Here is a 57,671-nt window from a genome sequence, read left to right as displayed (position 1 = left end):
AGCTTTTAGATAAAAATATTGAAATTATAGATATAAAAACATCTCGAATAAGAAATGCATTTTTTCCCATAGTTAAGGTTCTTAGAAATTTAAAACCGGATATTGTTTTTGGCGGTTGGGGTGAAGTATCGGCCTATTTAGCACCCATAATACCCTTTTTTCCGAAAATACGTTTTATAGCAAGAGAAACCAATATAGTTTCTCAACATGTAACCCGACCGGAAATAAGATTTTTTTATCGTTTTTATAATAATTTTGATACAATCATTGCACAGAGTGATGATATGAAAAATGATCTCATAAACAACCTAAAAATACGTGAGAAAAAGATTATAAAAATCAATAATCCGGTGGATGTAGATGCAGTTGAAACAAAATCACTCGAACCTATGAATTTTCCATTTTCCGAAGGCTATAAAAATGTAGTGGCTATCGGCAATCTTTCCTATCGTAAAGGCTTTGAAAATCTATTAAAAGTTTTTTCATACCTAAAAAAAGAAAATATATTTTTATATATCATAGGAGAGGGAGACGATAAAGAAAAATTAATTGAATTAAAAGATTCTTTACAAATTAAGAATGTAAAATTTTTAGGAAAAATAACTAATCCCTATCCATATTTAAAAAATGCAGATTTATTTATCCTCTCTTCCAGATATGAAGGTTTTCCCAATGTATTGTTAGAAGCAGGAGCAACCGGAACATTTTCATTAGCAAATAATTGTAAAGGGGGAATCAATGAAATAATTGAAGAAAATGTCAATGGAAAAATTATTTCCATTGAAGATCATAAAAATTTTGCAGAGGAGATAAAAATAACATTAAGTAAAAAATACGATAAAAATCGTATAAAAAATTCAATAAAAAATAGATTTTCAAAAGATAAGATCATACACCAATATGAAAAAATTTTGGAAGCTAATAAAAACTAAATTAGGCGAATAAAGCCCGTTAACATAAAGTAAAACTCCTTAAAAATAAATTTTCTGTAAATTTGAACTAACTTTGATTTTTTTTAATCAATTAACTAGATGAAATATTATGCAGCTCAACATAAAAAATGAAACATCAAAGCTGAAAGTGGTTGTTCTGGGTCAACCCTGTTCTATGGGAAAAACACCGAAACTAAATGAAACTTATGATGCAAAGTCTTATGAAAATGTAAAAAACAACAGTTACCCTATAGAAGAAGACGTAATACACGAAATGAAGGAATTTAAAAAAGCCCTTCAAAAATATGATGTTACGGTTTTATCTCCCGAAATTTTAAAAGATTATAACCAAGTATTTGCAAGAGATGTAGCCTTTGTTATAGAAGATAAGATCATTATATCTAATATGATTGCAGATCGAGCAGAAGAACTCTATGCTTATAAGGAAATATTCAAATCCATATATTTTCAGAATATTTATAATCTTCCTAAAAAAGCAAAAGTTGAAGGAGGGGATATTATACCTCACAACGATGTTGTTTTTTGCGGAGCTTATGAAGGAAAAGACTTTGCGAATATTAAAACAGCGAGAACAAACCAATATGCTATAGATTACTTAAAAGATTTATTTCCTACTAAAACCTTTATAAATTTACCGTTAAAAAAAGATGATAAAAACCCGAGAAACGGAATTTTACATCTCGATTGCACCTTTATGCCTGTTGGAAAAGATAAAGCTATTCTTTACAAAGGAGGTTTTGCAAATGAAAAAGACTATCATTTCTTACTTGATTATTTTGGCACAAATAATGTCTTTGAAGTAACTGACGAAGAATTGTATTACATGAATACTAATGTATTTTCCATTTCAACGGAAGTGGTAATTTCAGAAAATAAATTTGAAAGACTTAATAATTTTCTGGAAAACGAATGGAATATAAAAGTAGAAAAAGTTCCATACCATGAAATATCAAAAATGGGAGGCCTTCTAAGATGTTCCACTTTACCTTTAATACGTACAAATGAGTAATAAGCAGATAACAAATACCGTATTGATGATAGAACCCGTTTCCTTTGGGTATAATTATCAAACAGCAAAAAATAATTTCTTCCAACAAAATGATTCGGTTTCTGTAGAATCTATTCAAGAAAAAGCAAAGGAAGAATTCAGAAATATGGTTGATAAACTTAGAAAATTCGGAATAAATGTTTTGGTTGTTAAAGATAAGGAGCAACCGCATACACCGGATTCCATTTTTCCAAATAACTGGATTTCTTTCCATTCAGACGGTAAAGTAGTGCTTTATCCTATGTATGCTGAAAATAGAAGAGTAGAAAGAAGAGAAGATATATTGGATAGTATAGAGAAGGAAGGATTTATAATTAATGAAATAATAGATTACAGCCGGGCTGAAGAGGAAGATATTTTTTTAGAAGGAACCGGAAGCATGGTATTGGATCGTACTAATGAAATCGCTTATGCTGCCATTTCAGAAAGAACCAACGAAGAACTTTTTATAGAGTTTTGTGAAGATTTGGAATTCTCACCTGTAGTTTTTCATTCTACACAAGAAAAAAATGGTAAAAGATACCCGGTGTATCATACTAATGTAATGATGAGCGTAGCAGAAGATTTCGCCATAATTTGTAAAGAATCTATCCAAGATGTTAAAGAAAGAAAACTAGTAATAGACTTTTTACAAACTACGAAAAAGGAGGTGATTATCATTTCAGAAGAACAAATGAATCATTTTTTAGGAAATACCTTACAACTGGAAAACGATAAAAAAGAAAGATTTTTAGTAATGTCCAATACAGCCTACCAATCCTTGAATGCAGGTCAAATTAATGCCATAAATAAATACAGTCAAATATTGGTATTTGATATTCCCACAATTGAAAAATACGGCGGCGGAGGCGTACGATGTATGTTAGCAGAAATATTTTTACCTAAAGCAGAAAGTTAAAAATCGGCTTTTACTATTAAATAATTTTGTAAATTAATGAAATCCCGTTATATTTGCACCTCGAATTAATTGGCGAGGTAGCTCAGGTGGTTAGAGCGTTGGATTCATAACCCAAAGGTCGGCAGTTCAAGTCTGCTCCTCGCTACAAAATTATAACCCTCATATAGAATTATGAGGGTTTTTTTATTTAAAAATATTTTGATTATAAAGTAATTAATCATCTTGTTTTCCATCAATACTTTGTCGACACTATATTTTTTGGGAAAAATAGGGTATGAGAAAAAAAATGAAAAATAAACAAGAAGTAAAACTGATCTTATATAAAAATAAATAGAATATATAGTATAGTTATATTTTAATTATATATAAAAATATATATTTTATTAATATAAAATAAACATTTTTTTGATTTTTATTTGTTTAAGTGTTTTTTATCATTACTTTTCACTCATAAATATTATATGAATTGAATTAACATTTTATATGTATATTTGACCAATTTTTATAAAAATATAGAAGCTTTTAACCTTTGGAAATGCTGGTAAATAAAGTAAATATTTATCTATATGAAGTTGGAGATTTTTATAAATTTTAAGAATATTTAAATTTATAATTAACAGTCGGATCTATATGTTTATAAACAGATCATTATATTTTAAATTAAATTTATTATACAAATAGTTTATTATTAAATAATTTTATTTTTTTATGGAAAGGAATAAATCTTTAGATTCCGCTAAGTTCATTTTAATATTTTTTGTTGTATTAGCACATACTTGTGAATATGATTTATTTACATCTAAAATCAAACTTTTAATTTACATTTTTTCTTCAACCTTTACAATACCCTTATTTATAATCATTTCAGGTTATTTCTCAAAAAATTTAACATGGGATAAGTTTAAAAAATTCTTCTTAGGCTTTGTTTTAGTATATTATTTATTTCAGCTTTTTTATTCAATCCCCTCCATGGCTGCCGGGCATTTCAATATCGTACGATATATACTATTACCCATAGGTCCTCTCTGGTATCTTGCGGGATTAATACTTTGGAGATATTTTATAATACTAATAAAAAAGTTTAATATACCGGCATGGGCAAGCTTACTAATTTCAACGGTTATTTCGTTATCGGTTGGATTTATAAAGATAGATCCTATTTTACATCCTGATTATGTTTCTGCATTAAGAATCTTGGTTTTTATACCTCATTTTTTTGTAGGATATTATGCTCCACAGGATATATGGCTTAGAATAAAAAGTATTAAAAAAATATATTCCGTATTATTTTTTACAATTTTTGGTATTTGGGTTTGTTTATATGGTACAACCTATCATGCATTCACAACATTTGGTGGATATTCCTATAGTGTATTTCCTACCATTACCGATGGATTAGTTCAAAGGATTATTTTTCTTGTTTTTGCCATATTTAGTTCAGCAGCATTTTTTAATATCATTCCGGATACATTCTATAAATTTGGTTCCGCTAGTTTGGGTATCCTTTTATTACATATTATGATTGTATATCCTGTATATTGGGGGATAGTTACTAAACATTTTAGTCATATATCACTTATAGTAGATATATTAGCAACTATAACAATTACTTTAATATGTCTGTTTTTAACTAAGCTAAAAATTATTCAATTAATAATGAATCCTTTGAAATTAATTGAAATGATTTTTTCAAAAAATAAAAAGATAATTAATAAATAAAATAAAAGTTCATAAAAAACAATCATATAAAACTATATGATTGTTTTTTACTAAATAATATTAAACTAACAAAAACTAATTGAAAAATAATTTATTAAAAAATTAAATTGTTTAATTTCACTTTGTTTATAACTCAATTAAAGTATATGAAGATAAATTAAATATAATCAGTTAAATAATTTATTATATCATAAGACTTTCAATTTGCTTAACATATCATTTATTCATTTTTCTTCTTAATATGAACCAGTTTATTAAATAATAATTGATTAAGATTAGTTTGTTTAACTGATCTGGTTTTAAAAATTAATAAAGGAAAAACAACACCAAATGCAAGTGATAATAAAGTAAACCCTGTACGAGTAGCTTTTTCAAGCATTTCTACTAAATAATTAAATTGCAGAGGTTCCCCTTCTTTTAAAGTCATAACCTCGATCAAAGAAATCATAAACTCATAACCCATTTTACCGGGAATAATATTAATGACAGCGGGAATCGTAAATACAATAGGAGGGGTGTGTACTCTATGAGCGAAATATACGCCGGATATACCTACTAAGCTGGCAGCGGCAAAACTTGAAAATACAATTTGATTTTCAAAATAATGTAATAAAACAGCTCGGCAGCTAAACCCCATAGCTCCTAACAAAGCCACCACCCACATCGAACGGTAAGGCGTTCTAAATATAACGGCAAAGCCTATGGATACCCACATAGACCAAAATACTTTTTCCCAAATAGTTACATTCTCACAAACGGTAAAAAAATTAATTAAATCCATATCCAAATAAAAATAATGATAAAAATAGGCCCATAGCGATAACAAAAATTAACATTGATCCGTGTATTCCCCTGGCAATACCTTGTGTAACATATCCTTCTAAAATATCTATGAAAGAATTAATTAAAGGCACACCCGGTATTAAAAATAAAACACTGGCAGCAAAAGCACTTTTAAGATCAAGACCGGTGATTAATCTAAAAATATTCACCACAGATACGGCAGTAAAAGAAGCAATAGTAAAAATTATAAAAATGTTGAATTTTTTTTGAGTTAAAAATTGTCTGGAAAGGATTCCCAAAACAGTCGCAAGGAAAGTTATAAAAAACTCAATCCAACTACCATTAAGAATCCTGCATAAACTAGCTCCGGCAAGACCTACAAAAAACCAAATGGCGGGTTTTGGGTAATGATTAATTGTCTTTATAGAATTAAATTGTTCATTAACGGCATTCACATCCATTTCTTCATGAATCACTCTCCATGATAATATGCTGATCTCGGAAACAATTTCAAAATTTACTCCAATATGAGGTATAGCACGAACTATAGTATGCATAACATGAGTTTTCTTATCTCTCACACTAAGTACAACGCCTGATAACGAAAAAAATAAATCAGCTTCATAACCAAGAGCCCCGGCTATTCTTTGCGTATTTTTTAATGTTCGCGAAGTATTAGCACCATTCATGATAAGGCTTATAGCAATATCTGAAATAACTTCACTTACAAATTTTATTTCAATTGAAGTATCAGTCATAAAGAAGTATTAATTAACAGGTGTAAAATTATAACAAGGAAGTAGAGTTTTGAGATAAAATAACGTAAACCTGATAACAATCACATAAAAGGTACATAATTTAGATAGGCAAGTAAAATATGACTAAAATATTAGTAAATTTGTTACTTATGTTGAATGTAAATTATATAAATATATGAAATCGCATTGGCTGTTATTTATTTTACTAATTACATTGGTTTCATGTCAAACCAATAATCTATCAGTAGATTATGATTCAGGATATAATTTTTCTACAGTAAAAACCTATAATTATTATGCAGATAATAAAGTAAAACTTAATAATAAAATAGACAGTACCAATTTTATGAAAAACCTGGATGCGGTGTTGCTTTCCAAAGGTTTAATAAAAGATGTTGATAACCCCGATGTTTATGTAGCCGTGGAAGTTTATACCCAACTTACACACCCTGCCAACAGTTCGGTCAATTTAGGAATTGGAGGAGGAAGTGGCTGGTTTGGATTAGGTACTAATGTAGATATTCCCATAAATAATAATAATAAAATTGTTGATTATTCGTTTAAAATCGATTTTGATGATGCAAAAACAAAGAATTTAGTTTGGACATCAAAAGTTGTAGATTCTAAATCTTTTAATACCTCTACTGCTTCTAGAGCTTCCTTTTATAATTCATCAATTAATTTGTTGTTTAAGAAATATCCGCCTAAGAAAAATAGAAAATCCAAACCAAGCAAAACGAACTATTACAATTAGTTTAAATTTAATGATATATCACCCCTATATTAATATATAGGATTAGTACAAAGAATTATTAGGTTAAGATTATATAGCTTTCTTAAGTAAGTAAGTTTGTATGATGCATTTAACATATAAAAATGATAAAACATGTTATAACAAAAGTTTAAACGTTTAAATAATAAATTCGGAAATATAAAAGATTTATATTTTTTAAACTAAATATCTTTTTAAAGTTAAAGAATCATTTTTTTCAATTTAACAATATTTAAATTTAAGAATTCATTTTCGTTTACATTTAATAAAATTATTTTTGAATCATTTGAAAAAATAATATGTATAATTATGTACTATCAATCTCCACACCTATAAAAATATTATCATTCTTTAATATGATATAACTCATTTCAAATAAAATCATTTAATCGGTTAAATGATATAATTTTACTGCATGAAACCACAAACATAAATGTAATATGAATACAAAATATCTATATTGGATTACTTTCGTTGCAGTAAACGGAGGTCTATTATTTGGTTTAAATATGGCAGGAATTGCCGGAGCCAATGATCTCATAAAGCAAGATTTCAGTTTAAGCGATAGCGGATTAGGTACGGTTGCCAGTTTTTTAATGATTGGTTGCTTAATTGGAGCTTTTTTTACCGGCAGTATTGCTGAAAAATACGGTCGTAAAAATGTTATGATCATTACAGCAATTATATATATAATTTCTTCTTTAGGTTGTGCTTTTGCAACCAGCTTTATAGGATTAACTATTTTTAGGGTTCTTTCCGGTTTCGCTGTAGGAGCTACTTCAGTAGTAGGCCCCATGTATATTTCAGAAATCTCCCCGGCCAATAAAAGAGGAACGTTGGTATCATTCAATCAATTTGCAATAACCATCGGTATCTTTTTAGCCTATGTTTTTGATTATTTCTTGATTAATTTAGGTCAAGAAAGTTGGAGGTATATGTTGGGAGTGCCAGCCCTGTTCGGAATCATTTTTTTACTATATTTAGTATTCTCATTTCCGGAAAGTCCGCGCTGGCTCTTAGCTAAGGGGAAAAAAGACGAAGCCGTAGAAATTCTTAATAAAATAGGAGGAGAGAGTTATGTTAAAAACGAACTTCCTGAAATGGAAAAATCCATAAATGCTGAAAAGAACAAAGAAAAAGCCAGCAGTAAAGAATTATTCAACGGAAAGACTGGCAAAATAGTTGCAATAGGAACCCTTATAGCAGCATTCCAGCAGATTACCGGTATAAATGCTGTATTAATATTTGCACCGGATATTTTCCGTTCTGCCGGAGTAGGTGGAGATACAGCTTTACTTCAATCCATGATCGTGGGAATTGTAAATGTATTAATGACTATAGTTGCCTTGAAATTAGTGGATTCTAAAGGTCGTAAAACTCTTTTATTATGGGGAGCTTTTGGAATGGCTGTTTCTTTAGGATATTTGACATATGCTTTCTTACAACCTGAAAAAAATAGTATGGGTGTTTTAATAGCCTTATTAGGATATATCTCCTTTTTTGCTGCATCCTTCGCTCCGGTAATGTGGGTAATTATATCCGAAATTTATCCTAATAGAATTAAAGGATTAGCAATGTCTTTTTCAACTGCTGTTAGCTGGGGTTGTACATTTTTAACTGTATATTTTGCACCAATTATACGAGCAAATTTAGGAGACAGTGCATTATTTGGAATTTTTGGAATATTTACTGTAATTGCCTTTATTTTTGTTAAATTTTGGATTCCGGAAACCAAAGGAAAATCTTTAGAACAAATTGAAAAAGAATTAGGGCTTATTGACTAAGCTATAAAATACAATTACTATGAAAAGAGTTTCAATTAAAGATGTTGCTTTAAAAGCAGGAGTTTCGACTGCGTTGGTTTCATATGTTTTGAACGGTCGTCATACCGATAGAATAAGTAAACTAACAGCAGAAAAGATAAAAAATGCAGCTAAAGAACTTAATTACCGACCCAATAGCATAGCGCGAAGTCTTAAAGCCAAAAAAACTCATACCATTGCTCTGTTGGTTGCAGATATTGCCAACCCGTTTGCTTCTCAAATAGCAAGGATTATTGAAGATGAGATAAGCAGCAAAGGATATGTAATATTAATTGGAAGTTCCGATGAAAACGCAGAAAAATTGCAGCAATTAATAGATATTTTTCTTACCAGACAGGTAGATGGTTTCATAATTCTACCGGTAGAAGGCTCAGAAAAGTATATATTGGATTTAGCTAAAACCAATGCTCCGATAGTTTTAATAGACAGATATTTCAATAATAATATGGAAATACCTGTAATTACTACTAATAATTACGGAGCATCCTATCAAGCCACAGAACATTTAATAAAAAAAGGAAAAAAGAATATAGGCATACTATCATTTCAAACGGAATTAATTCATATAAATGAAAGAGTAAATGGTTATAAAAGAGCTGTGTTGGATAGGGGTTTAACTATTAAATCAGAAAATATAAAATACATTAATGAAGCGGAAATAGATATAGAAGTTTCCCATGCTATAGATGAATTACTATCAAAAGAAGAAGCCATTGATGCCTTATTTTTTGCAACAAATAAATTAGCGTTGGCAGGACTTAAAAAACTAATGACGTTAAACATAAAAATACCCGAAGAATTAGCACTAATTACCTTTGATGAATCAGAAGCCTTTGACATCTTTAAAGTACCGGTAAGTCATATAAAACAACCTTTGTATGAAATATCCAAAGAAGCTGTAGAAATAATTACCAGCATGATTGAAGATAAAAATTTAAAATTCAAACCGAGAGTATACAACTCCAAATTAATAATAAAACAATCTTCTTAATAAGATATATAATGAAAAATAATATGAATACGAAGCCCATCATTTGTTTTGGAGAAATATTATGGGATATATTCCCATCAGGAAAGAAAATAGGAGGAGCTCCATTTAATGTTGCATATCATCTTAATAAAATGGGTGTTGATGGAAGAATGATTAGTTGTGTTGGAAATGATGAATTAGGCAGAGAATTGCTTAACAAAGTACAAGAAGCAGCGATTCCGACAGAAGAATGCCAGATAAGCGATAAATACAACACAGGTACTGTAATAGCAGAAATAGATAAAAATAACGAAGCTCATTATACCATTGTAGAACCCGTAGCTTGGGACTTTATAGAATGGAAAGATGAATATGAAAATTTAGTAAAGAATTCACAAGGATTTGTATTTGGAAGTTTAGGAAGCAGAAATAATTTATCCAAAAACACTTTGTCAAAATTAATAGAAGTTGCGCCATATAAAGTTTTTGACATCAATCTACGACCCCCATATATTTCTCAAGAATCGATTATCGATTTTATGAAAAAAGCTGATTTAGTAAAGATGAATAAGGCAGAATTAAGGCTTTTGTTAGAATGGGTGGGGAAAGAATATACATCCGAAGAAGATGCCGTTAAATATGTTCGTAAAACATTCTCTTTAGATGGACTAATTGTAACCAAAGGAAGTAAAGGAGCGGTATATTGTGATCAATATCAATATATATATTCAGAAGCCATACAAGTTGAAATAAAAGATACAGTCGGTAGTGGTGATTCTTTTCTGGCCGGATTTTTAGCTAAACGAGCTCAAGGATTCCCAAATTTAGATGCTATGAAAGAAGCTATAGCTTTGGGTGCGTTTATAACCAATCACATAGGAGCATGTCCGGTATATGATTTAGAAGAATTCCAAAAATTCAAACAGGACAAATCGATAAACAGTAACACATTTATAGAAGATCAAACAATCAATTAGCATACACTAATCTTATCTATATATAGATAAAAAGCAGCTTAATAATATAAGCTGCTTTTTAAATATAAAGATAAAATTAATTAGCAGTTACACGAAGTGTTTTTTATCTGTTGAAAGAAATCATTACCCTTGTCATCCACGAGAATAAAAGCAGGAAAGTTTTCAACCTCTATTTTCCAAATAGCTTCCATTCCTAGTTCGGGATACTCCAAACATTCTAAATGTTTAATATTAGTTTGTGCAAGAATTGCAGCAGGTCCCCCTATACTTCCTAAATAAAAACCGCCGTATTTATAACAAGCTTCTGTAACCTGTTGGCTTCTGTTTCCTTTTGCAATCATAATTAAGCTCCCTCCATGGGATTGGAAAGAATCCACATAAGAATCCATTCTTCCGGCAGTAGTGGGCCCCATAGATCCCGAAGCATACCCGGCAGGTGTTTTAGCCGGTCCGGCATAATAAATAGGATGATCTTTTATATATTGCGGTAACTCTTCTCCATTATCCAATTTTTCTTGCAGTTTCGCATGAGCGATATCCCGTCCTACAATAATAGTTCCGGTTAAAGATAGCCGAGTAGAAACAGGATATTGGGACAATTCGGAAAGAATCTCTTTCATCGGTCGATTTAAATCAATCGCAACACCTCCGGCTTCTCCCGCCTTTTGATATTGTTCCGGAATTAATCGGGCAGGATTATCTTCCAATTTTTCAATCCAAATACCGTCTTTATTTATTTTTGCTTTAATATTTCGATCGGCAGAACAAGAAACACCCATTCCAACCGGACAAGACGCTCCGTGTCTTGGTAGTCGTATAACCCTGATATCATGTGCAAAAAATTTACCTCCGAATTGGGCGCCTAACCCTAATTCTCGAGCGGCATTCAATAGCTTTTTTTCCATTTCAAGATCCCGAAAAGCACGCCCGCCTTCATTTCCTGATGTTGCCAAGTTATCATAATATTTAGTAGAAGCTAGCTTAACTGTTTTCAAGTTAGTTTCAGCCGATGTTCCTCCAATTACAAAAGCAATATGATAAGGAGGACAAGCAGCAGTACCCAACGATTTCATTTTTTCTACTAAAAAAGGAAATAATTTATCGGGATTTAATAATGCTTTAGTCTCTTGATATAAATAAGTTTTATTTGCCGAACCTCCTCCCTTTGCAACAAATAAAAATTTATATTCCTGTCCGTTTACAGCATATAAATCTATTTGAGCGGGAAGATTGGTTCCTGTATTAACCTCTTTATATAAATCTAAAGGAGCATTTTGAGAATAACGCAGATTATCAGATGTAAAAGTATTGTATACTCCCTTAGATAAAGCTTCTTCATCATTTCCACCGGTCCATACCTGTTGGCCCTTTTTTCCCATAATAATGGCTGTTCCGGTATCTTGACAAAAAGGAAGAATTCCTTTAGCTGAGATTTCAGAATTTCGTAAAAAAGTAAGAGCCACAAACTTGTCGTTTTCACTGGCGCTCGGATCTGATAGTATACTTGCTACTTGTTTTTGATGTTCCGGACGAAGTAAAAATTCAACATTATGAAATGCATGTTGAGCCAGCAGAGTTAAACCTTCCGGTTCTATTTTAAGAATTTCTTTTCCTTCAAATGTAGAGGTTGATATATAATTTTTAGTTAGTAAATAGTATTCTGTAAGATCTTTTCCTTGTTCAAAAGTTTCTTGATACTTAAAATCCGGTGTTGCCATATAGTAAGCCTAGTTTTATAAATTTAACAGCGCTAAAATTATATATTAATCGATTTATAAAACATGACATTTACCGCTTTTAAAGACTATTATGAAATTTATAATCATTATAAATAAAGGAAAAAAGTTTTTTTAAATAGAGGTTTATATTTACAATTTTATAAGAGAAATATTTAGAAAAAGATTAAAAAAGAGGGTTGATAATTCATCAACCCTCTCTATAATAAATATCTATTGAAAATTAAATCAATTTCGCCTATCTTAATGTAAAAAGTAATTCTCTATATTTTGTTAATGGCCACATTTCGTTGTCTATCAGCATTTCCAACGCATCAGAATGTTCTCTGATTTTATCAAATAAAGGTTTAACTTTATTACAAAAAGTTTCAGCTTGTTTAGCAGGATCTGAAATAGCGATGGCCTTGTCTCTTTCTTTAAACAATTTATCTACTCCGCTTTTAATTTCTGTAATATGAGAAGAGATATTTTTAATAAGATCCAATTGCTCTTTACACATGGACTTCATTTCATTTTCACCAAAAATATCTTTTAAGCCTTTTGCATTTTCAATCAATTTAGTTTGATAATCAACAGCCACAGGAACAATGTGATTACGAGCCATATCTCCTAATACTTTAGCTTCAATAGAAATCATTTTAGAATATTTTTCCAATTTGATTTCATTTCTGGCCTCAATTTCCTTGTGAGATAAAATATTTAGCTTTTCAAATGGCTCAATATATTTTTTGTTTAGCTCAAATTTTAATGCCTCAGGAGTAGTTTTTTTATTTTCCAATCCTCTTTTTTCCGCTTCTTTCACCCAATCTTCACTATAACCGTCTCCTTCAAATAATATAGATCTTGATTCAGTAATATAGTCTCGAAGAATATTAAATATTGCTTCATCTTTTTTAAGTCCTTTAGCAATCAATTCATCAACCTCTTTTTTGAATTTTTGTAATTGATAAGCCATTATAGTGTTTAAAACGGTCATAGGCTCACCACAATTAGCTTGAGATCCGACAGCTCTGAATTCGAATTTATTTCCGGTAAATGCAAAAGGCGAAGTTCTGTTACGGTCTGTATTGTCAAGTAATAGTTCAGGGATTTTTCCGACAATATTTAATTTTAAATCCGTCTTTTCATCCGGAGAAAGTTTTCCTTTAGTAACTTTTTCCAATTCATCTAAAACAGCGGTTAACTGAGATCCAATAAATATAGAAATAATAGCAGGAGGAGCTTCATTAGCACCTAACCTGTGATCATTACCTGCCGATGCAATCGAAGAACGTAATAAGTCACCATAGTCATGAACAGCCTTAATAGTATTGATGAAAAAAGTAAGGAACTGAAGATTCTTCTTAGGGTTCTTTCCGGGACTCAATAAGTTTTCTCCGGTATCTGTTGAAAGCGACCAGTTATTATGTTTTCCGCTTCCGTTAACACCATCAAACGGTTTTTCATGAAATAAAATGCTTAAACCGTGTCTGCGGCTTACTTTTTTCATGACATCCATTAATAATGAATTATGATCTACCGCTAAGTTAGCTTCTTCAAATAATGGAGCTAATTCAAATTGATTCGGAGCAACTTCATTATGTCTGGTTGTTACAGGTATACCCAATCTCATACAGTCAATTTCCAACTCTTTCATAAAATTTCTTACGCGAGTTGGAATAGAGCCGAAATAATGGTCTTCGAGTTGCTGTCCTTTCGCAGGGGCGTGACCTAGAAGAGTTCTTCCCGTTAAAACCAAATCCGGACGGGTTTGAAAAAGTGAAGAATCCACTAAAAAATATTCTTGTTCCCAACCCAAAGTAGAATAAACTTTGCTTACATTTTTATCGAAATAGGCTTGACACACTTCAGTAGCAGCTTCATCTACCGATTGTAATGCTCGTAATAGTGGAGTTTTATAATCTAAAGTCTCACCGGTATAAGAAACAAAAATTGAAGGAATACATAACGTTGTATCAATAATGAAAGCAGGTGAAGTCGGATCCCAAGCGGTATAACCTCTTGCTTCGAATGTATTACGTATTCCACCATTAGGGAAGCTGGAAGCATCCGGTTCTTGCTGAATTAATAAGGAACCGCTGAATCTTTCAATGGCCCGACCTTCTCCAATAGGGTTAAAAAAAGAATCATGCTTTTCAGCAGTCTCTCCCGTTAAAGGTTGAAACCAGTGAGTATAATGGGTAGCACCTTTAGACATAGCCCATTCTTTCATGGAAACAGCAACCTGATCTGCAATTTCTCTTGTGATTTTCTTTCCATATTTTATCGCATCTAAAATGCTTTGATAAGCTTCTTTAGTCAGATATTCACGCATGGTGGATTCTGAAAAGACATTTTCACAATATAGTTCAGATAATTTTTTTGGAATTTCTATATGTTTAGGCTGTAAATAAGGAAGCCTTTTTAAAGCATAAAAACGTAATGTTGACATAAAAGGTATTTTTTTTGGAGGGTAAATATAAATATAATATTAAAATAAATCAAATGCCCCTCATTTTTTATACATTATTAACGAAATTTTCTAATAAATCATTCATTGAATTCTTAACATATTATCAAAAAAAAACTTCAATTTTAATAAATAAAATAAAATAAACAAGTAATAAGTATTTTAATATGAGAATGTCATAAAAACAGAATGTATAAAAAATAAATTATTTTATACTCAATTATTTTTTATCGGGCTTTATTAAGAAAAAAAACAGATAGCTTATTAATAAATAGTTAACTTGTAATACGTTACGAATGGATAAATTTTTCTCTGTATTGCGGGTAAAATATTTTAATACGGTTTTATATGAAATAAAATGAGAGAAACAGAATTGAAAAAGATAGAATATTTAAAATAATTATAAAAACTGGATAATTATAAAATTTTTGTTTATAAAATCTTGCGTTGGTATAATATTTTCATTAATAATTTTAAATAAATCTTATAAAAGATAATATTAAAAACATAAAAATAACAACAATAATTAAAATTAATCAAAAACCTAAAAAACATGGAACATAGAAAAATAGGCGATTCAGATTTATCTTTATCGGTAATAACTTTTGGAGCTTGGGCTGCCGGAGGTTGGATGTGGGGAGGAACAGAAAGAAAAGTTGCCGTTGAAGCAATCAAATCAGCTCACGATGCAGGAATAACATCTATCGATACGGCTCCTATATACGGACAGGGAACCAGTGAATCTATAGTAGGAGAAGCTATTAAAGGAATTCCTAGAGATAAAGTTCAAATTTTAACTAAATTTGGAATGCGTTGGGATTTAGCTAAAGGAGATTTAGCCATGCACAGTAAAGACAATTCAGGAAAAGATATCGATATATATAAATATGCTGGAAAGGAAAGTGTTATCTATGAATGTGAACAAAGTTTAAAACGTTTAGGAACCGATTATATAGATCTATATCAACTGCACTGGCCGGAAACCGTTACACCCATAGAAGAAACGTTTGAAGCAGTTGCAAAATTAATCGAGCAAGGTAAAGTACGTCATGCATCCGTTTGTAATTGCTCCACTTCACAAATTGAAGCAGCAAATAAAGCATGCAAAATACTTTCCGATCAGGTTCCTTATAGCATGTTAAATCGTAAAATAGAAAAAGATATAGTTCCTTACTGTATTAAAAATAAAAAGTCTATCTTAGCTTATAGTCCAATGGAAAGAGGATTATTAACCGGTAAAATTAAACCGGATCATAAATTTGAAGAAGGAGATGCTAGAAGGGACATGAAGATGTACCAACCGGATAGTATTAAAAGAATTGATGATTTCTTGGCTAAAATTAAACATATTGCAGATGATCAAGGAGCAACACTGGCTCAGTTAGTACTAAAATGGACTGCTGAACAACCGGGAATTACTATAGCCTTGGCCGGTGCAAGAAATGCAGAACAAGCAAAACAAAATGCAAAAGCTGCTGAAGTAAAAATCAGCAAAGAACAAATGGATTTTATCGATTCTGAATTAGCAAAATTATAAAATCATATAAAGAATTATTATGGAAAAACTGACAGGTAAAAAAGCAATAGTTACAGGTGGAAACAGAGGATTAGGAAAAGCAGTGGCTTTAGCTCTGGCTGCTGAAGGGGTAGATGTAGCTATTACAGGAAGAGATGAAAAAACAGTTAAGGAAACTGTAAAGGAATTAGAAGGAAAAGGAATACAAGCTGCATATTCAATTTTTGATGTTTCCAATCAAAAAGAAGTTGAAACGGAAATGGAAAAATTACAAAACAGCTTCGGATCCTTTGATATTTTGATCAACAATGCGGGAATTTCAGCATTTCAAAGTTTTTTGGATATGCCTGTTGATCAGTGGAAAAATATTGTACAAACCAATCTCTTCGGACCTTATTTCATGTCAAGAGCAGTTTTGCCTGCAATGATTGAAAAAAAAGGAGGAGATATCATTAATGTTTCATCCACGGCAGGTTTAAAAGGGGGAGCAAACACTTCAGCCTATAGTGTTTCAAAAGCCGGTTTAATATCCTTGTCGGAATCATTGATGTATGAAATGAGGAAGCACAATATAAGAGTTACAACTCTTACACCAAGTACCATTGCATCAGACATGTCTGTAAAATTATTAAAAATTACGGATGGAAATCCGGAAAAAGTTTTACAGCCGGAAGATTTTGCAGAATTAGTGGTTGATATTCTTAAGTTAAATAAACGAGCCTTGTTGGCAAATGCATCTTTATGGTCAACCAATCCTTAAAATTATAAACCCATAGATAAAGTCCGGCTAATAGTACCGGACTTTATTATTTTAACATTACAAATAGATGAAAGTATTTATATCCGGCAAAATACCGGAAGTAGGAATAGACATGCTGAAAAAGGCAGGTTATGAGGTCGAAATGTGGACAAATTCGGAACCTATTACCCTTGCAGAATTAATAGATAAATGTAAACAATCCGACGCATATATAAATGTGATGTCTCCTGTGCCGGAAAGTTTTTTTAAAGAAGTTACAAATTTGAAAGTTATTTCCACATTTTCGGTTGGTTATAATCATATCGATATCCAATCAGCCACACGTTTGGGCATACCAGTGGGAAATACCCCGGATGTTCTCAGTAATGCAACGGCAGACATTGCTTTCTTGTTACTGTTGAATGTTTCCAGAAAAGCTTTTTTTAATTATCGAAGGATAATCGAAGGAAATTGGAAGCCCGGTTTTTTATCGGTAGAATATTTAGGGCAAGAATTGAATGGAAAGACCTTAGGCATATTTGGAATGGGACGTATAGGAATCAAGATGGCTCAAAAATGTAAAAATGCATATGGGATGAATATCCTTTATAATAATCGGCATAAACAAGAAGAATCCGAAAAAGAATTAGGAGCGCATTATGTTTCTTTTGAAGAATTATTGGAACAATCGGATGTAATAAGTTTACATGCGCCATTAACAGATGAAAATAAAGGTATTTTTAATGCCTCAGCGTTTAAAAAAATGAAGAAAACATCTATTTTAATAAATACGGCCAGAGGTCCTATGGTTAATGAAAAAGATTTAATACAGGCGATCCAAGAAGGTCAAATTTGGGGAGCCGGATTAGATGTAACAGATCCCGAACCCATGAAAGCAGATAACCCTTTATTATGCATGGAAAATGTTGCGGTTACGCCTCATATCGGATCAGCAACTATAGAAGCGCGAAATGCGATGTCGGCTTTGTGTGCTAAAAATATTATTTCCGGTTTAAAAGGAGAAAAATTACCTTGCGTCGTTAATCCCGAAGTATATAAATAATTAAAATATTATATTGATTTATAGTAATGTTGTATGAGCTTGTAAAATCTATATGTGTTTATTTGAAAATTATAATTCCATAGTTAACTTGATAGACATATTTTGATCTAAATTCCCAACTTTATAAGCGCCTAAACGAGCATATACGCCAACACCTACCAGGCCTAATAATAGCTTATTTGCTTCAAAACCAACTTCCTGGTAATAATCTTTAGGAACATCGAATTCAAAAAGCGAATGAACATCTTTATTCGGCATCCATCCTATAAGACCATTGTATAATATGGCAAAATGTAAAGATTTAAATTCACTTACCCGTAAAGGACGGAAATGGTGGGTAAATTGAAAAGAAATAAATCTATCTGAAAAAAAGGAGGAAGGTCTCATAGTTTCAAAACTTTGAAAGCCTTTAAAAGCAAATCTACCCCAAATACTGTTTCCGTGCTTCGCAACCCCGTTGCCCTCGAAAGAATTTATAATTGGAGTATCTCCGAAAGTGGCTCCTATATTCCCGATAATTTCAGTTTTACCTAATTTAGACAAAAAAGTATATAAAGCCGAGAGGTATAAACGATGAATACCTGTACTGTTTTCAAATAATTTCCAAGATTTAGCATAAGTAAAATAATAATAAGGAGGCTTATCTTGCAATGTATATTTTCCGTTATTCGATTCGATATATTTTACATTGGGAGCATATCGTAAACGTATGGCAGTATTAACATAGTTAAACCAAGTACTTTCATCATAATCTTTAAATTTATAATGAAAATTCACCCGTTGTCTTTGGAAATCAACCGCAAAAGTAATATCAATATTTTTTAAAAAGTCTTGTTGATATGACAATTCTACTTTCCTATAGCTAAAATAATCACCGTTGTAAATATTATTGGTTTTAGCCGTAAGCTCATCTTTTGGAGTTAAATATTTAATTTTGGTTCTTCCCACCGGCAGCACATCGGTTTCTGCTTTTATAGATAATTCTCCACCTTGGTGCTTATTTACAAAAAATGTTACATCTGCTCCTCCTTTAACTTCCTCATCTCGAGTTCCTTTAGCTATATACCCTCCAATACGAGTATTTTTACTGAATTTATGGTTAGTATGTCCTCCTAGTTGATAACGGAAAGATTCATACAGGTTATGACTGAATATACTGTATATATCAAAATTAAAAAATCCCAATTCCAGATTCCCCTCGGTAAGTTTTCTTAAAAATCGTAATTTAGTTTCCAGTTTGTATTCTTTTGATATTCGATATAATTCATTATAAGTAGTAGCTTCGCGATGAGTTAAAGAATCATCTCTCAGAGCTGAAATTTTTTCATCTGCATTGTGGGAAACTTCTTTTGAGATAACATATTCATATCCTTTGAAGTCATTAGCAGTATAAGAAACATCGTTAGTGAAATTGGTTACATGAGAATCTATGGTTGCCGTAGTAGTTAATCGAGTTATCGAATGCAATCCCTTAGGCAGTAGTTTATTTATTTTTTTGATGAAATTACTGCTTAAAATTTCCGTCTTCATATATTCATCTTCTGTATACCAAATTCCTTCATAGGGAGCATAAGTTATTTCGTAGTATATATTGGAGATTTTCGAATTATTGCCAATTAATTTTACGAGCGCATACGATTCAGAATCTACAAAAACAGTTAGATTTTTGTAAAATTGAGCTTCACTTTTTCCATGAGAATAGGTATAGATAACATATGTTTTTCTGTTGTCAATATAGACACTATCTACCAATCGGGATATAGTTCCCTGCGTTTCCCTGGGCTTTAGCATTTCAGGATAATCATTGACCATTGATTTTGCAATGGAAAAATTAAAAAATTGCGGATTACTAAATCCTCCTGCTTTATAAGCTGTTACAATGGCTTTTTTACCATATTTTTTATCATATTCATAAAGCATAGTTCTTTCACCAATGAAAACCATGCTTTTTTCTAAAAATCCTTTTAATTTATTGTTTAAAGTATCCAATTTTCTTTTAGGATGGTTAATATAAGTAACAGAATCAGAAGGCATGTCTAAAGTAAATTTCACATACGAATCAAACTTATATGCATTGAGATGATCAACATTATTTTTACTACTGTTTTCCCATACTTTTTTTAGTATAGATACAGCCTTAGGATCATTCTTTTTTTTAATTTTTTTAAATAAATAAATAGTTTTATCCAGTTTGCCGATCATTTCTATTTTAGGCAAGTAACCCTCAACACGAATGATTATTTTGTTTATATTACTATCTAAAGTAATCATTCCTTCAGCATTGGTAAACCCTAACAGGCTATTTGATTCATTGTAAATAAAAGCTTTTTCAACAGGTAGATTGGTTTCAATATTTACAATTTTAATGTGTATTTGACAGAAAAGATGTAGAGAAAAAAAGAGAAAAAATAATAGAACTAAGTTGCTTCTTATAGATGTTTGCATTTATAGAAATAATCTTTTTTGCTTCAATTGATTAAAAAATCCAAATATTTAGCTTGTACTGAAATCGTAAATTTATAAAATTATTTTTTATACGAAAATGGTTTAAAGTATTTTAATAACTAAAAAAGCCGATTTATTATAAACCGACTTTTTTTATATCTGAATTAAAAATATTTATTAAAATAAAGAAGTGGCGATTTGTACTCTTGCTTCTTTGCGAGAAGGATTCCACATGGCTGTGGCAGAAACAGGTAATTTATATCCGAGAACCGTAACATCTTTAGAAGCTGTAATTCCGGCATTTACAATGTCGAAATCGTGTTTTTCATTACCATAAAAGCTAGATTTTCCTGCAAGACCAAAAGCAGCACCGCAGAATATATCTAGATCCACCACTTTACCTTTTAAAATAGGATAATTTAGTCCGGTATAAGTAGACCATCTTTGATCTCCTTTTTCATTTCTGTCTGCTCCGTAAAAAGAAGTTCCATAATCCAGTTTTAAAGGAAAGCTGTCACAGAAAACAAAATATCCTCTGAAATCAAATCGATGTCCGGTTGTTTTGTGATCATAATTCCAAATGTCATTATCCTTAGCATCTTTTAATCTTCCGGTAGAATTGAATACATCCCATACACCGACACCCCATTTTCCCGTACTATAGTGTAGATAGTAATTAATTTCATGATAGTGTTGTCCGTTTGTATCCCCGAGACCTATACCGCCCCAAACTCCCAATTTTAGATATTTTTTATGATCTAAAGCATAATTTATGTCTACGTCGGCCATTGCACCGTCTGTTACAGTTATACCTCTCCAAAAGTGGTTAGATCGTAAACTAAGATTGAAATCTAATCTTTCTATTTCTTGACTATATAATGAAATAGAAGATATAAGAAGTGTAAGTAAAATAAGAATTTTTTTCATATTAATGGATTTTAGTTTGTTTTTTATTTTAAATCAGCGTTGAAATTTGAGTGTAAAAATATAAATATTCTATCGGAATATATAATTTCTTGCTAATTATTCGGAAACATATTGAAACTTTTGTATCAATTAGATTAAAAAAATAGGATATTTAGTACAAATATTTTAGAGATTATTATAAAGCTGAAAATTATCTTGTCTAAATTTTATAATATATTTTATAGATAGATTTACAGATGCCGAATTCTGAAAAATTTTATTACATTCAAAATTAGCATCAGTAAAACCATCTATATTCTATGGATACGATTAATCAATCCATAGTAACTATATTGTTAGTTACTTTTTCTATTTGTAATTAGTTTTACAAAAAATCACAAAAACCAACGCTAAGAACTTGTTGAAACAATTAATTTAATTATTTCTTGATAATTTTATAGTAAATGAAAGTTTTTGCCTGAAAACTTTATTTGTCTTCATCATCAACCCAATTAAGTACTCTGCTTACCGCTCTTTTCCAACCTTTTAAATAATGTTCGGCTTTATCTTTATCCATTTCAGGAGTGAATACACGGTCTACAGATCGTTGAGCTTGAAGTTCATCAATGCTTTTCCAATAACCAACAGCTAATCCAGCCAAATAAGCAGCACCTAGAGCGGTTGTTTCCAATGTTTTAGGTCTGATTACATTAAATCCGAAAATATCAGATTGGAATTGCATCATTAAATTGTTAGCACAAGCACCCCCGTCAACTCGAAGTTCAATTTCATGAACGCCGGAGTCAGCTTCCATAGCTTTTATTAAATCATACACTTGGTAAGCAATTCCTTCTAAGGTTGCTCTGGCAATGTGTCCATCAGTAGTACCTCTGGTAATTCCTAAAATTCCTCCGCGAGCATAAGGATCCCAGTACGGAGCACCTAAACCGGTTAATGCAGGAACAAAATATACCCCTCCATTATCAGGAACAGTTTTAGCTAAATTTTCAGTGTCAGCAGAGGTTTTAACAATTTTAGCTCCGTCTCTTAACCACTGAACTACCGCTCCACCAACGAAAACACTACCTTCAAGCGCATAATAAGTTTTACCATTAATTTTCCACGCAATAGTAGTTAATAAATTATTTTTAGATAAAACCGGTTTTTCACCTGTATTCATTAATAAGAAACACCCTGTACCGTATGTATTCTTAGCCATTCCTTTATTGGTACACAATTGGCCGAATAAAGCAGCTTGTTGATCTCCGGCAATACCTGAAATAGGAATTTTTGTTGAGAATAGAGTAGTGGAGGTTTCACCATACACTTCACTGCTTTGTTTAACCTCAGGAAGCATAGATTTAGGAATGTTAAATAATTTTAATAAATCTTCATCCCATTCCAAAGTATGAATATTAAACAATAAGGTACGAGAAGCATTAGAAACGTCGGTTACGTGCATTTTTCCTCTGGTAAGTTTCCAAACCAACCAAGTATCTACTGTACCAAAACAAAGTTTTCCCTGTTCAGCTTTTTCTCTTGCTCCCGGAACGTTGTCCAATATCCATTTTAATTTTGTACCTGAGAAATACGCATCCAGTATTAAACCGGTTTTTTCACGGATCATATCAGTTAAACCTTGCTCTTTAAGTTCATCACAATATTTGGAAGTTCTTCTGTCTTGCCAAACGATAGCATTGTAAATGGTTTCACTGGTTTCTCTGTCCCATACAATTGTGGTTTCCCTTTGGTTGGTAATACCAATCGCAGCTATATCCAATCCGGATATACCTTTTTTAGCTATTGCTTCGGCAGCAACAGACATTTGCGAAGACCAAATTTCTTCAGGGTGATGTTCCACTAATCCCGGTTTTGGAAAGTATTGGGTATAATCTTTTTGTGCAACCGATACTATTTCTCCTCCATGATTAAATAAAATAGCTCTGGAAGATGTAGTTCCCTGATCTAAAGCTAAAATGAATTTTTCTTTCATCTTTATTGATTTTAGTTATTTAATTTGTCCGTATAAAATAAAACAAAAAATACATTTAAAATAGGATGATTAGTAATTTAAAGATCTTTTTTTAAATGTATTTTAAATTTTATATGTTTTTTATTATGTTAAAAAACTCCTTTCGTATTATTGTATAATACGATTTGGTAACTCAACCCGAACCAATCATTAGCAATGCTTGGTCCACCGGTTTCCGCTCTATGCTGATAGAACGCTGTTATTTTTGCCATTCTTGGACTGTTAGGGTATAAATAGAAATTTACCCCGGCAGTATATAAGTAAAGCTTTTCATAGTCAAATCCGGAAATATCTTTATTTCCTTGATTGAAATATTCAAATCTTGCAACAGGTTCAATTTTTGGAGTAATATTAAATCCTGCTAATAAAGAGTAACCTAACTTATTAACCTTAACAAAATCATGTTTAGTATAATCCATATTGTTAGGGGTTACAAATATAGTATTTCCATTTTCATCAACGCTTGTAAATCGTACATTTTTGTAAGTACCATAATCAAATTTAAATTTGTATTTGTTAGGATTTATATAATATAAAAACCCTGAATAAGCCCAAGCTTGTTTAAAGCCCATTCCAGGAAGATTAACAGCACCCATATGACCACCGAATTCGACATTTTTTACAGGGAAAAAACGTAGGGATGCATCCCAGCTTTTAAATTCTAAACCGTGGTTTCCTTGTCCTTCCGATGGACCATCGTTGAATGAAGACCAATATCTGTCTCGATTGCTGTCGCTATTATGCAAAAAGAAGGCATATCGTACAAAATTTTTAACGTTACCTGAAACGTTAATACCATAATGTCTTAAATCAGGAGCTCCTTGAGCTGCACTTTGATTTTCAGATGTATAAGTAAAGTCGGCTAAATCTAAGTCATAAGCAGATGTTTCATTAGCAGCTCTGTTTCCGGCTCCTTTAAAACGTCCTAACTGTAAATTAAGCAACGGATGGAAGTTATATTTAATGAAAGCATCAGAAATTTTGCTTGCGTGTAGGTTCCAAGTTATGCTAGCGCTCAATTTAGGAGATATAGCCATATCTGTATGTAAGAATCCTATTTTGAATGCAGCCGGTTGAAAATTATAGCTTGAATTTGCTTCTTTATGAGGTCCTTTTTCACTAGGAACTTGTTGGTAAATAGTTTCCAGAACCATACCGATTCCGTATTTCAGAGTAGGAGTAAAGCTATTTTCATCTCCTCCCGTTAATTCTTTAATAAAATTTAACTTAATACCTTGAGAAAGCTGGGAGCTATCGCTGTTCATACGTTCCACAAGTGAAGGTCTTTTTTTAATAGAGTCGCTGACTTGTTGGAATTTATCCAGGGAGGCTTTTTGGCCATAGCCTAAAATAAATGCTGCCGTAAAGAAAAGAGATAAACTGCGTTTAAATTTCATGTTAGTTGTTTTTGTTTAGTAATTAATTGGTTTCGTAATGTAGTTGTTGAAACAAGGCAAAGATTTGGTATTTAATGCTTTGCCTTATCTTTTTATGTTAATAAGTGGAACGAAAGAGAATTATTTTTTAGTTTTTTCAAAAATATACAATTCGTGAATTTCTCTGTCATAGCCTGGGTAGAATCCGGACGGCATACCCATTTTAATGATTGCTCCTCTATTATTAAGGATAACAAGGTCATTGGTTACAGGATCAATTGAAAGACCTTCAATTTCTCCGGCTCTTTTAAATTCAGGAATTGATCTAAATAATGAAACTTCAGCACGAGTTTGGTTCGGATCGCTTACGTCAGCAATATAAACATTATCTGCTTCCGGAATATCGGAATCCCCGTCATCAGAAGTTATTAAAAGTTTTCCATCAATATGATAAACCCCTTGTTGCCATTGTGGAGAGGGTTGTAAATGAACTTTACCAATATATTTTCTAGTTTTTAAATCATATTTGTATACATACCATCCGGAAGTCCAATCAGACATCCAAGCAATGTTGTTCTTTCTGTCAATAGTAATTCCACTAACTTCCGGTTGTTCAATTTCTCCAAAGTCTATAGAATATTTATAATCTAAAGTTTCAGCATCGTAAACGGCAATTTGAATATTGCGTACAACTCCTGAATCAAAAAATTCTACTCCGGTATAAACTTCTCCATTATAAATATCGATATCTCCGAAATGATTTACTTGTTTTTCAAATTTGGTAAATGGTTTATCGTTTTTTGTAATTAGATTCCCATTTTTATCGTATTTAAATAAAGCGGTGCTGCTTGATACATAGTAGTAATCTTTGTCTATAGCAATACCTTGTCTTCCTTCAACAGGAATAACTTTTTTTAGTTTGTAGTTACTCCCTGATTTTGCTAATTTTTGAGCATTCATGGAAGTGAATCCAACTACTAATAGTGCAAGTATTAGTTTTTTCATGATCTTTTTTTTGTAACGTTAATATTTATTTTATTTTTTATTTTGACTCGTTTATTTATTCTTTATTGATCAACTAATGGCTAGATTTTTTACTTCGTGTTTTTTTATAAGATTATTTTTATTAATAGGATCTGATTAAAAAATGAAATGTGATAGTAAACGATTGACGCGTATCTAATTTTTATATTTTAATTAGGCGAAATTTTGATAAGTAGTTTTTTACTGTTTGATGAAAGGGTTATTTTCAATTTTGTTAAACTTCTTAAGAAAACAACATTTAAACTATATCGAAGTAATAAAATTGAAAATAACCTATAATTTTTTTGTTTAGTAGCCTAAATCTGTCAATATAGTTTTAGCATCTTGATAAGCCGGTCCTCCTTCTCTGAGTTGCTTTTCATGATAGAAACGAATTGTTAGATCCGATTGATTGGTAAACATTCCATCATAAAAAGAAAAATATTTAATCATTTGTCCCTCATTATCAAAGGAATAAGGATGTATTTTCATACCTGATTGGTGTATTAATTCTGCTTGCCAAGGATTTAATAATTCCGGCCAATTGTCGGGTGGAGTTCCTCCGGCAATAGAAGGACCAATAAACTGTGCTAAATTTTCAATTCCGAAATTAATATGTTTTATATAAGTGGCTTGTTGATCATCGTGTATATCATCCGGCCCGGTACCTTTCCAAAATAATAAAGCGGTTGGAATTTTTCCTTTAAATAAATCTTTTAAAATCAGTAAGCTATTATGAGAAAAAGTCTGTAATACAACTTTCCCATTGGTATTTCCGACATTTACTTTACCGTTTTTGAAATGGGCGGTTTCTGTAGCCGGTTTTTCAATAATGTTCCATCCATGTCGATTCAATTCCTTTACTAAAGCATGCTCTATTCCGGGATTTAAACTGGGCTCTTTAGTTTCAATATAAATTCCGGGTCTGTTTCCATTATCTGCCGGGTCATCTTCATATTCAAAAGTATATTTTCCGTTTATTTTTTTCCAAATTCTTTCTCCGTTAGAATCTCTTTTTAAACGTTTTCCTTGTGCAAACATTAGTAAGTCTTCCAAGGTGCTGATATATTGTTTTTGAGAGGAGAAGCTAGGTCTAGCTCTGTCGGGTGATGTATTTTTATCATGGTTAAACCAAGTACCGGCATCCAACTTTAATAATTCTTCATAAGTAAAGGTAGAGGCAGGTTGAGTTGCTCTGTCCGGATAGATATCTTTAATGTTGGACGTTCGGGTCAGTACATTGTCATGCACTACTAAAATTACGCTGTCTTTGGTAATTTGAAGATCAGCTTCCAAATAATCGGCACCCATATTTCGCGCCCATCTATATGCGGACTCTGTAGACTCCGGTGCCCAATAAGAAGTTCCTCTATGACCTATTACGGCATTTTCAGGAACATAATCCCTTACTTTTTGCATTTCAGGAGATAAATGAAGAACTTCTTCTATACTGTTTGTGGATGCGTTATCATCGCTACTGCATGATAAAGCTATCATACTTAAACATGCTAATGTAACCAGCTTATTATTTCTCATATAACTATTATAAAAAAGTGAATTTAGTTTGAATTTAATTTTTGAGATATCTTGCTACTTGATGGTATTTCTTTTCAATGCTAATAGGTTTTGATTGTGAAAAATTTTATTGGTGGCTCTATTTACATCATATTTAAAAACAGGATTTTTAACTAACTCATGTTTTATCTTTTATCAATCATTATTTTTTTCAAATAATTTTCAATTAAATCAGAGCTTTTATTCAGTAATGGATTTATACATCCATTTGTAATTCATTCCAAAAAATTTTATCACAATCAAAACTTATTAAAAACAGAAAAAGAATGTATTTTTATATTGTTATTTATTTTTATCCAATTCTTGTTCTTTTTTGTAAGTGAAAGCCATAAATATAATGGATAAAATGCCGCTGCCAATTAACAATTGGAAGCTTGCCGACCATCCAAGGGATTCAACAACTTTTCCCATAACTATATTAGCAAGTAATGAAGTACCGATAAAATAACCGAAGAAACCGGTAAGACCTGCAGCAGTTCCTGCTGCATTTTTAGGAGCTAAATCTAATGCTTGAACACCTATTAACATCACCGGACCATAGATAAAGAATCCTATTGAAGTTAATGCGATTAAATCAACTAATTTACTGTCCGGATTTTGCCAATACACAACTATTGATACAATTACCAATAACATAAATATAATGGTAGTCATGGCTCTTTTCCCTTTAAATATCTTATCACTAACCCAACCACATAATAAGGTTCCCGGTATAGCAGCCAATTCATAATAGGTATAGGCATTGCTGATATCACTTTGGGAATATCCTTTTACTTCTGAAAGATAGGTAGGAGCCCAGTCTTGTACTCCGTATCGGATAAAGTAAACAAAGGCGTTAGCGAATGCAACGAACCAAAGCATTTTGTTATTTAAAACGTATTTGAAAAATATTTCTTTAGTTGATAATACTTTTTCGGAATCTTTAGAATAATTAGGAGGGAAATCATTTTTATATTCTTCAATGCTCGGCAAGCCGCATGCTTGAGGATTGTCACGAATAAGAATATAAGAAATTATGGCGATTAGGATGGCAATTCCTGCAGGAAACCAAAACATTCCTACTTTCCAGCTTAGAACACTCATACTAAGAGATGAAGCGAAAAGAATTCCCCATTTGGTTACCTGACCTAATAATCCACCACCAACATTGTGAGCTAAATTCCATATAGCCATTTTTGTTCCCCTTTCTTTAACAGAAAACCAATGAGTCATCACTCGTCCACAGGGAGGCCAACCCATACCCCCGAACCAACCCACTAAAAATTGGAAAACGGCCATTACGGTAATATTATACATTCCTATGGAAGTTCCTGCTATAATGGTTGAAACCGCAGCTAAAATTAATCCTAAAGGAAGGAATTTTCTTGCATTACTTCTATCTGAAATACCACCCATGATGAACTTAGATAAACCATACGCAGTAGCATTGAATGAAAAGGCAATTCCGAGGTCTGATTTAGAAAAACCCATTTCAACTAAATAAGGCATAGCCAATGAAAAGTTTTTTCTAACAAGATAATAGGCAGCATATCCTATAAATATTCCTATGAAGACCTGAAGCCTCAATTGCGTATAGGAAGATTTAACTTCCGATTCCGGCTTACGTTCAATAGGCTTAGGTGGAGCTAAAAAATTTGACATTTTTTTAATTTTATAATAGAGTTAATTATTTTTTTAATGAAAAAATGATAGACAACTTATTTTAGTAATTAACTAATAAATATCCTTTGGCTAAATCTTGGAACTCTTTAGTTTCTTTAGCAACCCAATTGTCATCATATCCTAATTCGTTAGCTATAATTTTTGCTACCGATTCAGCTGCATCTATAGCAGCGCGCGCATCAACAAATAATAGTCGAACTCTTCGGGCTAATATATCTTCAACTTTTTGCGCCATCTCTTGTCTAACAGCCCATACAATTTCAGCTTTTGTATAGTCATGGTTTGGATGGATTTTTTCTGCATATTCAGGATTTTCTTGCTGAAGTTTTTTGATAGCCGGTATATCGGAACCATAAACATATAAATGATTGGTTCTGTCTACTTGATTTGCCGGCATATTCCCGTGAATGGAAAGATTAACTGTTTTACAAGGTTTACGGTCAATTTTTCCGGTCTCTATGGCTTTATCTATAAAGTCTTCTGCCATTTGTCGGAAGGTTGTCCATTTTCCACCGATAATACTTAATAATCCGGTTTCTGAAACTAAAATTTTATGATTTCTAGATACTTCTTTAGTGCTTCCTCCTTCTTTGTCAGGAGCCGCTAATGGTCTTTGTCCCGCAAAGATGGATAATACGTCTTTTCGAGTAGGTTTTTTAACAAGATATTGAGATGCTGTATTAAGTACAAATTCAATTTCTTGTTCCAAAGCTCTAGGCTCTAAACTTGGGTGATCAACTAATACATCTGTGGTACCTACCACTAGTCTGTTATGCCATGGAACGGCAAATAATACCCTTCCGTCGCTGGTTTTAGGAATCATCAAAGCATTATCTCCCGGTAAGAATGATTTGTCTAATACTAAGTGGATCCCTTGACTTGGAACAACTGTTTTTTTATGATTAGGATCATTCATATTAAGAATATCATTAGTAAATACACCGGTGGCATTTAATACTACCTTTCCTTTTACTTCGTATTCGGTACCGTTAATTTCGTCTTTAACTTTTACACCTGTAATTTGGTTTTTATCATCTTTGATTAAACCGGTTACTTTCATATAGTTTAAGATGGCTCCCCCATTTTCTACAGCAGTTTGGGCAAGATTTACAGCCATACGAGAATCGTCAAACTGTCCATCGTAATATATTACCCCTCCATGTAGACCGTTAGGTTCTACAGTAGGTAGCATTTCCAGCGCTTTGCTTTTACTGATATGCTCGGATTTTCCTAAGCTAAGTTTTTTCGAAAGCATATCATATATTTTTAGCCCAATGGTGTAAAAAGGACCATCAATCCATTTATAGTTAGGTATAACAAAAACTTGTTTTTTCGCAAGGTGACTGGCATTTCTTTCCAAAAGACCTCTTTCTCTTAGTGCCTCTTTTACTAAGGCAATATCTCCTTGTGCTAAATATCGAACACCTCCATGAAGTAATTTTGTAGAACGACTTGATGTTGCTTTTGCAAAATCATGAGCTTCAAATAAAACGGTTTTATATCCTCTTGTTGCTGCATCTACAGCTGCTCCCAAACCACTTGAACCGCCACCAATTATAATTACATCCCATTCAGAATTTGTATTTAGTTTTGATAATTGATCACTTCGTTTCATTTTGTTTTAATTTAATTGTTTTTTGCTTCTTTTCTGTTGTCGGTAAAATTACAAAAAAAACAATACGAAACAGTATGAAATTTTTTAATATACAATTTTCTGTTGAAATTCCTATAAATTTTAGTTAAAAATTTGATAAAATAAAGGTGCAGGCTGTTAATTAATGGAATAAAAATAAAATAATTTATTGACTATATAGTTGTTAATGATAATTTAATTGACATATTGATAAAATGCAATAAAGATTTAGATTTTATTCTTAACTTTAAACTTTCAAAAATTCCTGATCATGATTAAGCTTAATAGAAGGCAGCAACTTATTATCGATGAATTAGATGAGCATAATTTCACTAAAGTAAATGAGCTTTGTGAAAAATTAAATGTTTCGGCGGTTACTATCAGAAAGGATCTTCAATATTTGGAAAATACCGGTCTTTTATATAGAACACATGGTGGAGCAAGTAAGCAACCTCTCTATGCTTTCGAAAAAAATATTAACGAAAAAGAATTTGTGCAAGTAATGCAAAAACAAAAAATAGCGAAAGCTGCACTTAAGTTCGTTAACGATCAGGATTTTATTATTTTAGCTTCAGGAACTACTGTATATTATTTAGCAAAAATCATTTCAGGATATGAAAAATTAACGATCATTACCTCTTCGTTAAGTGTATCAATGGAGTTGAGTAAGGATTCTTTTATTGATGTAATTCAGCTGGGGGGAAATCTAAGGAAAAGCTCCATTTCCGTAATAGGATCTTTAGCAGAATCCGAATTAAAAAAATTTTCATGTAATAAATTGTTTTTGGGAATAGATGGCATAGACCTGGACTTTGGTCTTTCAACCTCCAATTCAACAGAAGCCCATCTTAATAAAGTAATGATAGAGCAATCGGAGAAAGTCATTGTTTTGGCAGATTCAACTAAAATAAATAAAAGAGGGTTTGGTCAGATTTGTTCTCTGGATAAAGTAGATGTTTTAATTACAGATAATGATATTATGGAAAAAGATCTTACCACTTTAGAAGATAACGGAATAGAAGTAATTGTAGCCAAATAAATTTTGATTTGTTTATAAAAAAAACCCTTATGATTTTTCATAAGGGTTTTTTACTGAAAATATAATATCAATCCTCTAATGCATTGGCAATTATACTAAGGGGATGTTCACATTTTTTAGTGGTAAACATTTCGATTTGCCATTTACAAGTTTCGCAATCGGTTGCAACAAGATCGAAACCTCCCGTTTCAATTTGATTAAATAATGGATCACCAATTTTTTTAGAAACTTCGTGATTTTCTTTTTTAAATCCAAAAGTTCCGGCAATTCCGCAACAATTAGATTCCAAAACGGTTACTTCTACATTTGGTATAAGTTTTAACAATTCAACGGAATAATACGTCCATCCTAATTTTGCCATGTGACAAGGGGTATGATACGCAATTTTTAAAGGTTTATTTTTAAACTTAAGTTTAGTGTCAGAAGAACTCAGCAATCGGTAAATGTATCGAGTAGCTAATTCTACTTGATCTTTAACGGAACTATTATCTACTCCCAAAAGATGAGAATGTTCATCACGTACAGTAAACGTACAGGAAGAAGAAGTAGTGATTACCGGAAGTTTTTTGTCTATTACGGATTTGCGAATTTCAGCTTCATCGATAGTCGCGTTTTTCTTAGCTTTATCTATAAAACCGTTTGATATTAAAGCAATACCGCAACATCTTTCTTTTTCAAGAAGTTGAATCCCTATGTTCAATGAGTTAAGAACTTTGATCATATCCTTTCCAAGCTGCGGATTATTATAATTTACATAACAACCGTGAAAATAAGATACTTGTGTTGGATATTTTTTTTGTTCTTCAGCTACATTCTTGTACCAACTTCTGAACGTACCGAATGAATATTTGGGAAGGCTTCTTCTCTTATCTATTTTTAAGATAGGTTCAATTAAGCTTTTAACCGGTTTAAAAGAAGTCATTGCATTCACAATAGGAGCAAATGGAGTAGCCAGTGTACCCATAAAGTCCGTGTGAGCAAGAATTACATCTCTTAAAATAGGTTTTTTCTTGCTGTATTTAATGCGAGCCATCTGGATTATATCACCAATCTTAACGTTAGATGGACAAGCAACTTCACATCTTTTGCAGTTAATACAATATTTTAAAGATTCGTCATAAAATTCAGGGTCTTTTAAACGTAATCTTTCTCCATCAGGGCCGGAATGTTTTGGTCCCGGATAATCGGGATTTACTTTGGATACGGGACAATACACCGTACAGATCGTACATTTAATGCATTGTTCGAAATTATTTTCACTTTTATTGAGCAATAGGTTCATAGGTCTTTTCTTTGATTAAAATTTGTTCAGCTACATATAATGCGGATAAAAAGGAAACACCTGCACCGCATCCTTCTTTTAATGGATTGAACCCACTAAGAATGGCACCTGCCACATATAAATTATCGATAGGCATATCGTTTTTTATACCGTGAAAATTTTTGTCAGTTTTAACACCAAACTGTTGATAATTTTGCTTTTCAAATAAATTACTATTATACCAATCTGCTCGATCTTGTAAATAATCCGTATCAAGGTCAAATACAGGTTCATAAACTTGTTTACTATCAGCTAATAATCCTTGACTAAAAAAGCTTCCGGAAGAAAGTATTACGTTTTTGGCAGAAATTGGAATATTTCCGTGGTTAAGTGTATATAATTCGGTAACTTGATTTCCTTCAATGTTGGCATGGGTTACGCTGTCTCCCAGCATAAAAATACCGCCCAATTTTGTGAAATAATCTTTTAGATATAATTGAGTACTAACACCTACTAGGGAAGGAGGGAAGGTCGGTATTAAATATATAGGTTTTCCTACCTTTTGAATGAGTTTAGGTAATACATCCGCATTTCTAAAACCAATACAATCAGGGAAAATAATAGCATCGCATCCTTGACTTTTTTCAGTGAGAATTTTAGCCAGAAGATTTTGGTTAGCTTCTTTGTCAAATACAAAGGACAGGTTAGTAGATCTAAATTCGCTCGGATTTTTTCTGATTGTATTTAATTCCGGTAAGTTGAAATAGTTGATGGTAGTTTCCACTCCTATTTTTTCAAATGCTTCGGAAATAAAATCAGGATTAAAATCTAAAAATCCCTCAACATTTATAATTGCTGCTTTTTTAACCGGAAATTTTCCATCTTCAAAAAAAGCAAAATTTGGCATGGTTAACCAAGTGGGTTTTATCATACCCATAGGGGTAATTCGATAATGATTTTTAGTTGAAGACCCTTGGATTTTTATTCCAATTCCATTTAGAAAATTTTTAGCTTCTTGGGCTAATTCTTTAAATTTAGATTCGCCCATTTTGGTATATGGATGATTCGGCGCTTGTTTAGAAAGTTCTGATAGGGAAGCTTCCGGGTTATTAACAGGCGTTCCGTCAGGAAGATTGTTTAACAAATCGAAGGAACCAGAAAAAAAATGTAAAGCACTTTGTCCGGAAGAGATAATAGCGCATTTTTGCCCTTTCTGCATTAATCGAATTCCACAAACCAATCCGGTTAAACCACCTCCTACTATTACTGTATCAAATTTCATCTTTTGCTTTTTTAATTTGTTCTTGTGTCATATCTAATCCGCATACTCCTTCATAAACCCAACTGGTAAATTCACTTTCTCTTAAAGTATCGCCCCAGGCAATAGGACGTATTCCTTTCCATCTTTCATTAAGGAAAATGGTTAAATCTTCTTTAGATTTATCCGGGCTTAAAACTTGATAATGGTTCATTAATCCGGCTGCTCTACAGGCACAAAGTTCTCCTTGACAGGTTCCCATGCCAACACGAGTTCTTCTACGAAGATCAATTAGATTGTTGACATGTAATTCATTAATAGCATATTCGACTTCTCCGACTGATACTTCCTCACATTCACAAACTAAACTATTTTCCGTAACCTTGTTTGCTTTTAAATTCTCTGCCATATCTCCCAATCTGTAAATGGCAGATTTACGTATGGTAGTTGGTACTGAAGTCATTTTTTGATTTATTTCTTCAGTACTTTGTTGAGATCCCGGAAGATTGGATTCAGCGGTTGTACAAGGAGTTGTATTATTTAATTTTTTACATACTAAGTCTGTAGCCCATTCAGCCATTAATCGGTACGTCATTAATTTACCACCGGTAATGGTAATAAAACCTTCCAGACCATCTCTTGTAGAATGGTCTAATAAAACGATACCTCGGCTAACATTACGTCCTGAAGGATCATCATCGGAAGCTACTAATGGTCGCACTCCTGCATACCCACGTAATATTCGGGTTTGAAGCAGGGTAGGGGATAATTTTCCACCTTCACGGATTAAGATGTCTACTTCTTCAGGAGTAACATACATGTTGTCAATTTCTTCGTAAGGGACATGGGTGGAAGTTGTACCTATTAAACAAATGGTGTCTCCGGGTACGAGGATATCAGAGTCCGCAGGTTTACGACAACGGTTTAATACCATATTGTTAACTCTGTGTCCAAAAATAAGAAGCGATCCTTTAGCAGGAAACATTTTTATTTTTAAATCAGCATACTCCGCAATTTTTTGCCCCCATATTCCTCCGGCATTTACTACTACAGATGCATATAAGTTTTTTTTCTGTTTGGTTATATGATCATAAACTTTTACTCCGATAACTCTGTTCTGCTCTTTAATTAATCCTAAAACTTCATGGTAAGTTTCAATGGTTGCTCCATGTTGTTTAGCATCTACTATATTAGAAAGAGTTAAACGGAACGGATCTACAGTTCCATCCGGTACAACTACTGCACCGATTATGGAAGGATTCGCAGAAGGCTCTAAATGTAATGCCTCTTTAGGGTCGATGGCCTTAGCATCAATTCCTGCAGTATGACAAGCCTCTATAAATTTAGATTGAAAAGCAATATCGTCTTCCGGTAAGGTTAAAAAAAGACCGTCTGTTTTTTCAACACAATGGCTGGCGATACGTTTTAAGATCATATTTTCTTTGATACATTCTTCAGCGGATTCTCTATCAGTAACCGCATAACGACTGCCGCTATGTAATAATCCGTGATTTCTTCCCGTAGCTCCTGTAGCTATATCGTGACGCTCTAGCATAAGCGTACGCAATCCTCTCCTTGCACAATCTCGGGCAGTTCCGGCACCGGTCGCACCTCCTCCGATAACAATTACATCCCAAGTGTTAGTTTTACTAGAATTAGATAATTCTGTTTTCACAAATGTTTGGTTTTATTTTAGTAGCAAAATTACGAAAGAAAACGAAACAATATGGAGTTACTATTCTGATATTAATCATTTTTTTAAAAAACAGATAAGATAATTTTTTATTATTAATATATGATTGATAAACTAGATTAATTATTACTTAATTAATTGTAAAAGTTTTAATTAATTATAATTTATTTACAAATTATTATGATGAAAATTTTTTCTAAAAATTTTCTAATAGGGCCTACTATTACTTTTGTTTTTATCTGAAAAAGCGGTTTTAAAACGTAAGTAATGGTAAAATTTTATAAGAGAGAAATAGTGATTTTTTAACAATGGAAAATAAAATAGATTTAATGGACTGTATTTTTTTGTATACTATCTTTACCAATTATAAAATGAAAGATAAGAGTATATAGAACTAACAGACTTGAAAATCAATGAAATTATTTCATCATTTAAAATAAGGTTTCGAATAGTAAAAATTATTCTTGTAGTTTTAAAATGACATTGTGTTGAATGAACGATATAAAACGAAGAATTTTCATATTCAAATAAAAAAAGTTCCTTAATCAAGGAACTTTTTTAAAATTATTAAGGAAATTTAGGAAATTTTTTAAAATCGGGTTTACGTTTTTCCAAGAAAGCTTTTTTACCTTCTTGGGCTTCATCCATTAAATAATACATAAGGGTTGCATCTCCGGCTAATTGCATTAGACCATGCTGACCGTCAAGCTCAGCATTTAAACAACGTTTTATCATACGTAATGCCATGGGACTTCGTTGCTGCATGATTTCACACCATTCTATGGTGGCGTCTTCAAGTTGTTCCAAAGGAACAACTTTATTTACCATTCCCATTTCTCTTGCTTCTTCAGCGGTATATTGTTGGCATAGGAACCAAATTTCTCTTGTCTTTTTTTGACCAATACTTCTGGCAAGGTACGATGAACCAAAACCACCGTCAAAGCTTCCAACTTTCGGACCGGTTTGTCCAAATCTAGCATTTTCGGAAGCTATTGTTAAATCACAAACGACATGAAGCACATGTCCTCCTCCGATAGCAAATCCGTTTACCATAGCAATTACCGGTTTAGGAATTTCCCTTATTTTTTTATGTAATTCCAATACATTTAATCTAGGTACTCCATCTTCTCCTACGTAGCCGCCAACACCTTTTACATTTTGATCACCTCCGCTGCAAAAGGCTTTATCTCCCGCTCCGGTTAGAATGATTACATCAATTTCGGGATGCTCTCGACAGTATTCCATTGCTTCAATCATTTGAAAATTGGTTTCCGGTCGGAAAGCATTATAAACTTCCGGTCGATTAATAGTTATTTTTGCAATTCCATTCCAGTATTCAAATAAAATATCAGAGTATTCTTTTATGGTTTGCCAATTTCTAGCCATATTGTATTAGATTTATTTTATTGATAATTTTCAAATTTAGGTATTTAATACCTATTATAAAAGTAAGAGTAGTATGCCTTCTTGTGTTTTACCACCAAACTATGGCAATTTTAGGGATAACGGACAAAGCTTTTTAAATTAACTTTGTACATAATTTAAAATCTTAAATGATTAGTAAAGATCAATTATTGTTTGTACTGATTGATTTTAGAAAATCTTTTTACTTGATAAAAGGTATAAAATTCTAAAAATGTGCTTTCCACTGGTTTTTTATTTGCTTTGGAATTATTGAGTAGCAAATTCCCAATAATACAAACCATAAAGGAGTAAAAATGAGAGCCTGTCTTGTGTCTTCTTTAAACCAAAAAGCCACAATGAGAAATAAGAAAAACAATAAGGATAAATAAATGGATAGAAGACCTCCGGGAACTTTATAATTTGATTTTCGGTGAAGTTCGGGTTTTCTCTTTCGGAATGAAATATAGGATATGAGGATCATAGACCAAATAAAAATAAAAAGTACGGTAGCTACCGTAGTTACCAATGTAAAGGCATACATTATATTTTCGTTTCCATAGCAGAGGATTAGTACGGCAGGGAGCAAACAGATGCAGGAGAACGTTAATCCATAGGAAGGAACTGAAGCTTTGGAAAGTTTTCGGAAATAAATAGGTGCTTTTTTGCTTAACGAAAGACCGTATAACATTCTACTGGTTGAAAATATACCACTGTTAGCAGAAGAAGCAGCGGAAGTAAGTACTACAAAATAAGTTATACTGAATGCAGCAGTTATTCCGGCAAAAGAAAATAAAACTACAAAAGGACTTTTGTCGGGGTCTATAGTTCTCCAAGGCATTACCGACATGATTACGGCTAAAGAAAGTACATAAAATAGAATAACTCGAACAGGAATGGCATTAATGGCTCTGGGAAGAGTTTTTTCCGGATCTTTAGTCTCTGCAGCTGTCGTTCCTACCAATTCTACTCCAACAAATGCAAAAGCGGCAATTTGAAATCCTGCAACAAATCCGGTAAAACCGGTAGGGAAAAATCCGCCATCGTTCCATATATTGGAAAGCGAGGTAGTTACTCCGGATGGAGATTTGAAATGATTAATTATGAATAGTATACCGATTGCGATAAGGGAAATTATGGCAATAATTTTAATTATGGCAAACCAAAATTCTGCTTCTCCAAAAAGCTTAACAGTTAATAGATTTAAACATAAGAATAATATTATACAAGCTAAGGCTGGAATCCACGGTGCAACCATATTAGGAAAAAGATATTCTACGTATCCGGAAATAGCGATTAAATCAGCGCTTCCGGTTACGATCCAGCAAAACCAATAAGTCCAACCCATAAAAAAACCGGCCATAGGGCCTAATAAATCGGTAGTAAAATCGACAAATGATTTATAGTTAAGATTGGAAAGGAGCAATTCGCCCATGGCTCTCATGACAAAAAACAAAATAAAGCCTATAATGGTATACACCAATAAAATTGATGGACCTGCCAAGTTTATGGTTTTTCCCGATCCCATAAATAATCCCGTCCCGATAGCTCCTCCAATTGCAATGAGCTGTATATGTCTGTTAGTTAAACTCCTTTTTAACTGATTGTTGGAATTATTCATGTATTCAATTTTTTTCTTAGTTATGTAATAATTGATTGTTTTATTAATAAAATATAGTATAAAATTACATTTTTTTATGAAGTTTCATATATAAATTACAATGTATTTGTACTTCTATTTAGAAATTAAGTATATTAAGAATATCCATATTTTTGTAAAAAAGATAATTCAATGGAAAATCGCGTCTTAAATTCAAAAATATTTGAAAATCCCGGAAAAATGCCCTTATTGATTTTTCACGGTTTATTTGGAATGTTGGACAATTGGGGGACTTTAGGAAAAAAATTTTCTGAAACAAATGAAGTACACCTTATCGATTTACGTAATCACGGTAGGAGTTTTCATTCAGATGAAATGAGCTACACAACCATGTCTGATGATATTGTTAATTATATGAAACATTATTCATTAGATAAAGCCATTTTACTAGGGCATTCTTTAGGGGGAAAGGCTGTCATGGAATGCGCTGTTAAACACCCTGATCTTGTTGAAAAATTAATAGTTGTTGATATGGCACCTAAAGCGTATCCTCCACATCATCAGCAAATTTTCAAGGCATTGGAAAGCGTTGATTTTTCAAAAGTAAATGAAAAAAAAGATGTTGAAAACATGTTATCTCAGCATATAAGTGATGCCGGAATATTAATGTTTTTAATGAAAAATGTTTACAGAACGGAAGATAACCGTTTCGACTTTCGTTTTAATTTAAAAACCTTAAAAGAGAAATACAATCAGTTAATTAATAATACAATTTCTTTTGGAAAATATGAAGGTCCTACTTTATTTATTGCCGGAGAAAAGTCTAATTATATTTTGAAGGAAGATGAGTTTTCGATACGTCAACAATTTCCAAATGAAAAAACAGTAGTTATCCCCCATGCAGGGCATTGGGTTCAAGTAGATAATCCTACAGTTTTTTATGAAACTGTAACCACTTTTCTTCAATCTTAATTTATAAAGATTTTATCCGCGTTTAAGTTATAAGAAGAAATTTTTTACACGTACATTCTAATCTAAGGATTGTAAAAATTAGTATAAGAGAAATTTAAAATACGTTGGAGACAGATTGATTATTGTAAAGGAGGAAGAACGTATCTTTACAAGAGTAAGAAGGATGGTTCGAACATTTTCTACCTTAAATTTTAAATAATATGAAATACTACATAATTGCAGGAGAGGCTTCAGGAGATTTACATGGTTCTAACCTCATGAAAGAAATTAAAAAAGAGGATCAAAACGCAGAATTTCGTTTCTGGGGAGGAGACTTAATGCAAGCCCAAGGGGGAATAATGGTTAAACATTATAAGGATTTATCTTTTATGGGCTTTCTTGAAGTAGTGGCTAATTTAGGTACTATACTGGGTAATATTAACTTGTGTAAAAAAGATATAACAGCATATAAACCGGATTGTGTGATCTTTATTGATTATCCCGGATTCAATCTTCGCATTTGTAAAAGTGTGAAAAAATTAGGGATAAAAACATTTTATTATATATCTCCTCAATTATGGGCCTGGAAATCCGGAAGGGTAAAGATTATTAAAAAATATATTGATCGAATGTTTGTAATTCTTCCTTTTGAGAAAGATTTTTATGCTAAATATAATTATCCGGTGGATTTTGTGGGACATCCTTTATTAGATGCTTTAAATTCATTACCTGAACTAGATCAAAATAAGTTCAGAAAAGAGCATGGTCTATCGGATAAGCCCATAATAGCATTACTGCCGGGAAGTAGAATACAAGAGATTAAAAAAATGTTATCTCAAATGTTATCGGTGGAAAAAGATTTTTTATCTTATGAGTTTGTCATTGCAGGTGCACCCTCTATTGAAATAGAGTTTTATCAACAATTTTTGAATTCACATGTAAAGATTGTTTCCAATCAAACGTATAATTTATTGAGGATTTCTCAAGCTGCTTTAGTTACCTCCGGAACAGCTACCCTGGAAACTGCTTTACTGAACGTGCCTGAAGTTGTTTGTTATAAAGGCAGTAGAATTTCTTATGAAATAGCCAAAAGATTAATAAAGCATATACAGTATATTTCTTTAGTTAATTTAATCATGGATCGAAAAGTAGTAACCGAGCTTATCCAAGATGATTTAAATTACAATAATTTAAAGAGTGAATTAACTAAAATATTGGAGCCTGAAAATGCAGTAAAAATTAAAAAGAACTATTTAGAGCTCAGGCATAAGCTGGGAGACTCCGGAGCTTCCTCTCGAACGGCAAAACTGATAGTTGAAGAATTAAAAAAGGATTCCTAATTTAGGAATCCTTTTTTTGTAGTTATTTGAAAATTATTTTACTCTTTAACGATTTTAAATACTTTGTTTTTATATTTTAAAATATAAACACCGGAATAATAACCGTTAAAATCGACTTCTTTAATTTTTTCTCCCGGAGCAATGGTGGTTTCCATAATTAATCTACCCATTAGATCATAAATGCTTATTACTTCTTTTTTAGTCAGTGGTTTTGAGAAAACTATTTTTAAAGTAGTTGAAACCGGATTCGGTGCTATTTTAATTTCTTCATCTTCAACTGTAATATCATCTACTCTCAGGGAATTCTTATTTATAACTAGTTTTACATTTTTAGAAGAAGATAAATAATTTGAACTTTCATTAGCGGTAATGGTAATATCATAAGAACCTTCTTCAATATATCCTTGTTTAGGGGAATAAATTAAATTAGTTTCTGTATGATTTAAATTGGCTTGGACATTTTTCACCGAACCATCATAAATGAAAGTTTGTATGTCATCAGCAGAAATAACAGACTTAGCCTTATCTATTATTAAAGATATTTGCTTAGATACTTCCAAATAATTTAGAGTTTCAGGAGCGCTTACGATTACTTTATGTATACCTGCATTAATAAAGCTCTGTGGCGTATAAATTAAATTAGTTTCCGTATGATTCAAGGTCGCTGTTACATATTTTGCAGAACCGTCATACGTAAATTTTTGAGTTTCATCAGCAGAAATGTTTGCCACTGCCTTTTTAATTATTAGAGTTATTTGTTTGGATGCCTCTTTGTAATTTTTGGACCCCGGAGCAAAAATGGTAATAACATATTCTCCTGCATTTCTAATTTCTTGTGGACTATAAATTAAATTTGATTCTGTATGGTTCAGGGTAGCTGTCACATTTTTTACAGAACCATCATAAGTTAGTGTTTGTGTATCAGAACCGGAAATAATGGCCTGAGCTTTATCGATGGTGAGAGTAGCCGTATATTCCGCAGAACCATAATTAGGGTGATTTAATTTAGCTTTAACTAAGTAAGAACCGGCATTTGTATGACCATTGTTTTCATAAGAAACTTGAGTTGATTCCGGTATACCTGTAACCGATAAACTATGTGGTTTGCCATCATATATAAATGATTTACTTTCCAATAAGACAGAAGCCGGAAATGAATTAGTTGCAACAATTTTTAATTTAATATCTTTTGAAACTTTATTGTAATTAGTAGTTTCAGGAGCACTGGCCGTAATTATATAAATTCCTATATCTGTATATCCTTGTTGAGGTTCATAGGAAATTACCGCTTCGTCATGATTAAGTCTGGCAGTAACTTTTTTCACGGTTCCATCATAATCATATGTTTGGAATTCCGGAGCCATAATTTCAGCATCAGCCTTATTAATTTTTAATGTTACAGTTTTGGATGCTGCCTTATAATTTTGAGTGGCTGGAGCTTCAATGGTAATTTTATAAGTTCCTGCATTGATATAGCCGCCTTCATTAGGGACAAATTTGATTGCTGTTTCATTGTGATTTAGGTAAGCATTAACTTTTTTAACTGTTCCATCATAGGTGGCAATTTGTATCTCTTCGGCAGAAATTATTGTAGTAGCTTTTTCAATTTTTAAAGTAATTATTTTAGAAACTTCCTTATAATTATCAGATTCAGGAGCACTGACTTTTATAGTATATTCCCCGGCATTAATATAACCTTGTGAATAAATTAAATCAGTTTCCGTATGATTAAGGGTAGCTGTCACATTTTTAACTAAACCATCATAGATAAATGATTGTACATCATCAGCGGAAATAATCGCCGTAGCCTTATCAATGGTTAAGGTAGCGGTATACTCTGCTTTACCATAATTAGGATGAGTTAATATCGCTGTAACCAAGTATGTGCCCGCCTTTATATGTTCATTATTTACATATGAAACTTGGGTAGATTCCGGTAATCCGGAAATTACTAAGTTATGAGGTTCTCCGTTGTATGTGAAAGATTTATTTTCCAACTTCACAGAAGCCGGGAATTTGTTAGGATAATTAATTTTCAGTGTAATTTCCTTAGAAACTTTTTTATAATTAGATGTTTCAGGAGCATTAGCTGTAATAGCATAGGATCCTACCTCAGTATATCCTTGTTTAGGACTATATGTTACATGAGCTTCTTTATGATTTAAAATAGCCTTTACATTTTTAACAGAACCATCATATGTAAATATTTGCGTATCATCAGCAATAATGGAAGCCTCTGCTTTTTCAATTCTTAAAATTACGGTTTTAGAAACAGATTTATAATTATCAGTTGCTCTAGCAGAAATGGTTATTGTATATTCTCCGGCATTTGTAAATCCGTTTATCGGTGAAAAGGTTAATTCGGTTTCATTATGATTAAGTGTAGCTGATATCTTTTTTAAATTTCCATCATAAGTAAATGTTTGTACTTCATCGGCCGAAATTTCAGCATTAGCTTTTTCAATGTTTAAAACGATTTGTTTTGAAGAATGTTTATAATTGTTAGACTCTGCAGCTTTAGCGGTAATTGTATATTTACCCGCCTGACTGTATCCTTGTTGTGGAAAATAAGATAAGGATGTCTCATTATGATTTAGAGAAGCCGTTACAATTTTTTCTTTACCATCATAAGTGAAATTTTGTAAATCTTCAGCGGATATAATTGAAGGTGCTTTATTAATAATTAATTGAGATAATAATTGAGTGTCTTTATAATTTTTATGTATTAAAGTGGCGGTAACTGTATATGTTCCACTTTTAATTTTATTATTATTTTCATAATTAATTTGTGTGCCTTCCGGATAACCTTCAACAAATAAACTATGTGGATTACCATCATAAGTAAATGTTTTACTTTCTAATTTAATCGTTGACGGATAAGAAACAGTTTTATTAATATTTAAAGTAATGGTTTTAGTAACAGCTTCATAATTAGAGGTAGAAGGAGCACTAACGATAATTTTATAGGAACCGGCATCTGTATATCCTCTTTGTGGGGAATAGGTTAGTATGGCTTCGTCATGGTTTAATTGAGCAACTACATTTTTTACTGTTCCATCAAAAGTATATGTTTGAATTTCGTTAGCGGTGATTAAAGCCTCCGCTTTTTTAATTATAAGTTTAACTTTCTTTGAAACGGATTCATAATTTGTTGAAGCGGGTGCATTTATAACAATATCATAAGAACCTGATTCAGTAAAGCCTTTTTGAGGGCTAAAGGTTAAATCTACCTCGTTATGGTTTAAAGTTGCAGAAATGTTTCTTTGTTTACCATTATAGAAAAAGGTTTGTATATCCTCGGCAGAAATTATGGATTGTGCTTTTTCAATAATTAATTTTACATCTAATGATGCTGCTTCATAATTATTGGTTTGTTTTGTTTTTAATGTTATGGAATATTCTCCGGCATTAATATATCCTTTTTGGGGATAAGAATCAATGGTGGTTTCCTTATGATTAATAGAACCGGTAACAGTTTTTTCCTTGCCGTCATATGTATATATTTGTATGCTTTGGGCTGTAATTACAGTTTTTGCCCTTTTAATTTTTAATATTACTTTCTTGCTGGCCTTTTGGTAATTATCTGATTCCGGAGCTTCAATTTTTATTTCATAGTCTCCTGCATTAATATATTTATTGTTAGTTAAATATTGGAGTTGGCTTTCCGAATGATTAAGAGTGGCACTTATATTTTTTTCATTACCATCATAAATAAAACTTTGTTCGTCTTCAGCTATAATAATTGCTTCAGCTTTGTTTATTATAAGGTTGTTGTTTAGAATCAGTGTATTATAATTACTGTTTGTTATAGTGGCTGTCACCTGGTATGTACCGGAATTGATCGGTTCTTCTGTATTTTTAGGATATGAAGTATGTTTAACTCCTTCGTATTCATATTTTATTTCGGTATTGTTGGGAAGTTTATCTGAAACAGTGATAACATTATTATGTTTATCACCATTGTAAGTAGTTACTTTCTCATTAAGTTTAATACCGTTAAAATTTGCCTTATTAATTAGTAATTTACCTTGTATCAACAGGGTATTATAATTAGGGTTACTTACTGTTGCCGTTACAAGGTAAGTACCACTATTTACAGGTTTATTTTTTTGTTTAGGGTAGGATGTTGCATTAATGCCTTCGTATTCATACACTATATCGGTTTCTGCCGGTACAGTTCCGGTAACCTCCATAGATTTTTCTAAACCATCATAAGTAACACTCATTTCAGGTAATGATATATTAGTAAAGTTTGCCTTTTCTATAACTAATATAATATCTTTTTTTGCGGCAAGGTAATTTTTTGTTTCAGCAGATTTTGCTGTTATGGTATACCCTCCGACATTTACATATTCTTGTTGAGGTTCATAGGTAATTGAAGAATCATTATGATTATGGGAAGCGAATACTTTCTTTTCTTTTCCATCGTAAGTGTAGGTATATAAATCATCCGAGACAATTTCAGTTATAGCTTTTTTAATTGTCAAATTTGCTGTAAGAGTTATTTCGCAATCGGTTGATTCAGAATTATTTTTTAATTGAACGATCACTAAATAAGTTCCGGCATCAATAGGTGCGTCAGAACTTTCATTATAAGAAGTATTTCCGATACCTTTATATTTGATTTCTGCACTTATATGACTTGGAAGTTCATTTAAAAAAAATTCTTTAGTTTTTCCATCATAAGTTACTTCTGTGTCATTAATGGTAATATCTTTAAAGCTGTTACATGAAGCTTCATTTTGATATTCATAAGCACCTATATCTACGGTTTTGTTAACAATTCGAGGGCTGTTGTCTAAGTCTTTATTCGTCGAAATTATATATTCATTATTACCCTTATTTATAACCGGGCTGTTTGGATTTAATTTATATCCGTCTTCGAATAAAGGATCGGTTTGACCGCTTAAATTAAAATTATCAGTGGAAAAATTATACTGAATTAAGCTATAGTTAAAAATAGGTTTTAGACCTTCTTCATTAGAGGTTGTATTGGGTTTGTTACCCCAAATTATACTATTGTAAATTGTAGGGTTTGCATCATTACAATATAAACCACTGCCTTTATTAGCCGAAACTTCGTTATCTGAAATGGTAACATTTGTAAATTCAGATTCATTTGAATGTTCGATATAAATACCTCCTCCTTCGCCGGATTTATTTCTAACGACTAGAGAGTTTGTTAACAGTAAGTTTGAGTTTTCAATATAAATACCGCCTCCTTTACCAATCGCATTTTTATATTTATAATTTATAATAGCATTATCGGAAATTATTACATTATTTAATCTAGGTTTTTCTGAATCTAAATTATATACTCCTGCACCTTTTGCTTTAACATTTGTAGTTTCTATATTGTTATTAGTAATGGATACATCCTGTAAAAAAGGAGATGACTTAAGAGTATAGACACCGCTTCCCCCTATGGCATTATTACCAATTAATTTATTATTTGTAATAGTTATATTGTTTAAGAAAGAGTTGGATACGTCAATTGTTATACCTGCTCCGGCATCTACGGCATTATTATCCGATATTATCAAGTTTTTTAATTTGGGCGATGAATTAGAAAGATAAATACCTCCACCATATCCAGTATAAATCCAACTATTATTAACTGTTATGTGACAAGGAACTTTATATTTTCTTATACAATTATTGCTACGTACACTTGCATTTCCTCCTTTAATAGTAAAACCATCAAGAACTGTTTTTCCGGCATCTCCTGATGAAATTACAACATGGTATACATTATCACCTTGGAGTATAGTACTATTATTTTTCCAATCTCTTTGATTAACAGATGTTTCTGTTCCTGCAAATCCACCATAAATTTCTACATTTTTCGGTAGTACAAAAGAACGATCATTAGCATTACCACCATCACCTGCAATATATAAAGGAGAATAAGAACCATTAGCAACCCATATTTGCTTAATTAGTATCTCATTATCTATATTTTGTTCTTCAGCAATTTTTAAAGCATCAGCTAATTCCCCCAAAGCGTTTTCCCATGAACTCCCGTCTCCATTACTACCTTTTTTAACATATAAAATGTCATGTTTGGGTTTGAAACCGGGCATAAGGATTGAAGTTTTATTAGCATCCAGAGTATAACTGAAAGCTACACTAAAATTATATAACGGATAAGGTTTGCCATGTAAAAAACTTCCGTCCTTGTCTTTAGGTTCATTGTCCGGTCTTAGGGTTTTTTCTGATTTTTCTCTTGGATAGATATATTCACCATCCTTTTTAGCATCCAAATCTACATAAGTAAAAAAAGCAGGATAGTTATCACTATCCCTTAGATTTCCGGCTTTAATCAATAATTTTTTATTAAGATATATATTTTGCTGTCCGTATATGACCTCTACATTTCCGGTAATAGCATTTGTACAAGAAATAATTATCGTATTATTATTCGAATCGATTTTTACCTCAGATATATTTTGTTCCACCCCGTTATTCTTTATTTTAAATCCATAATTGGGAAGTGCTTGCACAAGATTGGTATCAAAAACAAGAGGGGGTTGAGGTACATGAAATATAATCCCCACTGAATTCGACGATATACGATAGATTTGTTTAGGCTGTAAAGGTTTAAAATCTTCGCCTAGTACTTGGGTTTTATAATACACTTTTGCCAACATTTCACCATACCATCTGTATCCGTTGGCATCCATATGAATTCCTCTATGCGGCAAATGATAAATTGGGCCGGCATTTATAATGTCATCATATGTATTTGATAATTCTAATTGAGCAAGTCCAATATTGAGATTATCATCATTTCGTAATGATCCTACTTGATAGGTAATAAAAACCGGTTTTTTAGTTTGCCCATAAGCATTCATGATATCTTTCTGCATATCATTTTTTAGTTCAACCATAAGCTTTTTATAGACATTTTTGTCAAGAGTAGCACCTCTAGTATTATCATCATGAAGAGTAAAATAATTGTATTCTCCCTGAAGCCAAAAAATTGCCGGAGTGACCATTTTGTAACCATTTGATCGGGCAATATTTGCAGCAGATTCAATTGATTTTAAAAAATAATCATTATAATAATTTTTTTGTAAAACCCCTTTTTTAGATAAAGCTTCAATGCTTTTTCCATTTTCTCCATCGGAAGAAGCCAGGTATTTAATCCCTGATTTAGGCTGTTTTAATTGTAAATGGTTTACCAGGCCAACTAAAGGAGTTTCCGCCAACGTGATGGATGCTCTGTTTTTAGGATAATTTTGGTACATTATGGCAGTGGAAGCTTTCAACGGATTAAATTCTGTGAAATGGGTATTTCCCTGCTCGATCCAGACTTGATCTCCTATCATATAGTTTCCCTCAATATTTTCGGTAGATAGAGCGGGGTAAGATTGAGCTCCTGTCGACAAACTTTGTCCATACATAATTAAATGTTGGTAGGTTCTGTCTTTAAGTGTTTGAGAAGATTCTGTAAGTATTGGATTTTTTTCTTGTGAATAAAGGAATCCAATGCCTATAGTTTGCAATAAAATAAGAACAAAATATAGATGTTTCATATATCAACTTTTGATCAAAAAATTAAATAATTAATTAAATTATCAAAGTGAATGAAGTAATCTGATTAATAAAGAATATTTAAATAGAATTAAAAAATAAATATAATAAATTGATAATAAGAACTATTTAAATAACATAAACTAAAACTAATTACACACACACAACTATACAAAAATACAAATATTCTGTATTAATATTAGGAAATTTATTAGAAATTTAATATAAAAACTTGTTTTAAATAATTAATTTAATTAAAATTAAGTGTATTATTGTTAATGATAGTAAATTAAGTATATATTAATTATTATAATAATTACTATACTTTAAAAAAAATATTATAAAAAAATAAATTGTAATGCTATTGTAGAAATTATTTTATAAATAAAAAAATATTTTATAAATATCGGGCTACATTAGTATAGAGTAAATGTAATTAGATAAGTTATTGCTATCAACTTGACTTGAAAAGTATAAAGATTTAGTTTGGACTGTTAATTTGAGAAAACTATTTCCAATCTTTTAAATACAGAGGGTCGAAATAGGCAACATCTTCAAATGTGGTTTGTTGGAATTTTTTATAGGAGAGATCAACCATATTTTTTGCTTGAGGATAAGCATTAATAAAGGTAGCGTTTTCCAAAGGGAATGAAGTTTCTTTCAAGAAATTTTCAGTTTTTTCAACAGCATCTCCAACAAAGAGTACTTTCTTTGAACTTATTTGTTCAAAAGATTTTTCATTTAAAATATGAGCATGAGTCTCAATTAGATATTCTCCTTTTTTATTTAAGACAGACGTGTAAATTTCCATTCTTCTCGCGTCAATAACAGGGATAATATAATCGTACTCGGAATTTAAATAGGGAACGGCTAAAATATATAAAGAGTTTATGGAGATTAGAGGGATATCATTTCCAAAACAAAATCCTTTGGCTGATGCTAATCCTATACGTAAACCCGTATAAGATCCGGGTCCTTTTCCTACAGAGACGGCGTGGATATCAGAAAGTGCTAATTCTGCACCTTCAAGAGCCCATTGAATAAATAAATGAAGATTTTCGCTATGTTTATAATCTTGAGATATTTCTTCACAATATGAATTTATTTTACCGTCAGTTCCAATCGCTACCGAACAGTTTTTTGAAGAGGTTTCTATATGAAGAATATTGATTGCCATTACTGTTTTTTCTTTTTGTTACGGTAATTTACAACTAATTGAATGATAATGGCAACTATTCCAATGCAAAAATAAACGATCGCAAAAAAATTATTTTGTGAGGGATCACCTTGCGAGCGGTTATACCAGAAAAACGAACGGATAATAAAATAAATACCAATTATAAATGCTATAAAATTTGCAATCTTTTTTTTCATCGTATTAGTAGTATTATTTATTTTTTTTATGCGTATGCGCGTTTTACATACAAGACTAAAGTAATTATACCAAAAATAATATTAGGGAGCCATACTGCAAACCAAGAAGGTAAAATTCCTTTGGAAGAGAATACTTGTAAGGCTTGGAAAGAAAATATATATAAAAAAGCACAGGATATACCAATCGCCAAATTTATTCCTAATCCGCCTCTTTTTTTTGTTGAAGAAAGAGATAAGGCAAGGAAGGTAAGAATAACTACAGCTACAGATGAGCTGGTTCTTTGATGAAGCTCATTAAGATAGATATTTACATTATTAGCACCTCTCATCTTTTCTTTTTTTATAAACTCTCTTAATTCAGGAGTATTCATAGTTTCTGCTACAAATGCTTCAGGCAGTAATTCATCAGGAGTAAAATTAAAATGTTTTTTTAAGGTACTTCCGTTTTTTAAAGATACTATGTTTCCATTAGAAGACATCTCCTTTTCGTAATAGTTGCCTAAGACATAGGTATTGTCTTCTTCAGACCAATAAATTTCAGCAGAACGTAATTCATGCAGCAATATTCTTTTTTCATTAAATTTCTGATATAAAAATCCCGTTCCTCTCTTCATTTGACGATTATAGCTGTTAACGAAAATATATTCTGTAGGAGATATTTGTGCAGATATATTTTGATTGGCCATATAGGCATCTTTTTTGTTTCCGGTAAGAATTTTTACATTAAACTCATTCTTTTTAATGTTTGCCCAAGGAAGAAGAAAATGATTGGTCATGAAAGAACCTAACGCAATCATGATTCCCACGATAAAATAGGGTCGTGAAAATCTGAAAAAACTGGTCCCTGAGCTGGTAATGGCAACAATTTCCGTATTATTTGCCATTCGAGACGTAAAATAAATTACAGAAATAAAAACCAGTATGGATGCAAAAACATTTACTGCCCAAATAACATAAAACGGATAATATAATTTTAAGGTATCCAATACGGAAAATCCGTTTTCGCTGAATTCCTGATAATGACTTTGAATATCAATAATCACAAAAACAGCAATTAAAAGAAGCAGCATGAAAAACAAGGTTCCCAGAAAGTTTCGAATAATATACCGGTCTAAAATAGTAATCATAATCTGTTTCTTAGCTGCGGAATGACCGATTTTTTCCAACTTGTAAAATCACCTTCTATAATATGTTTACGAGCGGTTTTAACCAAGTCTAAATAAAACGCAAGATTATGTACAGAAGCAATTTGTTTTCCTAAAAATTCATTAGCAGAAAACAAATGCCTTAGATAGGCTTTGGAGTAATCATGGTCAACAAAAGCAGTACCTTTAGGGTCCAGTTCGGAAAAATCATCCGCCCATTTTTTGTTTTTAATATTAATAACGCCATCCCAGGTAAATAGCATACCGTTTCGGGCATTTCGAGTAGGCATTACACAGTCCATCATATCAATACCTAAAGAAATGGATTCCAAAATATTCCATGGAGTACCCACACCCATTAAATATCTCGGTTTTTCAAGAGGCAAAATATCAGTTACCAAATCGGTGATACGATACATTTCTTCTTCCGGTTCTCCAACGCTTAACCCCCCAATAGCATTACCATCCGCATTGACAGAGGAAATAAATTCTGCAGAAAATTTGCGTAAATCATCGAAGGTACTTCCTTGTACAATAGGGAATAAATGTTGTTTGTAATTATAAAATTCCGGATTTTCATCACACCATTTCACACAACGTTTAAGCCATTTATGTGTAATTTCCAATGAATTTTTAGCATAGGAATAATCGCAAGGATAGGGGGTACATTCATCAAACGCCATAAAGATATCCCCTCCGATATATCGTTGGATTTCCATAGATTTTTCAGGTGTAAAAAAATGATACGATCCGTCAATGTGCGATTTAAATTTTACTCCTTCTTCTTGGATTTTCCGAGTTTGAGAAAGAGAAAATACTTGATAACCGCCACTATCTGTAAGGATAGGACGATTCCAATGGATAAATTTATGTAACCCGCCGGCCTTGTATAATATATCGGTGCCCGGTCTTAAATATAGATGATAAGTATTTCCTAAAATGATTTGGGCATTAATATCTTCTTTAAGTTCTCTTTGATGCACTGATTTTACTGTTCCAACCGTTCCAACCGGCATAAAAATAGGGGTTTCTATTTTTCCGTGATCGGTTTGCAAAATACCTGCTCTTGCTTTAGAATTTTTATCCTTAACGTTACTACTAAAAAACATAAATGCAAATATATAAACTGATTTAAAAAATATTCTAAAAAAGGATGTTTTTTAACATTTAAGGTAACCCATTAATTTCGACTATTTTGCTTTTTAAATGTTGGGTTTGATATTTAATTAAATAGAGTATTCTTGGATAAAGAATGGTAATTTTTATATATTTGCAAAATTGTAATCATTTTGTCTTTAAAAGAGTGATGATGTCATGCTGATAATGCTTTTTTAATATGATGTTTTAGTGATCATTCACAACTTTAATTATTACGATGAAGTATACTTAGTGTTGTGAATTGCTTCAAATTTTATTAGATATACCGAGTTTCATAATGACAACTATTGAATAACTTGATGTAAGGATGTTGTAAATCGCTTTTAGGTAATTTAAATCATAATGGTATAAATCAAATCGCAAGTGCCCATAAGGGTTGGAAAATATGTAATGTTGTGAATTGATTTCAAATTTTATTAGATATAGAAATATATTATTGACTTTTAAATGGGTATTTTATTTTTTTGTTTTGTATAGTTTTTAAAACTGATTGAATAGTACCCTAATTTAACTTTCAATTAATCTATTAATCCATCCATCAGATTCGGTTTACATTTATGTGAAAGAAGTCAATCTTGTTTTTTTATTGTTTAACTTATTTTAGTAGTTTCTAATCAATAAAATTATTTTTTTCATTTTGGAACTCATTTAAAAACTTTGCAAGCCCAGTATGAACTATTTAAAGTATAATGACAATTTCCGCAGCATAATTTAAACATTCTCCTTCCAAGGCTCCTTTCAAATCTAAGCCTGATTCTTCGCGAGATTGTGCAAAAAAATGTGCTTTTCGAGCACAAGTGTCTAAGTTAAAGTTATTTTTATTTTAAATTTTATTTAAAAAGAGATTATTATTTTATTGGTTCTGCTATACGCCTGTAATCATAAGGGTTTGGATCATCTTCCATTCCTTCTCCTCCATTAAAATAATCTTTTTCTTTCTTTGCTGCTTCATACCATTCTTTAAATTTAGGTAAACCGTAATAATTATTCTTTTTAAATTCTTTTTCGTAAGCCTCTCTTTCAAAATGATAGTAATAGAATCGGGTCATAAACATTTGATTAAAATCGTAATGTTTATCGTATTTATATTGCTCTCCCCAATACAACAAATGAGCTGCTATTTTTGCTTTTTGTTCTATTGTCAATTTTTCTTCTTTAATTGCAAAGGATGCCATATAATTTGATAAATACTCTGCTACATACAGAATATATAAATCGTCATGTGGGGTAGATAATTCTTTGAGTAAATCCAAGGTATTTTGATGGACTCGTATTTCTCCATTACAATCCTTGGTCCATAATAGTTTTCCCAATTCTTTCAAATGTTTTGTTTCGGCAAACTTTGAAAATAGTGGTAAATCCGTATTTTCAATCACCCATTTCAATAGTTTTTTATCCTCAGTATAACCAAATTCAGTTACCAAACTGCGCATAAAAAATTCATCATGCATAACCAGCCATGGAAACTGACTTTTATCGTCATTAAATAAGTATTTGTTTCGGGAAATTAAACGCTGTTTATTAAAATACCTTCGTTGGGATAAATTTTTTATTTCTTTCCAATGAGGAATTTCTAATTCCTCGGTCCAATATGAATCTGATTTTATAATTTTTTTATCTTCAATTGATTTTGTTTCAGGATATTCTTTTTGATAATCTATAAGTTCTGGTATTGCATATAGACTAGTAATGAAATAATTATTTTTTACTATAAAAATACCATTGTAAATAGGATTTCTACTATAAATTTCATCTCTATTACATTTATCATATAAATCTACATATAAATATTTTTTATCTGACTTATTATCTATTATCCTATTTAATATTAATTTAATTTTATGGTTAAATTCAAGTTGTGTTGGAAATGTATAGCCTTGAGATACTAAAATTTTATTTATTATATTAATTGTGGCATCTAAATCTTTTTGAGAATAATTGTGGGATTCATATTCATCACCTAATGGGGTACTATCACCATCTTTTAATTGAGACATTAACGTTTCTTTTACCATATTATCATTTTCTATATTAATATTTGTTTGATTTTGCTTATTTTGAGAACATCCTTGTATGCTTAAAATTAGACTAAACAAATAGTTTGTTATTTTTCTCATAATTTTACTTTTTAATTATCTTGTTGAATTCAATGATTCTTTACCAGCTGTTTTAGTTGCTGGAGTAAATAATGGTTCTCCCAATTCTATTTTTGGAACTTGTTTTGGATGGAAATATTTTACTTTTGGATCTCTTTGTCTTAAAACTACATTCACAGTAGTTCCTTCTTGTTTTCCTGGTTTTGCCTGATTTCCTCCTAATTGTGCGTAAGCATTTCCAACTTTACCTACTACTATAGCAACGTGACCTTGGCTTCCAACTTTATAAAAGGTTCCATTTTTAGCCCAAACCATAAAAGATCCATAAAATGGTATATCTACTTCCTCATAACCAGAATATGAAAAAGAAACAGCTTTTAAAGCATCTTTTCTTGGTATTTCTGGATTACCTATTTTCAAGCAATAATTAACAAAAGCTGTACACCAGGCAGTTTTATCTGTATATCCCTTATGTCCTATTTCAGTAAAAAAGTTTGCTATTATTGAATTATTACCTTCTTCTATTCCTATAAAGCTTCCAGCTACTTTTACATAATTAAGCATTGGATTATCTAATATTTTATTATAGTTGATTTCTTTCTCTCCCCTACAAACAGCCTTATCGTATTTAAACCATGTTTTTAACTTTATAAGTCCTTCTTTACGCTTTTCCCAACCATGCGGATCGGGTTTATCTTTATGTGTAAGCGGATACCCATTTAATATCTTAGATTGAAACCAAAAGTATTTTTCTTCCTCTATAGTTTCTTCATAAGCTAATGCAATATCATTTAATGATTTTCCACTCCTTTTGGAAATGTATCTCGTTTCCATTTAGCGTACGCATTTTTTTCTTTATCACCATAATCTATTATATATGAAAGTGCCTTTTTTTCAATACACCATTCCCAACCGGCACTGTCTATGGCATAATGTAGATCTTTGGATATCAAATCAGGATCGCTGATAAATATTCCTTCCTCTTCTTTTTTCAGATAACCTTGTTTTACTAAATAAGATCCATAAAATTTATAAGGTCCGGGATCATCGTAAGCAGTTCCTTCCTTATTTAAATTACCGGTAAGTTGTATCAATCCTCTCCCTTTATAAAAGGAAGTACTGGATTTATATTTACTCGGTTTTTCTTGCGATAATTTAAAAAATCCCGTCTCTGCATTTATTTGAGCCCAAAAAGTTATCTTTTTGAATACCAATATTTATATTATATCTGAGCCTTTACGTGTACCTTGCTTAAATTATTCCGGAGTCTCCTTATCAGTAAATTCTTCCGCATATTCTACCATTTCTTCTAAATGGGGTAAATTATAGTAGTTGTTTTCTATAAAGGTGTTTTTTAAATCATACCAAGGTTCCAAATCATCTATTAATGAGGCGTGATATGCACCTAAGATATTTCCGTTTCCCCACCTTACAGTTCTTGATAAATGATATTTCCTAAATAGCGGATCACAGGTATTGGCTAAATACCCTATTTTTTTATAACTATATCCTTTTTGCGCTTTTGTTAAATCACTTTTATCTAATTCTCTTAATAGATATAATGTGCTGTCAATTAATTCTATCGCATAGGTGCCTTCATTCTCATTAGTTATATGTTCTATCGTTTTTAATATTCCTTCTCTGATATATAATTTATCATCCGTTTTAAAATTATCTACAAAAATTAAACTTCTAACCTCTTGCCCAAACTCATAACTTCTTGGATTACATCGATTATACAAACTATCCATAACACTTTTATTAATTTTATCTTCCTTATCATAATTGAAATTTAATAATAAGTCATGGGCCATTTCTTTTTCCCTTGAAAGTAAATATATCAAACCGGCTTTATCTCCATACATTAAATATTTATTTAAACTTACTATCGATAAATTTTGTTTAACCGAATACTCCTTTTTATCGATATTATTTATTTTTATTAAATCCTCCAAAAAAACCATCGGGGTAATGATCTTTCTTTCCTTGTCTATAAATAAATTCCATTCAAACCTTGCAAACGTGTATTTATACTGATCAAAAGTCATGGTTTTACTGACATTACCTTTGATTTCCTCATCCGTATAAGCTACTCCTCTTAGATTGGCAAAACGAAGTGGATATAAGGTAACTATCGTTTCTTTACTTTTATCCAGATCGATTCCAAAAAGATATTTTACACGTTCTCTGAATTCGGCATACTCCGGAAATTTATATCCGCTGTTAAACAGCGTTTTTTCAATTAAGGGTTGTTGCAAGTCTAAATCTTCCCGGGTGGCAACATATTCGTTTTCCGGAATATGATCTTCTACAAAAACCCGTTTTTGTAGTTCAATATGCTCGGCTATTTTTTTTAAATCTATTTCATTATTCATAACGGGCTTATTTTCTGTCGGTTTTTCAATAGGTTTTGTTGTTGCTTCTTTATTTTCATTATTAACTTGTATAGCCGATTTATTTTCTTGGCCTTGACAAGAAAATAAAACCAATACTTGTATACATGAGATTAATATCTTTCTCATAATTCTTTGTTTTTTATTATTTTTTCTTTATTTCAAAGGTGTACCCTTGATCTTTCCACCGTATTTTTTTATCTGCCTTACTAAAGTGAACTTTAGGAGTATAAAAACGGCAAGGTGAGACCTCATGCCCTTTACCATTTTTTAGAGGATGACCGATTAAATGGTTTGATTTTCTTAACCATTTGAGTTTAATAACTCCTCCCATAATTAATTTCGAACTCATTCCATAAGGAGTTTCAGAAGAACTGATTGCTTCAATGGTGGTGACTATTTCCAGGGTTTCTTCAACTTCTTTTCCTTCTTCATTTTTCCTTTTTATCTTTTTTTCTTCATAATCGATAATTACCCCGGTATGGCCCATTCCTCCGCTTTTATTTTTCCATATAAATATATCTCCCTTTTGAGGTTTGTAATTTATATCATCATGTTTCAGTAAATATT

41 protein-coding genes and 1 tRNA gene (1 of these 42 running past the window's edge) are annotated in these 57,671 nt (G+C 31.6%); 15 read left to right on the top strand and 27 right to left on the bottom strand.

Features of this window, described 5'->3' with window-relative positions; genetic code table 11:
- From GFV00_RS08465 to GFV00_RS08445, 5 genes are all read left to right on the top strand, one after another.
- Positions 1-932: the 3' portion of a glycosyltransferase gene (locus GFV00_RS08465; RefSeq protein ID WP_160557775.1), read on the top strand. 139 nt of this gene lie to the left of the window's left edge; the window shows 932 of its 1,071 coding nt (coding positions 140-1,071); its start codon lies beyond the left edge, outside the window; the stop codon is at positions 930-932.
- A gap of 109 nt (positions 933-1,041) precedes the next feature.
- Positions 1,042-1,962: a dimethylarginine dimethylaminohydrolase family protein gene (locus GFV00_RS08460; RefSeq protein WP_160557776.1), complete on the top strand. Its 921-nt coding sequence runs from the start codon at positions 1,042-1,044 to the stop codon at positions 1,960-1,962.
- On the top strand, positions 1,955-2,899 hold the full coding sequence (gene ctlX, locus GFV00_RS08455; protein ID WP_221411026.1) for a citrulline utilization hydrolase CtlX: 945 nt from the start codon (positions 1,955-1,957) through the stop codon (positions 2,897-2,899). Before GFV00_RS08460 ends, ctlX begins: the two co-directional genes overlap by 8 nt.
- Before the next feature lie 71 nt (positions 2,900-2,970).
- Positions 2,971-3,044: transfer RNA gene (locus GFV00_RS08450), tRNA-Met, on the top strand.
- Between the two features lie 563 nt (positions 3,045-3,607).
- The gene (locus tag GFV00_RS08445; protein WP_160557777.1) at positions 3,608-4,618 is read left to right on the top strand and encodes an acyltransferase family protein; all 1,011 of its coding nucleotides are present in this window, start codon (positions 3,608-3,610) and stop codon (positions 4,616-4,618) included.
- A gap of 220 nt (positions 4,619-4,838) precedes the next feature.
- Here the strand turns inward: GFV00_RS08445 and GFV00_RS08440 are convergent, their stop codons facing one another.
- On the bottom strand, positions 4,839-5,399 hold the full coding sequence (locus GFV00_RS08440; RefSeq protein ID WP_160557778.1) for a threonine/serine exporter family protein: 561 nt from the start codon (positions 5,397-5,399) through the stop codon (positions 4,839-4,841).
- Positions 5,386-6,159, bottom strand: a complete 774-nt coding sequence (locus GFV00_RS08435) for a threonine/serine exporter ThrE family protein (protein ID WP_160557779.1) — start codon at positions 6,157-6,159, stop codon at positions 5,386-5,388. The genes GFV00_RS08440 and GFV00_RS08435 overlap by 14 nt, the downstream gene beginning before the upstream one ends.
- A 175-nt stretch (positions 6,160-6,334) precedes the next feature.
- Between GFV00_RS08435 and GFV00_RS08430 the strand changes: the two genes are divergently transcribed.
- From GFV00_RS08430 to GFV00_RS08415, 4 genes are all read left to right on the top strand, one after another.
- Entirely contained in the window at positions 6,335-6,913 is a 579-nt protein-coding gene (locus GFV00_RS08430) for a DUF4136 domain-containing protein (RefSeq protein ID WP_160557780.1), read from the top strand.
- Positions 6,914-7,371: 458 nt separating this feature from the next.
- Positions 7,372-8,715 carry a sugar porter family MFS transporter gene (locus GFV00_RS08425; RefSeq protein ID WP_160557781.1) on the top strand — a complete coding sequence of 448 codons (1,344 nt, stop codon included), beginning with the start codon at positions 7,372-7,374 and terminating at the stop codon, positions 8,713-8,715.
- Positions 8,716-8,734: 19 nt separating this feature from the next.
- Complete coding sequence (locus GFV00_RS08420) at positions 8,735-9,745, top strand: LacI family DNA-binding transcriptional regulator (RefSeq protein WP_160557782.1); 1,011 nt, start codon at positions 8,735-8,737, stop codon at positions 9,743-9,745.
- A gap of 11 nt (positions 9,746-9,756) precedes the next feature.
- Complete coding sequence (locus GFV00_RS08415; RefSeq protein WP_160557783.1) at positions 9,757-10,701, top strand: carbohydrate kinase; 945 nt, start codon at positions 9,757-9,759, stop codon at positions 10,699-10,701.
- Positions 10,702-10,781: 80 nt separating this feature from the next.
- Here the strand turns inward: GFV00_RS08415 and GFV00_RS08410 are convergent, their stop codons facing one another.
- Together GFV00_RS08410 and GFV00_RS08405 are read right to left on the bottom strand one after the other, a co-directional pair.
- On the bottom strand, positions 10,782-12,419 hold the full coding sequence (locus tag GFV00_RS08410) for a fumarate hydratase (protein WP_160557784.1): 1,638 nt from the start codon (positions 12,417-12,419) through the stop codon (positions 10,782-10,784).
- A 256-nt stretch (positions 12,420-12,675) separates the two neighbouring features.
- Positions 12,676-14,868, bottom strand: coding sequence for a glutamine synthetase III (locus tag GFV00_RS08405; RefSeq protein ID WP_160542964.1), 2,193 nt, complete (start codon positions 14,866-14,868; stop codon positions 12,676-12,678).
- A 571-nt stretch (positions 14,869-15,439) separates the two neighbouring features.
- On the opposite strand from GFV00_RS08405, the gene GFV00_RS08400 reads away from it, so the two are divergent.
- From GFV00_RS08400 to GFV00_RS08390, 3 genes are all read left to right on the top strand, one after another.
- Complete coding sequence (locus GFV00_RS08400) at positions 15,440-16,423, top strand: aldo/keto reductase (protein WP_105296448.1); 984 nt, start codon at positions 15,440-15,442, stop codon at positions 16,421-16,423.
- A gap of 19 nt (positions 16,424-16,442) precedes the next feature.
- Complete coding sequence (locus tag GFV00_RS08395) at positions 16,443-17,162, top strand: 3-ketoacyl-ACP reductase (RefSeq protein WP_160557785.1); 720 nt, start codon at positions 16,443-16,445, stop codon at positions 17,160-17,162.
- Positions 17,163-17,229: 67 nt separating this feature from the next.
- The gene (locus GFV00_RS08390; protein WP_160557786.1) at positions 17,230-18,204 is read left to right on the top strand and encodes a D-glycerate dehydrogenase; all 975 of its coding nucleotides are present in this window, start codon (positions 17,230-17,232) and stop codon (positions 18,202-18,204) included.
- A gap of 69 nt (positions 18,205-18,273) precedes the next feature.
- Here GFV00_RS08390 and GFV00_RS08385 read toward each other — a convergent pair whose 3' ends face one another.
- The 8 genes from GFV00_RS08385 to GFV00_RS08350 form a co-directional block, all read right to left on the bottom strand.
- The gene (locus GFV00_RS08385; RefSeq protein WP_160557787.1) at positions 18,274-20,649 is read right to left on the bottom strand and encodes a hypothetical protein; all 2,376 of its coding nucleotides are present in this window, start codon (positions 20,647-20,649) and stop codon (positions 18,274-18,276) included.
- Positions 20,650-20,826: 177 nt separating this feature from the next.
- The gene (locus GFV00_RS08380; protein WP_160557788.1) at positions 20,827-21,576 is read right to left on the bottom strand and encodes a hypothetical protein; all 750 of its coding nucleotides are present in this window, start codon (positions 21,574-21,576) and stop codon (positions 20,827-20,829) included.
- Between the two features lie 466 nt (positions 21,577-22,042).
- A complete protein-coding gene (gene glpK, locus GFV00_RS08375; RefSeq protein WP_105296443.1) occupies positions 22,043-23,548 on the bottom strand; it encodes a glycerol kinase GlpK in 1,506 nt (501 codons plus the stop codon).
- A 128-nt stretch (positions 23,549-23,676) separates the two neighbouring features.
- Complete coding sequence (locus tag GFV00_RS08370) at positions 23,677-24,984, bottom strand: hypothetical protein (protein ID WP_160557789.1); 1,308 nt, start codon at positions 24,982-24,984, stop codon at positions 23,677-23,679.
- Between the two features lie 120 nt (positions 24,985-25,104).
- Positions 25,105-25,968: a hypothetical protein gene (locus GFV00_RS08365; protein ID WP_160557790.1), complete on the bottom strand. Its 864-nt coding sequence runs from the start codon at positions 25,966-25,968 to the stop codon at positions 25,105-25,107.
- A 327-nt stretch (positions 25,969-26,295) separates the two neighbouring features.
- The gene (locus GFV00_RS08360) at positions 26,296-27,522 is read right to left on the bottom strand and encodes a glycerophosphodiester phosphodiesterase family protein (RefSeq protein WP_160557791.1); all 1,227 of its coding nucleotides are present in this window, start codon (positions 27,520-27,522) and stop codon (positions 26,296-26,298) included.
- A 321-nt stretch (positions 27,523-27,843) separates the two neighbouring features.
- The gene (gene pgtP / locus GFV00_RS08355) at positions 27,844-29,202 is read right to left on the bottom strand and encodes a phosphoglycerate transporter protein PgtP (RefSeq protein ID WP_160542972.1); all 1,359 of its coding nucleotides are present in this window, start codon (positions 29,200-29,202) and stop codon (positions 27,844-27,846) included.
- A gap of 61 nt (positions 29,203-29,263) precedes the next feature.
- A complete protein-coding gene (locus GFV00_RS08350) occupies positions 29,264-30,838 on the bottom strand; it encodes a glycerol-3-phosphate dehydrogenase/oxidase (protein WP_160557792.1) in 1,575 nt (524 codons plus the stop codon).
- Positions 30,839-31,127: 289 nt separating this feature from the next.
- Here GFV00_RS08350 and GFV00_RS08345 point away from each other — a divergent pair, with 289 nt between their 5' ends.
- Positions 31,128-31,895, top strand: coding sequence for a DeoR/GlpR family DNA-binding transcription regulator (locus GFV00_RS08345; RefSeq protein WP_160557793.1), 768 nt, complete (start codon positions 31,128-31,130; stop codon positions 31,893-31,895).
- 67 nt (positions 31,896-31,962) lie between these two features.
- Here the strand turns inward: GFV00_RS08345 and glpC are convergent, their stop codons facing one another.
- The 5 genes from glpC to cycA all read right to left on the bottom strand — a co-directional run bounded on the left by glpC (position 31,963) and on the right by cycA (position 39,129).
- Complete coding sequence (gene glpC, locus GFV00_RS08340; protein WP_160542974.1) at positions 31,963-33,177, bottom strand: anaerobic glycerol-3-phosphate dehydrogenase subunit GlpC; 1,215 nt, start codon at positions 33,175-33,177, stop codon at positions 31,963-31,965.
- A complete protein-coding gene (gene glpB, locus GFV00_RS08335; RefSeq protein WP_160557794.1) occupies positions 33,158-34,438 on the bottom strand; it encodes a glycerol-3-phosphate dehydrogenase subunit GlpB in 1,281 nt (426 codons plus the stop codon). The genes glpC and glpB overlap by 20 nt, the downstream gene beginning before the upstream one ends.
- A complete protein-coding gene (gene glpA / locus GFV00_RS08330) occupies positions 34,428-36,089 on the bottom strand; it encodes an anaerobic glycerol-3-phosphate dehydrogenase subunit A (RefSeq protein ID WP_160557795.1) in 1,662 nt (553 codons plus the stop codon). The genes glpB and glpA overlap by 11 nt, the downstream gene beginning before the upstream one ends.
- A gap of 585 nt (positions 36,090-36,674) precedes the next feature.
- Positions 36,675-37,493: a 1,4-dihydroxy-2-naphthoyl-CoA synthase gene (gene menB, locus GFV00_RS08325; protein ID WP_160557796.1), complete on the bottom strand. Its 819-nt coding sequence runs from the start codon at positions 37,491-37,493 to the stop codon at positions 36,675-36,677.
- A gap of 244 nt (positions 37,494-37,737) precedes the next feature.
- Positions 37,738-39,129 (bottom strand): D-serine/D-alanine/glycine transporter, encoded by a 1,392-nt coding sequence (cycA, locus tag GFV00_RS08320; RefSeq protein ID WP_160557797.1) that lies wholly within the window; start codon positions 39,127-39,129, stop codon positions 37,738-37,740.
- A 171-nt stretch (positions 39,130-39,300) separates the two neighbouring features.
- On the opposite strand from cycA, the gene GFV00_RS08315 reads away from it, so the two are divergent.
- Complete coding sequence (locus GFV00_RS08315; RefSeq protein WP_160557798.1) at positions 39,301-40,080, top strand: alpha/beta fold hydrolase; 780 nt, start codon at positions 39,301-39,303, stop codon at positions 40,078-40,080.
- 200 nt (positions 40,081-40,280) lie between these two features.
- On the top strand, positions 40,281-41,399 hold the full coding sequence (gene lpxB / locus GFV00_RS08310; RefSeq protein ID WP_160557799.1) for a lipid-A-disaccharide synthase: 1,119 nt from the start codon (positions 40,281-40,283) through the stop codon (positions 41,397-41,399).
- A 38-nt stretch (positions 41,400-41,437) separates the two neighbouring features.
- Here lpxB and GFV00_RS08305 read toward each other — a convergent pair whose 3' ends face one another.
- From GFV00_RS08305 to GFV00_RS08260, 10 genes are all read right to left on the bottom strand, one after another.
- Complete coding sequence (locus GFV00_RS08305; RefSeq protein ID WP_160557800.1) at positions 41,438-48,937, bottom strand: MBG domain-containing protein; 7,500 nt, start codon at positions 48,935-48,937, stop codon at positions 41,438-41,440.
- 506 nt (positions 48,938-49,443) lie between these two features.
- Entirely contained in the window at positions 49,444-50,106 is a 663-nt protein-coding gene (gene tsaB / locus GFV00_RS08300; RefSeq protein ID WP_160557814.1) for a tRNA (adenosine(37)-N6)-threonylcarbamoyltransferase complex dimerization subunit type 1 TsaB, read from the bottom strand.
- A 5-nt stretch (positions 50,107-50,111) separates the two neighbouring features.
- Positions 50,112-50,309, bottom strand: coding sequence for a hypothetical protein (locus tag GFV00_RS08295; protein WP_160557801.1), 198 nt, complete (start codon positions 50,307-50,309; stop codon positions 50,112-50,114).
- Between the two features lie 26 nt (positions 50,310-50,335).
- Complete coding sequence (locus GFV00_RS08290; RefSeq protein ID WP_255448671.1) at positions 50,336-51,475, bottom strand: LptF/LptG family permease; 1,140 nt, start codon at positions 51,473-51,475, stop codon at positions 50,336-50,338.
- Positions 51,433-52,563, bottom strand: coding sequence for a tRNA guanosine(34) transglycosylase Tgt (tgt, locus tag GFV00_RS08285; RefSeq protein WP_160557802.1), 1,131 nt, complete (start codon positions 52,561-52,563; stop codon positions 51,433-51,435). Before tgt ends, GFV00_RS08290 begins: the two co-directional genes overlap by 43 nt.
- Positions 52,564-53,460: 897 nt before the next feature.
- Positions 53,461-54,729 carry a hypothetical protein gene (locus tag GFV00_RS08280; protein ID WP_160557803.1) on the bottom strand — a complete coding sequence of 423 codons (1,269 nt, stop codon included), beginning with the start codon at positions 54,727-54,729 and terminating at the stop codon, positions 53,461-53,463.
- Positions 54,730-54,744: 15 nt separating this feature from the next.
- Positions 54,745-55,542, bottom strand: a complete 798-nt coding sequence (locus GFV00_RS08275; RefSeq protein WP_160557804.1) for a CHAP domain-containing protein — start codon at positions 55,540-55,542, stop codon at positions 54,745-54,747.
- The gene (locus GFV00_RS08270) at positions 55,500-55,922 is read right to left on the bottom strand and encodes a hypothetical protein (protein ID WP_160557805.1); all 423 of its coding nucleotides are present in this window, start codon (positions 55,920-55,922) and stop codon (positions 55,500-55,502) included. Before GFV00_RS08270 ends, GFV00_RS08275 begins: the two co-directional genes overlap by 43 nt.
- A gap of 42 nt (positions 55,923-55,964) precedes the next feature.
- Positions 55,965-57,230 (bottom strand): hypothetical protein, encoded by a 1,266-nt coding sequence (locus GFV00_RS08265; RefSeq protein ID WP_160557806.1) that lies wholly within the window; start codon positions 57,228-57,230, stop codon positions 55,965-55,967.
- 16 nt (positions 57,231-57,246) lie between these two features.
- On the bottom strand, positions 57,247-57,671 hold a 425-nt coding region (locus GFV00_RS08260; RefSeq protein ID WP_160557807.1), incomplete at its 5' end, for a CHAP domain-containing protein.

Origin of the sequence: Apibacter sp. B3935 (genome assembly GCF_009827705.1) — a bacterium.
Classification (GTDB): domain Bacteria; phylum Bacteroidota; class Bacteroidia; order Flavobacteriales; family Weeksellaceae; genus Apibacter.
Note: the sequence above shows the minus strand (reverse complement) of the source record. Positions and strands in the feature narration are given on the sequence as shown.

Bases quoted from the DNA above. Each gene is read 5' to 3' on its own strand.
- GFV00_RS08460 (WP_160557776.1), top strand. From the start codon at position 1,042: ATGCAGCTCAACATAAAAAATGAAACATCAAAGCTGAAAGTGGTTGTT.
- ctlX (WP_221411026.1), top strand. From the start codon at position 1,955: ATGAGTAATAAGCAGATAACAAATACCGTATTGATGATAGAACCCGTT.
- GFV00_RS08445 (WP_160557777.1), top strand. From the start codon at position 3,608: ATGGAAAGGAATAAATCTTTAGATTCCGCTAAGTTCATTTTAATATTT.
- GFV00_RS08440 (WP_160557778.1), bottom strand. From the start codon at position 5,399: ATGGATTTAATTAATTTTTTTACCGTTTGTGAGAATGTAACTATTTGG.
- GFV00_RS08435 (WP_160557779.1), bottom strand. From the start codon at position 6,159: ATGACTGATACTTCAATTGAAATAAAATTTGTAAGTGAAGTTATTTCA.
- GFV00_RS08430 (WP_160557780.1), top strand. From the start codon at position 6,335: ATGAAATCGCATTGGCTGTTATTTATTTTACTAATTACATTGGTTTCA.
- GFV00_RS08425 (WP_160557781.1), top strand. From the start codon at position 7,372: ATGAATACAAAATATCTATATTGGATTACTTTCGTTGCAGTAAACGGA.
- GFV00_RS08420 (WP_160557782.1), top strand. From the start codon at position 8,735: ATGAAAAGAGTTTCAATTAAAGATGTTGCTTTAAAAGCAGGAGTTTCG.
- GFV00_RS08415 (WP_160557783.1), top strand. From the start codon at position 9,757: ATGAAAAATAATATGAATACGAAGCCCATCATTTGTTTTGGAGAAATA.
- GFV00_RS08410 (WP_160557784.1), bottom strand. From the start codon at position 12,419: ATGGCAACACCGGATTTTAAGTATCAAGAAACTTTTGAACAAGGAAAA.
- GFV00_RS08405 (WP_160542964.1), bottom strand. From the start codon at position 14,868: ATGTCAACATTACGTTTTTATGCTTTAAAAAGGCTTCCTTATTTACAG.
- GFV00_RS08400 (WP_105296448.1), top strand. From the start codon at position 15,440: ATGGAACATAGAAAAATAGGCGATTCAGATTTATCTTTATCGGTAATA.
- GFV00_RS08395 (WP_160557785.1), top strand. From the start codon at position 16,443: ATGGAAAAACTGACAGGTAAAAAAGCAATAGTTACAGGTGGAAACAGA.
- GFV00_RS08390 (WP_160557786.1), top strand. From the start codon at position 17,230: ATGAAAGTATTTATATCCGGCAAAATACCGGAAGTAGGAATAGACATG.
- GFV00_RS08385 (WP_160557787.1), bottom strand. From the start codon at position 20,649: ATGCAAACATCTATAAGAAGCAACTTAGTTCTATTATTTTTTCTCTTT.
- GFV00_RS08380 (WP_160557788.1), bottom strand. From the start codon at position 21,576: ATGAAAAAAATTCTTATTTTACTTACACTTCTTATATCTTCTATTTCA.
- glpK (WP_105296443.1), bottom strand. From the start codon at position 23,548: ATGAAAGAAAAATTCATTTTAGCTTTAGATCAGGGAACTACATCTTCC.
- GFV00_RS08370 (WP_160557789.1), bottom strand. From the start codon at position 24,984: ATGAAATTTAAACGCAGTTTATCTCTTTTCTTTACGGCAGCATTTATT.
- GFV00_RS08365 (WP_160557790.1), bottom strand. From the start codon at position 25,968: ATGAAAAAACTAATACTTGCACTATTAGTAGTTGGATTCACTTCCATG.
- GFV00_RS08360 (WP_160557791.1), bottom strand. From the start codon at position 27,522: ATGAGAAATAATAAGCTGGTTACATTAGCATGTTTAAGTATGATAGCT.
- pgtP (WP_160542972.1), bottom strand. From the start codon at position 29,202: ATGTCAAATTTTTTAGCTCCACCTAAGCCTATTGAACGTAAGCCGGAA.
- GFV00_RS08350 (WP_160557792.1), bottom strand. From the start codon at position 30,838: ATGAAACGAAGTGATCAATTATCAAAACTAAATACAAATTCTGAATGG.
- GFV00_RS08345 (WP_160557793.1), top strand. From the start codon at position 31,128: ATGATTAAGCTTAATAGAAGGCAGCAACTTATTATCGATGAATTAGAT.
- glpC (WP_160542974.1), bottom strand. From the start codon at position 33,177: ATGAACCTATTGCTCAATAAAAGTGAAAATAATTTCGAACAATGCATT.
- glpB (WP_160557794.1), bottom strand. From the start codon at position 34,438: ATGAAATTTGATACAGTAATAGTAGGAGGTGGTTTAACCGGATTGGTT.
- menB (WP_160557796.1), bottom strand. From the start codon at position 37,493: ATGGCTAGAAATTGGCAAACCATAAAAGAATACTCTGATATTTTATTT.
- cycA (WP_160557797.1), bottom strand. From the start codon at position 39,129: ATGAATAATTCCAACAATCAGTTAAAAAGGAGTTTAACTAACAGACAT.
- GFV00_RS08315 (WP_160557798.1), top strand. From the start codon at position 39,301: ATGGAAAATCGCGTCTTAAATTCAAAAATATTTGAAAATCCCGGAAAA.
- lpxB (WP_160557799.1), top strand. From the start codon at position 40,281: ATGAAATACTACATAATTGCAGGAGAGGCTTCAGGAGATTTACATGGT.
- GFV00_RS08305 (WP_160557800.1), bottom strand. From the start codon at position 48,937: ATGAAACATCTATATTTTGTTCTTATTTTATTGCAAACTATAGGCATT.
- GFV00_RS08295 (WP_160557801.1), bottom strand. From the start codon at position 50,309: ATGAAAAAAAAGATTGCAAATTTTATAGCATTTATAATTGGTATTTAT.
- tgt (WP_160557802.1), bottom strand. From the start codon at position 52,563: ATGTTTTTTAGTAGTAACGTTAAGGATAAAAATTCTAAAGCAAGAGCA.
- GFV00_RS08280 (WP_160557803.1), bottom strand. From the start codon at position 54,729: ATGAGAAAAATAACAAACTATTTGTTTAGTCTAATTTTAAGCATACAA.
- GFV00_RS08275 (WP_160557804.1), bottom strand. From the start codon at position 55,542: ATGGAAACGAGATACATTTCCAAAAGGAGTGGAAAATCATTAAATGAT.
- GFV00_RS08265 (WP_160557806.1), bottom strand. From the start codon at position 57,230: ATGAGAAAGATATTAATCTCATGTATACAAGTATTGGTTTTATTTTCT.